Source organism: Pelomonas sp. SE-A7 (assembly GCF_030345705.1).
GTDB lineage: Bacteria > Pseudomonadota > Gammaproteobacteria > Burkholderiales > Burkholderiaceae_C > JAUASW01.
Map to the genome: position 1 here is coordinate 55906 of NZ_JAUASW010000003.1, position 56027 is coordinate 111932.

The window sequence follows — 56027 nt, forward strand, 5'->3', positions numbered from 1 at the left end:
GCAGCATGGCTCAGGCCCCGAGCTTGGCCAGCAGCTCCGCTTCGCGCTCGGGCTTCAAACCGGCGCGCAGCGGGCCGGTGCGGCGCTTCTCGTCCAGCGTCGCCCACCAGGCCAGGAAGTCGCTGGCCGACTGCCCGACCGGGCGGAACGTGAGCCCTGCCTTGACCGCCTTGGCATTGCTGCGCCGGTGGAAGCCGGCGGTATCGCCGCCGCCCGGCACCCAGACCGGCAGGTCCATCCAGGCCCCGACCTTGTTCTCCTCCAGGAACTTCTCCGAGGCCTCGATGAACTGGGCCTTGTTGCCCAGCGCCTCGTTGATGCCCTTGAGCATGGCGCCCATGCTCATCTCTTCGGCCGGGCCGAAGGCGTTGAAGTCGCCCAAGGTCCGCTGCTCGGCCATGCGGATCGCCCATTCGGCGAGGTCGCGGCCGTCGATGAACTTGACCGGATCCTGCAGCGGCGGCACCAGGGTCTTGCCACCGCGCTGCAGGCGCAGCGGCCAGTAGCTGAAGCGGTCGGTCTCGTCGCCGGGGCCGACGATCAGGCCGGGGCGGATGACCGTGGTCATGCCGGCGAACTGCTTGTGCGCCTCGTCCTCGCTGAGGGCCTTCAGCGGTCCGTACAGTCGCATGTCCTTGCGCAGATTGGCCATGGTTTCGGCCATGGCGTCGGGTCCGGTGTAGACGGCGCGCTTGCCGCCCTCGTCTTCCCCGGCCTTGCCGTTGCTCTCGTAGACCGAGACCGTGGAGATGAAGATGTAGTGCTTGACGTTGCCCTTGAGCACCGCCGCGGCGTCGCGCACCCAGAACGGCACGCTGGTCGGGTTGTCTATGCAGACATCCCACTGCCGCCCCTTCAGCGAGGCGTAGTCGTTGATGTCGCGGTCGCCGGTCAGCTCTTCCACCGCCGCCGGCCATTCCTTGGGACGGCGGCCGCGGTTGAACAGCGTGACCTTGTGCCCGCGCGACAGCGCATAGCGCACCTGGTGCGGACCGGTGAAGCCGGTGCCGCCGAGTATCAGGATGTTGAGCGGCTTCGGCGCGGCCTGCACGAGGCCGGGCAGGCCCACCGTCGAAGCGGCTGCGGCTGCGACGGTGCCGGCCAGTATCTGGCGGCGCTTGAGTTCATGTGCCTGCATGGGCAACTCCTTGAAAGCTGGGAACAACAAGCGCGGCAGCCTAGCCGGCCAGGGCCGGCCGGTCGTTGGTCACATGGGGTCAGCCCTTGCTGGCCTCGCCCTGCTTCAGGATCCAGCGGTAGACCACGAAGGTCACGGCCGCGAAGCCCACGCCGCCCAGCCAGACGCCGTAGTGCTCGGCGAACTCGCCGCTGACCAGACCCAGCGGGAAGTCCTTGCCGGAGAACACCACCAGGGCCGCGATGATCACGCCCAAGAGGCCTTCGCCGACGATCATGCCGGAGGCCAGCAGCACGCCCAGCTGCTTGCTGAACTCGGGCTTGGCCTGGCGCTCGGCGCGGCGCTCGTAGAGGTGGCCCACGATGGCGCCGATGCTGATCATCAGCGTGGTCGCGGTGGGCAGGTAGATGCCCAGGCCCACGGCCAGCGGCGGCATGCTGGCGCCCTTGACGTTCTTGCGCAGGAAGGCGTCGATCACGATCATCACCACGCCGATCAGGGCGCCAATGCCGATCAGGTTCCAGTTCAGGTCGCCCTGGATCACTCCGCGGGCCAGCGCAGAAATGAGCGCGGCCTGCGGAGCGGCCAGGGCCTTGGCCGGGTCGGCACCGGGCGCACCGGTGAAGCCGTAGGCCTGGTTCAGCAGGTCCAGCACCGGCGGGATCACCACCGCGCCGGCCACCACGCCGATCACCAGGGCCACCTGCTGGCGCCACGGCGTGGCGTCCACCAGCTGGCCGGTCTTCAGGTCCTGCATGTTGTCGTTGGCGATCACGGCCACGGCGATCACCACGGCGGTGACGAACAGCGAGAAGGCCACCAGCGCCGGATGCAGCGCGGCCGGCACCAGCGGCTTGACCGCGGTGACCAGCAGCAGGGCGATGCCGATGACGACCAGGATACCGACGCCGGACAGCGGGCTGTTCGACGATCCCACCAGGCCCGCCATGTAGCCGCAGACCGCCGACACGAAGAAGCTCATCAGCGCCACGTAGGCGACACCGCCAATGACCAGCAGACCGATGTGCTCACCCAGGCCCGCGCCTTGGGCGAACTGGGCCAGGATGAAGCCGATCGGCAGCATGCAAAGGGCCGTGATGCCGGCCACCCAGCCGATGGGAATGTCCTGCTCGGTGCGCGGCAGGCTGGCGCCCTGGCCGGCCTTGCGCTTGCGCGAGGCAGCCATGGCCGAACGCAGGCCGGAGGCCACCGGCTTGACCAGCTTGATCAGGGTCCAGATGGCGGCGACGCCGATGGCGCCGGCGCCTATGAAGCGAACCTGCTTGCTCCACACGGTCTTGGCCAGGGCGGCCGCGTCGGTGATGGCGCCGTTGGTGGCGATGTCGTGCAGGCCGCTCATGTAGGGCACGGCCACGACCCAGGCGATGGCGGCGCCCAGCAGCGAGGCGATGCCGACCCACAGGCCCACCAGGTGGCCGACCGCCAGCAGGGCGAAGGACAGGGCGAAGGTGTAGCCGGTGGCGCCGCCACGGCCGCCTTCACCGACACGGAAGAAGCGCTGGACCTCGCCGGCAAAGACCTGGGTGGCGATCACCAGGGCGAAGCCGGCCGAGACCGCGGCGCCGGCCACGATGGCCATCAGACCCTTGCGGTTCTCTTCCTGCGCCTGGCCGGCATCGGCTTCCTGGAAGCCGACCTTGAGCACCTCGGCGCAGGCCACGCCTTCCGGATAGGGCAGGTCCGAATCGGTCACCAGGGCACGGCGCAGCGGAATCGAATACATCACGCCCAGCACGCCGCCCAGGGCGCAGATCAGGGTCGTGGTCCAGTAGGGGAAACCGTTCCACCAGCCGACCATGATCAGGCCGGGCAGCACGAAGATCACCGAGGAGATCGCGCCGGCCGACGAGGCCACGGTCTGCACGATGTTGTTCTCGCCGATCGTCGTGTGCGAGAACTTGCGCAGCAGGGCCATCGAGATGACGGCGGCGGGGATCGAGGTCGCGAAGGTCAGGCCGGCCTTGAGACCGAAGTAGACGTTGGCAGCGGTGAAGATCAGGGTGATGACGATGCCCAGGAGCAGGCCGCGTACGGTCAGTTCGCTGGCGCGGTCATCGGGCATGGTGTGGCTTGTGGTCACGTTCCGGCCTTGTGAGGGTTGGTCTTGTGGAGACGGCCCAGGGCCGGGCCGCCGCATCCCGCATCATCGGGAATCGGCGCGCATTGTGACTCGGGGCTTGCCCGGGGAAAAAAGCGCTCAGCGCGAGGTCGAGATGTAGCCCAGCACGCTGGTCGTGGTGCAGTGGCTGCCCTCGCACCAGGTGCGCGAGCTGGAGCGTCCGCCACCGCCGCCCTGGGCCAGGCCCGGGCATTGCGCCAGGTTGAAGCTGGCCGGCAGGCCCTCGTAGCCGCCTATGCCGTTGGCCATGATCCAGTAGCGGGCCGGCCGCACCGGGGTCTGGCACAGCATTTCAAGATAGGCCTTCTCGCCGCGCTGGATCTGGCGGCCGTTGATGAACACGCCGGAATCGCCGCGCGAGGCCTCGGCCTTGAGCGTGCCGCCGAGGTTCAGGCCCGGCATCAGCTGGCCGGCGATGGGCTGGCCTTCCACGCCCCAGGCGCCGGACAGGGCGTCGTACCAGTAGCGCCCGGGCGCCACCGTCGTCGGGTAGACCTGCTGCAGCGCCTGCACGGTCTCGGGCTTGAGCTCGGCGCCATTGACGAAGATGCCGGTGCCGCAGAGCACGGCGGCCGGACCGGCCAGCAGACCGGTGACGAGAACGAGGCGCAGCACGGCACGACGCATGGCAGGCTCCCGGAACGAACGAGGGCGGAGCGGCCAGCATGCGCCGCCGCCCTGCCAGCGTCAACGGCCCTGCAGTACCCGGGCCTCGAACTGGGCCAAGGGCAGCGGCCGGCTATAGAGCCAGCCCTGGAACTGCGGGCAGCCGATGCCGGCCATGAAGGCGCGCTGCGGCTCGGTCTCCACGCCTTCGGCGATCACGCCCAGATCGAGACTGCGGGCCAGGGTCACGATGGTGCGGGCGATGGCCGCATCGCTGGGGTCGTGCAGCACGTCACGCACGAAGGAGGCATCGACCTTGAGGTCGTCCAGCGGCAGCCGCTTCAGGTAGGACAGCGAGGAATAGCCGGTACCGAAGTCGTCCAGCGAGAAGCCGATGCCGCGCGCCTTCAGCGCCACCATCTTGGCGATCAGGTCCTCGACGTTGTGGGCCAGCAGGCTTTCGGTCAGCTCCAGCTTGAGCCGCTCGGGGTCTATCGCCGTGCGCTGCAGGACGCCCAGCACCTGGGTCACGAAATCGGCCTGCTGGAACTGGCGCGCGCTGACGTTGACCGCCAGCGTCAGCGTCTCGAAGCCCGGCATCGTGGCCCAGCGGGCCAGCGTGGCGCAGGCGGTCTCCAGCACCCACAGGCCCAGCGGCAGGATCAGGCCGCTGGCCTCGGCCAGCGGGATGAAGACCACCGGCGGCACCACGCCGCGCTGCAGATGGGCCCAGCGCAGCAGGCATTCCGCGCCTATGGTGCGGCCGGCACTGTCCACCACCGGCTGGTAGTGCAGCTGGAACTGCTGCCCGGCCAGCGCCAGGCGCAGGTCCTGCTCCAGCGCCAGCCGGTCCTTGACCGCGATCTCGAGCGCCGGGTCGAAGAAGCAGACCGCATCGCGGCCGGCCGACTTGGCCTTGTACATGGCCAGGTCGGCCTGCTTCATCAGCTCGTCGGTCGAGCCCTGGTCGCCGCGGAACAGGGTCATGCCAATGCTGGCCGAACCCTCGTAGGCATCGCCGGCCAGCGCGAACGGCGCCTTGATCGCGACCAGCAGCTTCTCGGCCACGGCCTCGGCATCGGAGGCCGCGTCATCGCGGCTCGGTTGCAGCCCGGCCAGCAGCACGACGAACTCGTCGCCACCGAAGCGCGCCACGGTGTCTCCGTCGCGCAGGCAGGCCTGCAGCCGCGCCGCCACTTCCTTCAGCCATTGGTCGCCGACCTCATGACCCTCGGTGTCGTTGATGGTCTTGAAATGGTCGAGGTCGATGAACAGCAGGGCGCCATGCTGGCGGTTGCGCGCGCTGGCGGCCTGCAGCTGGTGCAAGCGGTCCATCAGCAGCGTGCGGTTGGGCAGGCCGGTCAGCTGGTCGTAGAAGGCCAGCATCTGGATGCGTGCCTCGGCCTGCTTGAGCTCGGTGATGTCCTGGGCCGTGCCCACGGTGCGCAGCGCCTGGCTGCCGAACTCGGAGCTGGCCCGCTCCTCTATCCACTTGATGCGGCCGTCGGGCAGCAGGATGCGGTGGACCACGTGATAGGGCTGGCCCTTGTTGAGCGAATCCAGGTAGGCCTGCTTGACGCTCTCGCGGTCCTCCGGATGGACCCGCTCCAGGAAGTCGCGGTAGGTGGCGCCGAACTCCGAAGGGTCCAGCTCGAACAGTTGGAAGGTCTCCTCGCTCCACCACAGCTTGCCGGTGCCCGGCTCCAGCGACCAGCTGCCCAGGCGGGCGATCTTCTGCGCTTCCTTGAGCTGCTCGCTGTTGACCCGCAGCGACTGCTCGGCCGCGCGTCGCTCGGCGTCGGTCTGCTGCAGCCGGCCCTGCAGCTCGGCCAGCCAGCCCATCACCGTGCCGTCCTCGCGCTCGCCCGCCGGCAGCTCGGCCTCGAACTCGCCGCGGCCCAGCCGCGCGATCTGCTCGTGCACATGATCCAGCGGCGCGCCCAGCGTCTGCTGCTGCAGCTTGTAGAGCCGCCAGATCATCCAGGCCAGCAGCAGGCCCAGCGACACGAACAGCCAGCGCATCAGGCCGGCATTGCCGACCGCCTGGGCCACGGCGCGGTCGGTGCGCTCGCGCACCAGCTCATTGAACTGGGCGATGGGCCGCATGATGCCGGCCTTGGCCCGGTGGTAGGCCTCGTCGTGCAGCAGGGCCACGGCCCGGGCGCGCAGCTCGGCCGAAGGCGCGCCCGCCCCTGCCAGCAGGGCCATGGCCTCGTACTCGGTCTGGGTCAGCGCATCGGAATTGCGCTTGGCCTCGGCCAGCTTGTCGAACTCCATGTCGGTGAAGCCGGCCTCGCGCATCAGCTCCAGCAGCGGCTTGGCCTCGGCGAAGGGGCGCGGCCGCTTGCCGTCGGCCAGCACCAGGTCCCAGTAGATGTTGGCCGCATCGCGCGGCCGCGGGCTGCGGCCTTCGCGGATCTCGAGGATCTCCTGGTAGCGCTCCTTGTAGACCGCATCGCCGGTGGCGGCATAGGTCCGCACCATGCGCGTCAAATCGTCCGAGGTCTGGCGCAACTCGTCGGCCAGCAGGCTGGAGCGCTGGCGCAGCTGGTTGGTGCGGTCGATCTCCTTCTCGGCCAGCACATAGAACACGAAGGCCGCGACCAGGGCCCCGAACACCAGCAGCGTGCGCCACAAGGCGCGCTGGAAGCTGGGGGTGGAGGTCTCGGACATCGGCATGGGCCGATCAGGATAGCAAGCCCCCTGTCCGGCCGCGCTAGCATCTGCCCTTCCTGTCGCTCCCCTGCACGACCATGATTCTCGAAGTCGCCGACATCCGCATCGCCCCCGGCCAGCAGGCTGCCTTCGAAGCCGCCATCGCCCGGGGCGTGGCCGAGGTGATCTCGCGCTCGCCCGGCTTTCTGCGCCACCAGCTGCAGCGCGGCATCGAAGCGCCGGAGCGCTACCTGCTGCTGATCGACTGGGCGACGCTGGAAAACCACACGGTGGACTTCCGCGGCGGCCCCTTGTTCGGGCAATGGCGCGCCATCGTGGGGCCCTTCTTCGCCGAGCCGCCCAAGGTGGAGCATTTCCAGCTCGCCACGCCCTGAGCCGGGGCGCATCTCCCCCCTGGGAACGATTCTTTACGAGGCAGCAATGGCAGGCGGCCGCCAGGCTGCGCAGAATCGGTGGCATCGAGTCCCTGCCGCCACCGGTCATGCACCTCGCCCTCACCCCATCGATGCGCCGCGCCGCCCCGCTGCTGAGCACCCTGGCGGTGGCCGTGATCGCCGTGGGCGCAGCCCTGATGCTGACCCTGCTGGCCTGAGCGGTGTAAGGACGGCGTCCGTTCCGGCGACACAGCCCGGCAACCACCGCCCCACCCTTGTGAACAAGCAACTCCTCTGCTCGCTGGCCGCGGCCCTGCTGACCGCCTGTGCCGCGCCCGCCACCCATGTCGGCCTGCCCCTGCAGCAGGCCTGGTTCCAGGGCCGCCTGGTCGACTACGTCACCACCGACATCTCCGACGGCGCCATGGCCCGTGCGCTGGGCGTCAACCATGTGCCGGCCCTGGCGCAGGCGCTCGCGCCGGCCGCACCGGGCCGACCGCGCACCCCGGTCGAGCGGGTCTACAAGTTCGCCGACGGCGAGCAGCTGAGCGTCTTCCCTTCGGTGCCGCGACCGGTCGGCGGCGAAAACCGCGACGCCGGCTACAGCCCGCTGTGGGCCCTGGTCGAGGTGCGCTGGCGTGCCGGCAGCCAGCCCCGGCTGCTGGCCTCGGAGGAAGCCATCCTGGAGGCCGAGCAGGCCGGCGAGCTGGCATTGCGTCACACCGGCATCGTGGTGAATTGCCCGGTCGTCCGCGTGGCCGGGCAGGGGGCGCTGCGCGATCTCCGGTAAGGGTCGATCGTGATGCCGGTCGGCAGGCCCCCGCCGGACAATCGGTCACCGCCCCGGCCAGGAGGCCGGGCGATCCACACCATGCATCCATCCGCGCTCACGCGCCGTGCCTTCACCAGCGGCCTGGGGCTGCTGGCCGCGCTGCCGGTCGGCGCCGAAACGCCGCTGCGCATTGCAATCGACATCAACGACCAGGGCGGCCTGACCCCGGTGGCCCGCGCCATCATCGGCCGGGCGTTCGAGCGCGTCGGCGTGGCCCTGCATTTCGAGCCGCTGCCTCTGCGCCGTTCGCTGCGCATGAGCAGCAGCGGCGAGATCGATGGCGAGGCGCTGCGCACCGCGGCCCTGGCCGACGAGCATCCCGAGTTGCTGAAGGTGCCGACCGCGATCGCGATCCTTGAAGTCCATCTGTTCGCCCGCCCCGGCTTTCCCGAGGCGCTGCCCCGGCGGATCCAGGACATGCGCCCCTGGCGCATTGCCCGCCAGCGCGGCGTCGTGTTGCTGGAGCAGCTGCTGGCCAAGCATCCGCTGCAGCTGGAGGTCCAGACCCAGGGCGACATGCTGCAGGCCTTGCGGCACGGCCAGGCCGACCTCGGCCTGCTGACCATGGCAGCAGGGCGTGGCCGACCTGCCGCGGCGCAGCTGGACGGCGTCCTGCATGGCCCTGAACCCCTGTTGCGCTTGCCGCTCTATCTGCTGCTGCATCAGCGCCATCGAGTCCTGGCGGGCGAGCTGAATGCCGAGCTGCAAGCCATGGAAGCCGGCGGCGAGGCCGCGCGGCTGCGCGAACAGGTGCTTGTGCGGCTACCGCCCCTGGCGATCCCCTAGGGCAAGGCCGGGCTTGCGCGGTCTCGAACGGCGGCCTCAAGATGGGCTCATGCCAAGGCGCCTCCTGTTCCTGATTGCCTGCCTGTCCCTGGCTCCCTTCCATGCCTTGCCGGCCGAGCCGACCGAAAGGCTGCGCTTCAGCACCGACAACAACAACCAGAGCGGCCTGAGCCGCGGCTGCCGCGCCGTGCTGAAGGAGGCCTACCGGCGCCTGGACCTGGCGATCGAGTTCGAGCCCCTGCCGGCCCGACGGGGTCTCAACACAGCGTCCACCGGCCAGCTCGACGGCGACGTCTGCCGCGGCCAGGGGGGCTTTGAAGACCGGCCGGACCTGGTCAAAGTGCCGGTACCGGTCAACTTCGCCGAGTTGCGGGCCGTGGCCTTGCCCGGCCACCGGCTGCCCACCCGGCTGGAGGACATCGGCGAGCTGCGCATCGCTGTGCAGCGGGGCGTAGGCTCGGTCGAGGCCCTGGTTTCGGGTTACCCCCGCATAGAGACGCGGGATATCGAGGAAGCCCTGCGGCTGGTGCGCGTCGGTGCGGCCGACCTGGCCCTGTTCCTGCTGCCGTCGAAAGCGGCCCCAGGGCTGCAGGCCTTGCTGCGGGGCCTGGAAGTCTCCGACAAGCCGCTGGCAACTCTGCAGGTCTACCACCTGCTGCACAAGCGCCATGGCGAGCTGATACCACGGCTGGTCCCGGTGCTGCGGGCCATGGAGGCCAGCGGCGAATCCCAGCGCCTGCGCGCCGAGGCGCAGAAGCCCTGAGCCGACTGTCCGGTCGCAGCTGTCCAGAGCTGTCCGCGGACAGCGTTTGCGCGGTGACAAAGCCGGCAAGTCCTTGATTTCATTGGTGGCCGCTCACTGGCACGCGGCTTGCACCTGGCTGTCCGGAACGCAACGGACAAGCCATGACGATTCGAGACACCTCCGCCACCGATCAACTGCTGCCGCAGCGCAGCTTCGCCAAGAAACGCGGCCTCTGGATAGGCGTCGCCGCCGTCGCCGTCATTGGCGTGACCCTGGCCGCCCCAAGTGCCAAGCGGCTGTTCGGCGCCGACAGCTCGGTGCAGGCCTCGCGGCTGGCCCTGGCCCAGGTCAAGGTGGCGGCCATGGTCCGCGACGTGGCCGGCGAGGGCAAGGTCGTGGCGGCCAACAGCCCCACCCTGTATGCCGGCAACCCCGGCACGGTGACGCTCAAGGTCCAGGCCGGTGACGCGGTCAAGCGGGGTCAGGTCTTGATGGAGCTGCACAGCCCCGACCTGCTGGCCCGGCTGAACCAGGAGCGCGCCAATGCCGATGCGCTCAAGAGCGAATGGCTGCGCGCCCAGGCCGACGCCCACCAGCAGCGCGCCCAGGCCACCAGCGGCCTGGAGACCGCCACCATCGCCCACAAGACCGCGCAGAACGACCTGCAGCGCCAGACGCAAGCCTATGCCGCCGGCGCCACCGCCGGCATGCAGGTGGACCTGGCGCGCGACTCGCTGGCCCGCACCGAGGTCGCGCTGAAGCAGGCCAAGGAATTGCTGACCCTGAAGGAGGACGCGCTCAAGTTCGAACTGGCCGCCAAGCGCCAGGCCTGGGAGCGCCAGCAGCTGGTCGTCACCGACCTGCAGCGCCAGCAGGACGAGCTGAGCGTGCGCTCGCCGGTGGACGGCCAGGTCGGCCAGCTCTTCGTCACCGACCGCATGAGCGTGGCCAAGGACGCCAAGCTGCTGACCGTGATCGACCTCAGCGCGCTGGAAGTGCAGATGCAGGTGGCCGAGAGCTTCGCCCGCGAGCTGCAGCCCGGCATGACCGGCGAGATGACCGGCAGCGGCCAGAGCTGGAAGGGCCGGGTCAGCTCGATCTCGCCCGAGGTGGTCAACAACGAGGTCGCGGCCCGCCTGCGCTTCGAGGGCGAGCAGCCCGAGCAACTGCGCCAGAACCAGCGCCTCTCGGTGCGGGTGCTGCTGGACCGCCGCGAGCAGGTGCTGCAGCTGCCGCGCGGCGCCTTCGTCGACGAGGGCGGCGGCCGCATCGCCTACGTGATCCAGGACGGCCAGGCCGTGCGCCGCCAGGTGCGCCTCGGTGCCACCAGCCTCAGCCAGGTCGAGGTGCTGGAAGGCCTCAAGCCGGGCGAGACCGTGGTGATCTCGGGCACCGAGCATTTCAAGGGCGCCGACCGCGTCACCGTCAGCCAGTAATTCAATCCATCAGCCCCATCCACAAGGACGACAAGCCATGCTGAAGATGCAAACCCTGTCCAAGGTCTACCGCACCGAGATGGTCGAGACCCATGCGCTGCGCGATTTCAACCTGGAGGTGAAGGAAGGCGAGTTCGTCGCCGTGACCGGCCCCTCGGGCTCGGGCAAGACCACCTTCCTGACCATCGCCGGCCTGCTGGAAGCCTTCAGCGGCGGCAGCTACGAGCTGGACGGCGTCGACGTCAGCCGCATGAACGACGACCAGCGCAGCAAGCTGCGCAACCAGAAGATCGGCTTCATCTTCCAGGCCTTCAACCTGATCCCCGACCTCAATGTGCTGGACAACATCGAGGTGCCCTTGCGCTACCGCGGCATGGGCGGCGAAGAGCGCCGCCGCCGCGCCCGCGAAGCCCTGGCCCGCGTCGGCCTGTCGGCCCGCGAGAAGCATTACCCGGCCGAGCTGTCGGGCGGCCAGCAGCAGCGCGTGGCCATCGCCCGCGCGCTGGCCGGCAGCCCGCGCCTGTTGCTCGCCGACGAGCCCACGGGCAACCTCGACAGCCAGATGGCCCGCAGCGTCATGGACCTGCTGGAAGAGCTGCACCGCGACGGCGCCACCATCGTGATGGTCACCCACGACATGCAGCTGGCCGCCCGCGCCCAGCGCAATGTCCACGTGATGGACGGCCAGGTGGTCGACATGACGGCCGACCTGCAGCTGGAACGCGCGCTGCGCGAGAACCCGCAGGCCGCTGTCGCCTAAGTCTGGAGTCGCACTACATGCGCATCTTCGTCCCGACCCTGCTGGCCCTGGCCGCGCTGGCCGCGATGCCGGCCCGCGCCGAGGACCTGCTCGAGGTCTATGCCCAGGCCCGCGCCGCCGATCCACGGTTGGCCCAGGCGGTGGCCAGCCGCGGCATCCAGCAGGAGCTGGCGGTCCAGGCCCGCGCCGGCCTGCTGCCCAGCTGGAGCGCCTCCTGGGGCAGCAGCCGCGGCGAGCCCGGCAATGCCGAGAGCCGCGGCCTGCGCAGCAGCCTTTCGCAGGTGCTGTTCGACCTGAGCCAGTGGAAGCGGCTGGATGCCGCCCAGGCCGAATCGCAGGCCGAGGACCTGAGGCTCAAGTCGGCCGAGCAGCAGCTGTGCGCCCGCGTCGCCATCGCCTATTTCGGCGTGCTGACGGCGCAGGCCTCGCTGGCCACGGCCGAGGCCAACGAGAACGCCTTCGCCACCCAGGTCTCGCAGGCCCAGACCCGCTTCGAGACCGGCCTCTCGGCCCAGATCGACGTGGAGCAGGCCCGCACCTATCACGCACTGGCCCGCGGCACCACGGTGCAGGCGCGCCAGAACCTGCTCGATGCCCGCGAGGCCCTGGCCGAGATCACCGGCAAGGCCCCCGGCGAGCTGCGGCCGCTGCAGGCCCAGCTCGATGCGCTGCCGCCGCAGCCGGCCGATCCGGCCGCCTGGGTCGAACAGGCGCTGCAGGCCAATCCCTCGCTCAAGGCCGGCCAGTTCCAGCTGCAGGGCAGCGAAGCCCGCGTCGAAGCGGCGCGCTCGGCCCATCTGCCCACGCTCAGCGTCGGCCTGGACAGCCAGCGCCTGACCGGCAATGCCATCGCGCCGCAGGACATGGGCCGTACCCAGCACCAGATCGCCCTGCGGCTTTCCATCCCGCTGTTCGCCGGTGGCGCCACCGAGTCGAGCAAGCGCCAGGCCTACTACCAGCGCGACAACCAGCGCGAGCAGCTGGAGGTCGCGCGCCGGGCCCTGGTGCGCGAGACCCAGGCCCAGTACCAGGCGGTGCTGGCCGGCATCGAGCTGGTGCGCTCCACCAGCGCCGCCGTCGCCGCCTCGGACCGCGCCCTGGCCGCCACCCGCGCCGGCCAGCAGCTCGGCACCCGCACCATGACCGACCTGCTGCTGGTGCTGCAGACCCAGGCCCAGGCCCAGATGGCCCAGGCCCAGGCCAGACACCGCTATGTGCTGGCCACGCTCTTGCTGCGCCAGGCCGCGGGCGCCCTGGGCGAATCCGAGCTGGCAGCCGTCAACGCGCTGCTGCAGCCCGCCAACACCGGAGCCGCCAAATCATGATGCTGGGCTACTACCTGGATCTGGCCCTGCGCGCCTTCAGGCGCAGCCGGGCCCTGAGCGCGCTGATGGTGCTGGGCCTGGGCCTGGGCATTGGCGCCTGCATGACCACGCTGAGCGTCTATCACGTGCTGTCCGGTGACCCGATACCGGGCAAGAGCGAGCGCCTGTTCAATGTGCAGCTGGATGCCGGCGGCCTGGTGGGATTCCAGGTCGGCCAGGATCCCACCCACCAGCTGACGCGCTTCGATGCCGAAGCCCTGCTGCGCGACAAGCGCGCCCCGCGCCAGGTCATGATGAGCGGCGGCCGGGTCTCGGTGCGGCCCGAGACGGGCAAGGCCTTCTTCACCACCGGACGCTACACCTCGGCCGACTTCTTCACGATGTTCGAAGCGCCGTTTGCCCATGGCAGCGGCTGGAACGCCGAGGCCGACGCGGCGGCGGCCCGCGTCATCGTGATCTCGCATGAGCTCAACGAACGCCTGTTCGGCGGCGGCAACAACGTGGGCAAGACGCTGACCATTCGCGGCATGGAGATGCAGATCCAGGGCGTGCTCAAGCCCTGGCGGCCGACGCCGCATTTCTATGACCTGACCCTGGGCCACTACGCGAAGCCCGAGGACGTCTACATCCCCTTCGCCACGGCCATTCCAGCTCGCTTCCAGGTCTCGGGCGATCAGAACTGCTGGGGCGAAGCACCGGGCGGCGACTCCCGCGGTCCCAATGCGCCCTGCGCCTGGGTCCAGTACTGGGTCGAGCTGGCCAGCGCGGCCGATGCACCGGCCTTCCGCGACTACCTGAAGCAGTACTCCGAGGCCCAGCGCAAGGCCGGCCGTTTCCAGCGGCCCGCCAATGCGCGCTTGCGTCCGGTGATGGACTGGCTGGCCCACAAGAACGTGCTGCCCGGCGACATCAAGCTGCAGGTCTGGCTGGCCTTCGGCTTCCTGCTGGTCTGCCTGACCAATGCCGTGGGCCTGCTGCTGGCCAAGTGCCTGCGCCGCTCGGGCGAGATCGGCGTCCGCCGGGCGCTCGGTGCCTCGCGCAGCGCCATCTTTGCCCAGTTCCTGGTCGAGGCCGGCGTGCTGGGCGTGGCCGGCGGCCTGCTCGGCCTGGTCCTGGCCTGGCTGGGCCTGTGGCTGGTGCGCCTGGGACCGAACGACTATGCGTCGCTGGCCACGATGGACTGGGAGATGCTGGGCCTGACCCTGTCGCTCGCCTTCGGCGCCAGCCTGGTGGCCGGTCTGCTGCCCGCCTGGAAGGCGGCCAGCGTGACCCCGGCCCTGCAACTGAAGACTCAATGAGGAGCGGCAGCATGGACCTGATGCCCATTCTCTCGACGCTGCGGCGGCACAAGACGGCCGCGCTGCTGATCGTGTTCGAGATCGCCCTGACCTGCACCATCGTCTGCAATGCCCTGCACCTGATTTCGCGGCGCATCACGACGCTGAACACCGACATCGGCATCCCCGAGTCCGAGCTGCTGGTGGTGGACCTGCGCGGCGCCAACAAGGTGGAGAACGCCGACGCCGCCACCCAGCGCGACCTGGCCGCCCTGCGCGCCCTGCCCGGCATCAAGGCGGCCCTGGTGATCAACCAGGTGCCCTATCACGACAACAACAACTACAGCGGCGTCAGCCTCTCCAACGACGAGAAGGCACCGCGCATCGACACCTCGCAGTACGAGGCCACCGAGGGCATGATCAAGGCGCTGGACCTGAAGCTGGTCGAGGGCCGCGACTTCGAGCCGCAGGAGATGCTCAACGACAGCCAGTTCACCGGCGGCGGCGAAGGCCCTGCGATTCCGGCGATCATCATCACGCGGACGCTGGCCGAGCGGCTGTTCCCCGGCCAGTCGGCCGTCGGCAAGCAGGTCTATGTCTATGGCGACAAGCCGCAGACCGTGGTCGGCGTGCTGGAGCGGCTGAGCCCGCCCAGCCCCAGCCGCCATGCCGGCGACGGCAACCTCGCCATGATCCTGCCGCTGCGCCCGGCCTGGAACACCGGCAACTACCTGCTGCGGGTCGAGCCCGGCCAGCGCGACGCCATGCTCAAGAAGATCGTGGCCACGCTGGAGCCGCTGGACAGCAACCGGGTGGTCACCACGCAGCGCCATCTCAGCGATATGCGCAATGACTACTACCGCCAGGACCGCATGATGGCCTGGCTGCTGGGCGGCGTCTGCCTGGCCCTGCTGGTCATCACGGCCCTGGGCATCATCGGCCTGGCCAGCTTCTGGGTGCAGCAGCGCACGCGGATGATAGGCACGCGCCGGGCCCTGGGTGCCACCCGCCATCAGATCCTGCGCTACTTCCAGGCCGAGAACTTCCTGCTCTCCAGCGCCGGCATCGTGCTGGGCATAGGCGGTGCGCTGGGACTGAGCGCCGTGCTGATGCGCAATGCCGAGATCGCCGCCCTGCCCTGGAGCTACCTGCCCGCCGGAGCCCTGATGCTGTACCTGCTGGGCCAGCTGGCCGTGCTGGCCCCGGCCCGCCGTGCCGCGGCCCTGCCACCGGTCGCGGCCCTGCGTGGCCAATGAAAGGACTGTCCCGATGATCCGCTACTACTTCGAGCTGGCGCTGCGCAACTTCCGCCGCAGCCCCGGCCTCACGGCGCTGATGCTGCTGACCATCGCCATAGGCGTGGGCGCCTGCATGACCACGCTGACCATCTTCCACGTGCTGTCGCGCGACCCGATTCCGCACAAGAGCAGCCAGCTCTACAACGTGCAGCTGGATGCCGGCCGCGCCAACGGCGGCTTCACGCCGGGCGGCGAGCCCATGCTGCAGCTGACCCGCTTCGACGCCGAGGCCCTGCTGCGCGAGGCCAGGGCCGACCGCCAGGTGGTGATGACCGGCGGCGGCACCTCGCTGACACCGGGCGACGGCAAGGAGCGGCCCTTCATCGCCCGCGGCCGCTGGGCCAGCTCGGACTTCTTCGCCATGTTCGACGTGCCCTTCCTGTACGGCAACGGCTGGAGCAAGGCCGACGATGCCAACGAGGCCCGTGTCGTCGTCATCAGCAAGGCGCTGAACGAGCGCCTGTTCGGCGGCACAGACAGCCGCGGCAAGATCATCCGGCTGCGCGACAAGGACCTGAGCATCATCGGCGTGCTCAATGACTGGCGGCCGGCGCCGCACTACTTCGACCTGACCCTGGGTGCCTACGGCGACACGGCCGAGGTGTTTGCGCCGTTCAGCACCGCCCTCAGCCTGAAGTTCAGCACTTGGGGCAACTTCAACTGCTGGGGCAATGTGGGCAACGACCCCCGGGGCGTCAACGCGCCCTGCTCCTGGCTGCAGTACTGGGCCCAGCTGGACACGCCGGCCAAGGCCGAGGCCTACAAGGACTATCTGAAGCAGTATTCCGACAAGCAGCGTGCGGCCAACCGCTTCGAGCGTCCGACCAATGTGCGCCTGCGTCCGGTGATGGAATGGATGAGCGTGCAGCAGGTGGTGCCGGCCGACGTGAGCCTGCAGCTGTGGCTGGCCTTCGGCTTCCTGGCCGTCTGTCTGGTCAACACCGTGGGCCTGCTGCTGGCCAAGTGCCTGCGCCGCTCGGGCGAGATCGGAGTGCGCCGCGCGCTGGGGGCGCCGCGCCGCCAGATCTTCCTGCAGTTCCTGGTCGAGGCCGGCAGCCTGGGCCTGGTCGGCGGCCTGCTGGGCCTGGTCTTGACCGGCTTGGGCCTGTGGGCGGTGCGCCAGGGCTCCAGCGACTACGCCAAGCTGGTGACGCTGGACCTGCCCATGCTGGCCACCACCCTGGTGCTGGCGATCGTGGCCAGCCTGCTGGCCGGCCTGCTGCCGGCCTGGCGCGCCACCCTGGTGACGCCGGCCCTGCAACTGAAGACCCAATGACAAGGAGCCGATGATGGACCTGATGCCCATACTCGCGACGCTGAAGCGTCACAAGACGGCCGCCGGCCTGATCGTGCTGCAGGTGGCCCTGACCTGCGCCATCGTCTGCAATGCCCTGTTCCTGATTTCGCAGCGCGTCGAACGCATCTCCGAGCCCAGCGGCATGGCCGACGACGAGCTGGTGCTGGTCAGCACCACCGGCGTTGCGCCGAGCCAGAACCCCGAGGCCCAGACCAAGGTCGACATCGCGGCGCTGCGCGGCGTGCCCGGCGTGTCCGGCGTGGCCGTGATGAACCAGATCCCGTTCGGCAAGCAGTATTCGCAATCGGGGCTGCGACGCACCGAGGACGAGAACACCGAAGGCGTGGGTGTGGCCCGCTACAGCGCCAGCGAAGACACGGTCAAGGTGCTGGGGCTGCGCCTGGTCGAGGGCCGCGACTTCGACGCCGGCGAATACGTGGATGCCGCGACCTTCGGCGAGACCCAGGACGCGCGTCTGCCCGGCATCCTGATCAACCAGGCCCTGGCCAAGCGCATGTTCCCGGGCGAATCGCCACTGGGCAAGAAGCTCTGGGGCGTGGCCGGCGGCAACGGCGGCACGCCGGTGATCGGCGTGGTCGAGAAGTTCGTGTCGCCCCAGCCCGGTCAGGGTGCCAACAGCGACAGCGAATACACGATGCTGATGCCGGTGCGCGAGAGCTTCCGCAGCGGCGGCTATGTGCTGCGCGTGGACCCGGCGCGCCGCGACCAGATCCTCAAGGAAGCCGTGGCGGCGCTGGACCGGGCCGGGCCCGGCCGCATCCTGCGCGAGAACCAGTCGCTGGCCGACATGCGCGCCAAGTACTACGCCGAGGACCGCAACATGGTGGGCCTGCTGGTCGGCGTCTGCGTGGCCCTGCTGCTGGTGACCGCCTTCGGCATCGTGGGCCTGGCCAGCTTCTGGGTGCAGCAGCGCACGCGCATGATAGGCACCCGCCGCGCCCTGGGCGCCACGGCTGGCCAGATCCGCCGCTATTTCCAGACCGAGAACTTCCTGCTGACCTCGGCCGGCCTGATCCTCGGCATGGGCGCGGCCTATGGCATCAGCCTGCTGCTGATGAAGAACTACGAGCTGCCGCGCCTGCCGCTGATGTACCTGCCGGTGGGCTGCCTGGCGCTGTGGCTGCTGGGCCAGCTGGCCGTGCTCTCGCCGGCCCGCCGCGCGGCGGCCCTGCCGCCGGTGGCGGCGCTGCGAAGCTGATGTTGAACGGCGCTATGCTGCCGGGCCCATGCGTTCGGTCCTGATCATTGACGACAACCCCGGCGTCGGCGAGGCGCTGACCCTGCTGCTCTCGCTGCACGACATCGAGGCCCGCTGGGCCGCCACGCCGGAGCAGGGCCTGGCCCTGCTCGGCCAGCTGGCGCCGGACCTGGTGATCCAGGACATGAACTTCAGCGCCGACACCACCTCGGGCGAGGAAGGCCAGCAGCTGTTCCGCCAGATCCGCAGCCGCCACAGCGACCTGCCGGTCATCCTGTTGACCGCCTGGACCCAGCTGGAGCAGGCCGTGGCCCTGGTCAAGGCCGGCGCGGCCGACTACCTGGCCAAGCCCTGGGATGACATGAAGCTGCTGGCCACGGTCGAGAACCTGCTCGAACTGGCCGAGAGCAATGCCGAACTGCAGCGCGGCCGCCAGCGCCGCCGCGCCCGCATCGAGGCGCTGCATGCGCGCTTCAAGCTGGACGGCGTGGTGTTCGCCTCCGACGCGATGCTGACGGCGCTGGAGCTGGCCTGCCAGGTGGCGCGTGCGCCGTTGCCGGTGCTGGTGACCGGCCCCAATGGCAGCGGCAAGGAACGCGTCGCTGCCGTGGTCCATGCCAACTCGGCCGTGGCTCATGGCCCCTTCGTCGCGCTGAATTGCGGCGCCCTGCCCGGTGAGCTGATCGAGGCCGAGCTGTTCGGTGCCGACAGCGGCGCCTTCACCGGCGCCCACAAGGCCCGCGAGGGCCGCTTCGAGGCGGCCGACGGCGGCACGCTGTTCCTGGACGAGATCGGCAACCTGCCGCTGGCCGGCCAGGTCAAGCTCTTGCGCGTGCTGGAGACCGGCCGCTTCGAGCGCCTGGGCTCCACCCGCACCCGCGAGGTCAAGGTGCGCGTGATCAGCGCCACCAATGCCGACCTGAAGAGCATGGTCGCGGCCGGCACGTTCCGCGAAGACCTCTACTACCGGCTCAATGTGATCGAGCTGCGCGTGCCCTCGCTGGCCGAGCGGCGCGAGGACATTGCGCCGCTGGCCGAGCATTTCCTGGCCGGCCAGGCCCAGCTCAGCCCGGCCGCGGCCGAGCTCTTGCAGTTGCACGGCTGGAGCGGCAATGTGCGCGAACTGAAGAACGTGATGGCCCGCGCCGCCCTGCTGTGCCGCGATGGCCTGATACAGCCCGGCGACCTGGGCCTGGAAGCGGCCCTTGCCGCCGCCGCCGTCAATCGCAACCTGGACGAGCCCGGCCGCGAGGCCATCGAGGCCGCGCTGCGCAAGCATGGCGGCGTCGTGGCCCGCGCGGCGCAGTCGCTGGGCCTGTCGCGCCAGGCCCTGTACCGCCGCATGGAGCGCTACGGGTTATCGTCCTGACGTGTTGCCCACGCCTTCCCTGCATGCCCGCCTGGTCGTCCTGCTGCTGTTCAATGCAGCGGCCACGCTGCTGCTGCATGCAGGGCTGTTCCACTGGCCACTGCCGCAGCTGCTGCGATGGCTTGAATGGAGCGTGGTCCTGCCGGCCCCCTGGACCTGGAAGGCCTGGGGCCTGACCCTGCTGCTGATACTTCCGCTGGCCGGCTGGACCGCGGCCTGGCTGCTGTCGCCGCTGCGCCGCCTGCTGCGCACGCTGGAGGGCCTGGCCCTGAGCTATAGAGATGGCGACTACAACACCGGCATCGCGGCCAGCACCGGTGGAGGCAGCGAGATCGAGGCCCTGGCCCGCGCCCATGCAGCGCTGGGTGCCGCCTTGCGTGAACAGCGCAGCGGCCTGGCCCAGCGCGAGCTGCTGCTGGACACCGTGGTTCAGAACACGCCCGTGGCCCTGCTGCTGGTGGCCCTGGAACCGCAGGGCCAGCCCGGCACCGTGGTCTACGCCAACCTGGCGGCCCGCCAGCTGCTGGCCGAGGGTCGCAGCCTGGTACGCCAGGGCCTGGCCGAGCTGCTCGAGCAGGCACCAGCCGCCCTGCGCCAGGCCTTGTTGCAGACCGCCGACGGCCTGGTCAGCATCGATGGCGAAACGCCCGGCAGCGAAGAACGCTTCCACCTCTCGCAGCGGCCGCTGGTGCTGCAAGGCCAGCCGCACCGGCTGATACTGCTGCGGCGCATGACCCGCGAGCTGTCGCGCCAGGAGGTCGAGGCCTGGAAGCGCGTGATCCGCGTGATCAGCCATGAGCTGAACAATTCGCTGGCGCCCATCTCCTCGCTGGCCCACAGCGGCGGCGAGCTGTCACGGCGTGGAGAAATCGGCCGGCTGGAGGGCGTGTTCAAGAGCATTGGCGCGCGCGCCCAGCATCTGCACCAGTTCCTCTCCGGCTATGCCAGCGTGGCCAAGCTGCCGGCACCGCGGCCGGAAGAAGTCGGCTGGGCGGCCTTCATCGACGAGCTGCGTTCGCACTGCCTGCTGCAGCTGGAAGGCGAGCTGCCGGCCGGCAGCGCCTGGTTCGATCCGGCCCAGCTGGAGCAGGCCCTGATCAATCTGCTGAAGAACGCCCATGAGGCCGGCGGGCCGGCCGAATCGGTCACGCTGTCGGTCAGTGCCGTGGGCCTGCGCTGGCAGCTCACCGTCAGCGACCGCGGCCCTGGCATGAGCGAGACCGTGCTGGCCCAGGCCCTGCTGCCCTTCTACTCGACCAAGCGCAGCGGCACCGGCCTGGGCCTGGCCCTGGCCCGCGAGATCGCCGAGGCCCACGGTGGCAGCATCGCCCTGGCCAACCGCGAAGGCGGCGGCCTGCAGGTCAGCCTGTGGCTGCCGCGTGGCGACTACCGGAGCTAGAACGCAAAAAGGCCGATGCTTTCGCATCGACCCTTTCTTGATTTGGTGCCCAGAAGAGGACTCGAACCTCCACGGAGTTACCCGCTAGTACCTGAAACTAGTGCGTCTACCAATTCCGCCATCTGGGCTAGTTTCTCTCCACTTTCCGGGTCACCCCGTGCAGCGAAGAGCCGCGACTATAGCACGGAAAATCAGGCCGGCCCGAAGCGGGTCAGGCCGAGCAAGACCTGCGGATTGAACACGGCCTCGATGCGCCCCGACAACTCCAGCACCGCGGACGCGGTGTGCTCTCGATAACTGGCTTGCAGCGAAGGGCCGACACCATGCTCGGCGCTGAAACTGCCGCCCAGCTCCACGCAGATGGCATAGACACCGGAGCGAAGGCGCGCCATCTGATCGTTACTCAAGGCGACCTCGGACTTGGGCCACACCAGGTTCCAGTGCATGCCGCCGTCACCCAGGTGGCCGAAGTCGGCCACGCGCGCCGCCGGAAATTCCCGGGCCAGCCAGGCCGCGGCCTGTTCGCGGAAGCGCATGAAGTGGCGCCGCGGCAGCGACAGGTCGAAGCCGATCACCTTGCCCTGCTCGCGCAGGCCTTCGCTGATGCCGTGGCGCAGCGACCAGCAGCTCTCATCCGCTCCCAGCACCGCATCGACCACGGCACCGCTTTCGAACTCCGCTTCCAGCCATTGCTGCAGCAGGGCGTTGAGGTCCAGGCTGGCGGCCGGCAGCTCGCTGGACAGTTCGACCAGCAGCGCGTACTCCGGCAGCTGCCCATCGAACAGGCGCCCCTCATCGCCCCGCGCATGCAGGGCTGCCTGCAGGGCCGGACGCGAGAGGCCCTCGAAGGCCGAGACCAGGCCGGCCAGTTCGCCGGCCATCACGCGCCGGTACAGCGGCATCACCGCATCGAGGCTGGCAGGAGCGACCAGGGCTGCGGCCTGCTGGCGCGGCAGCGGATGCAGCTTGAGCGTGGCCTCGGTGATCACGGCCAGCGAGCCCGAGCTGCCGATCAGCAGATGCTGCAGGGCGAGGCCGGCGTTGTCCTTCTGCAGGCCGCGGCCCAGCTTCAGGACCTGGCCGGCTGGTTCCGCCAGCACGGCCTCCAGCGCCAGCGTGTTCGCGCGCACATCGCCATAGCGAAGCATGCGCGTGCCGCCGGTGTTGTGGGCCAACATGCCGCCGATGCTGGGATCGGCGCTGAGATCGATAGGGAACCACAGGCCATGCTCGGCCAGGCGTTCGTTGACCTCGGAGAGCTTGAAGCCGGCCGACACCCGCAGCGTGCGGTCCAGCGGGTCGAAGTCGAAGACCTCGCGCAGCCGCTCGGTAGCGAGCAGCACCTGGCGGCTCGCATCCTGCGGCGTGGCGGCCTGCACCAGGCCGGTATGGGCACCTTGCGGCACCAGGGTCAGGCCATGCAGTGCGCAGAGCTTCACCAGCTCGGCGATCTGCGCCGACGTGGCGGGCCGCACCAGGGCTGCCGCACAGCCCGCCGCATAGCGGGCCGGCTCCAGGTAGCGCGGCTCAATGGCCGGACCCTCGACGACGAAGTCGGCTCCGCAGACGGAGCGGGCTCCGTCCAGGAAGTCCTGCATCAGCATGCCGAGGCGTTGGCCGTCATCTTGAAGATGCCGGTGGCATTGGCGGCGTCGAAGCGCAGGTCCAGCACATCGCCTTCCTGCTCGCGCTGGATGAACTCGTGGAAGCTGCCCGGCACGGTCAGCGTCACGACCTGGCCCTGGTCCAGGAATTGGCGTTCGACCTGGGCGGCCCGGAAGGCGGTCTGGCGGACCCGGCCCGAGGCCGAGACCTCGATCGATTCCTTGATGGGACGGTCCAGCGCCTTCTGCAGTGCCGCCACAGCCTCGATATCGGCCACGCGGTCGGTCGCATGGTTGAAGGCATTGCCCTCGGTGGCGATCCAGGCCATCTCGGCCGATTCGGCCTTCAGCAGCTCGTAATCGGCCAGCGAGAACAGCGGATGCTGGCGCGCGAAGCAGCCGATCACCGCAGGCAGCAGGGCCAGGGCGTCGGCCCAGGGCAGCTCGCCATCGCGGGCCAGCTGTTCCAGGCGAGCCAGGTCGGCCGGCGTCAGCGGATCGCGCGAGGCGCCGAGCACGCGGCTGACCGCGGCCTGGAACTCGCCCGAGAAGCGTTCGGGATGCAGCTCGGAGACGAAGAACTGGGCGATGTCTTCCGGGAAGTCGGCATGGCGCCAGCTGCGGCCGGTCATCTTCAGCTTGGGCAGCGGATAGTTCTCGGCCCGCAGGAAGCCGAGCGGACGCAGCACCCGCGTGATCGCCGCCTCGCCCGGCGGCAGCGCGCCGCTGGGCCAGGCCACGGTGCGCAGCGCGCCGTGGTCGAACACCACGCGCTCGCCGGCGCGCTGGCAGTCGGCCACATAGGCGGCGCCGACCGGCACGCGCTGCAAGACGTCGCGGAACAGGGCCAGGTTCAGCGCCTGCGCCAGCTCGGCACGGTGGATGGTCTCGCCCACCGGCTTGAGCAGCGCGGGCGTCACATGGACCTGGGCAAAGATTTCGCGGGCCGCCTCGTCGCCAAGCGTGGCGACGAGCAGGCGGCCAAGGCCTGTCTCGAGCATTCCTGCTACTTCCTCAAATGTCGAACTTGACGCCCTGGGCGAGCGGCAGCTCGCGCGAGTAGTTGACCGTGTTGGTCGTGCGGCGCATATAGGCCTTCCAGGCATCCGAGCCGGATTCGCGGCCACCGCCGGTTTCCTTCTCGCCACCGAAGGCGCCACCGATCTCGGCGCCGGAGGTGCCGATGTTGACGTTGGCAATGCCGCAGTCCGAACCGCTGGCGCTGACGAAGGCCTCGGCCTCGCGGATGTCGTTGGTGAAGATCGCCGACGACAGGCCCTGGGGCACATCGTTCTGCAGGGCGATGGCTTCGTCCAAGGTCTTGTACTTCAAGGTGTAGAGGATGGGCGCGAAGGTCTCGTGCTTGACGATCTCGGTCTGGGCCGGCATGCGGACCAGGGCCGGCTCGGCATACCAGGCTTCCGGATACTTGTCGGCCAGGGCGCGGGCGCCGCCGGTCACTTGACCGCCCTGCTCGCGCGCAGCGGCCAGGGCCTTCTGCATGCCGTCGAACGAGGCCTTGTCGATCAGCGGGCCGATCAGGTTGCCGGCCTCGACCGGCGAGCCGATCTTCAGCTGGCCACGGGCGCGCTCCAGGCGCTGGACCAGTTCGTCGTGGATGCTTTCATGGGCGATCACGCGACGGGTCGTGGTGCAGCGCTGGCCGGCCGTGCCGTAGGCGCCGAACAGGATGCCGCGTACGGCCAGGTCCAGGTCGGCGCTGGGGGTCACGATGATGGCGTTGTTGCCGCCCAGCTCCAGCAGGCAGCGGCCGAAGCGGGCCGCCACGCGCGGGCCGACGGCGCGGCCCATGCGGGTCGAGCCGGTGGCCGAAACCAGGGCGACCTTGGCGTCGTCCACCATCGCCTCGCCGACGGCGGCACCGCCGTTCAGCGTCTGCGACAGATGGGCCGGCGCTGCATGGCCGGCGGCCTGGTAGCGCGCCAGGGCCTTGTCGAACAGGGCCTGCGTGGCCAGGGCGGTCAGCGGGGTCTTCTCGCTGGGCTTCCAGACGCAGGTGTCGCCGCAGATCAGGGCCAGGGCCGAGTTCCAGGCCCAGACCGCGACCGGGAAGTTGAAGGCCGAGATGATGCCGACCACGCCCAGCGGCAGGTACTGCTCCATCATGCGGTGGCCGGGACGCTCGCTGGCGATGGTCAGGCCATGCAGCTGGCGCGACAGGCCGACAGCGAAGTCGCAGATGTCGATCATCTCCTGCACCTCGCCCTCGCCTTCGCTGGTCACCTTGCCGGCTTCCAGCGAGACCAGGCGGGCCAGGGCCGACTTGTTGGCGCGCAGCTCTTCGCCGAACAGGCGGACCAGCTCGCCGCGCTTGGGCGCCGGCACGACGCGCCACTGCAGGAAGGATTCATGGGCACGGGCCACGGCGGCGCTCATGTCGGCGGCCGAGGCCTCGGCGACGACGCCCAGCACCGCGCCATCGATGGGCGAGCGCACGGTCAGCGAGCCGCCGGTGAAGGCGGTGGTGGGAACGCCCAGGGCGTTCAGCAGTTCGGTGGTGTTCATATTGCAGATTGTCCTTCTCGTCCGAGCCTGCGCTTGCAAGCGCAGGCTTCTTCGCAAGGCGTCGAAGGGTCCGCAGGGACCCTTCTCGGTCCTTGCTCAGCCAATCGACTCGACCTGGCGCGACTGCTGGTAGGCCTTGCCGAACTCATTGGCCAGGAACTCGGGCAGCGAGACTTCCTCTTGCGAGACAAAGCCCGACTGCGGCAGCTTGCCCTGGCGGAACAGGTCGACGGCGGCGCACATGCCGGCGGCGGTGGTGATCTGGATGGCCGACAGCGGACGGGCACCATCGCGCTCGGCGAAGATCTTGCGGGCGAACACTTCCTGCACCAGGCGGCCGTTCTTCATGCCCGAGACGGTCACGAAGACCAGCACCACGTCCTGCATCGTGGCCGGCATGCTCTTGCGCATGATGTCCTTGAGCAGTTCCTGGTCGTTCTTCAGGGCCAGGTCGCCCAGCAGGAATTGCATCAGGTCGCGGTGGCCGGGATAGCGCACCGTCTTGTAGTCCAGGTTTTTGACCTTGCCGGCCAGCGTCTCGCACAGGGTGCCCAGGCCGCCCGAGGTGTTGAAGGCCTCGTACTCGGTGCCGTCCAGCGAGAAATGCTCCAGGCCTTCCAGCGGCAGGGCGTCGATCTTCTCGCCGTCGTGGATGCACTCGCAGGGGTGGCAGTACTCGTTGATCAGGCCGTCGACCGACCAGGTCAGGTTGTACTTCAGCGCATTGGTCGGGAAGGCCGGCAGCGCGCCGACGCGCATCTTCACGTCGTGCAGGCTGTCGAAGCTCTTGGCCAGGTGGGCGGCAACTATGCCGATGAAGCCCGGGGCCAGGCCGCATTGCGGCATGAAGGCGGTCTTGGCACCGGTGGCGATGCGCTGGATTTCCTTGGTGGCGGCCACGTCCTCGGTCAGGTCGAAGTAGTGGCAGCCGGCTTCCAGGGCCATGTGGGCCGCGGGGATGGCCAGCTGGTAGGGCAGCGCGTTGACGATGGCCGAGAAGCCGCGCACTTGGGCGGCAGCACCGGCGCCGATCTCCTGCACGACCTGGGTCTTGATGCCTTCGCCGGCCAGCACGGCCAGGGCGGCGGCATTCTTGTCGAACACGGTCACGTCGTAGTGGCCGGAACCATGCAGCAGGCGGGCAATGGTTTCACCGATGTGGCCGGCGCCGAGCAGGGCGATCTTCATGGGGAGCTCCTAGGGAATTTGTGAGGGTTCTCAGATGGGCCGCAGTCTAGGAAGGGGCGCCGACGAAAGAAAGCAAGCTATCGTCGATAAACTGCGACTCTCGGACGATTCGTCGGCCGCCTTCGACGAATCGAATCAAACAAGGGTTTTCCCCATGATCGACGCCATCGACCGCCAGCTGATCACCCTGCTGCAGGCCAATGCCCGCGAAAGCACGGCCAATCTCGCCCGCAAACTGGGCATAGCGCGTACCACCGTGGTGGCCAGGCTGGCCCGCCTGGAAGCCAGCGGCGCCATCGTGGGTTACACGGCGCGGTTGGGCACCGAGGCCGGCGAGCGGGCGGTGCAGGCCTTTGTGGGCATCACGGTCCAGCCCAAGGCTGGCCGCGAGGTGGTGCTGCGCATCTCCAAGATTCCCGAGCTGCGCCAGCTCGCCTCGGTCAGCGGCGAGTTCGACTACATGGCCCTGCTCACGGCGGAGACCACGGCCCGCCTGGACCAGCTGCTGGACGAGATCGGCGAGATCGAAGGCGTGATCAAGACCACCAGCTCGGTGGTGCTCGCGCTGCGGGTTGACCGCACGGCCTGAACCGCGATCCGCCCGTAAGATCCGCTGCCGCGCGCCCATGCAGTGGGAATCTGCAGCTATTTCATTTCATTGCTCGAGGGAGAAGAAACCGATGTTCAAGAACCAGCTCCGCCTGTTGGCCGGATCACTGGCGCTTTGCGCCCCCCTGGCCTTCGCTTGGGATCTGCTGCCCCCGCCCCAGGTGACCCAGAAGGAAGCCCGCTCCGTCCAGGGCAGCGAGCTCAAGGCCAAGCTGGCGGTCGACAAGATCAAGATCGGTCTGCTGCAAGGCGACGAACTTGGCTCCCTCACCGCCGGCTGGTTCTGCGGCAACCGCCAGCCGCTGACGGTCAACGAGAACTACAGCAAGAGTTTCGGCACCACCATCGCCACGCTGGCCACCCAGGAGCTGAAGCGGCTCGGCTACCCGATGGCCGGCCCCAGCGACGCCAATGCCTTTGAGACCGATGTCGGCGCCGCCCCGGATTACCGCATCGGCGGCGTGCTCAAGCAGGCCAGGTACGAGATCTGCCAGAACCCGGTGAGCGGCGAGACCGAAGGCTGGATCCACCTCAAGATCGACTGGGCCCTGTACTCGGAGCGCGAGCAGAAGGTGGTGTTCCAGCTCAGCACCGAGGGCCTGGCCTTCAGCAAGGAGAAGATCCGCGACCTCAGCAAGCGCGCGGTGCTGTCCACCTTCGCCAACTTCCTGGCCGCGCCCGAGATTCTGAGCACGATGACGACGCCGATTGCGGCTTCAGCGCCGGTAGCGGCGGCTGCTTCTGCTCCCGCCACAACGGTGGCTGCGGCCCCGACGGCCGCCGAGCCGGCCGCCACCGGTACCGACGGTCCGCGGGCCATGACGCTCAAGGGCAGTGCCCTGCCCAGGGGCGGTGCCCTGAAGAACCAGAACATGCTGCGCGCCGCCGTCGTGACGCTGGAAACCTCGGCCGGCTCCGGCAGCGGCTTCTACATCGACCGCGAGGGCTATCTGCTGACCAATGCCCATGTGGTCAAGGGCGCCAAGTTCGCCAAGGTCAAGCTGCCCAACGGCGACAAGCTGGTCGCTCAGATCATCAAGATCAACGAGCGCACCGACGTGGCCTTGCTCAAGACGCCTTCGGTCGACCTGACGCCGCTGGCGCTGCGCAAGGCAACGCTGGACATTGGCGAGGACGTGTTCGCGATAGGCTCGCCGCTGGGCGTGCTGACCAGCTCGATGACCAAGGGCGTGCTCAGCGCCGACCGTGTGCTCGAGGGCCGGCGCGTGCTGCAGAGCGATGCCGCCGTCACCTTCGGCAGCAGCGGCGGTCCGCTGCTGGACAGCGACGGTGCCGTCGTCGGCCTGACCCAGGGCGGCGTGGCCAGTGGCAAGGGCTTCAACTTCTTCATCCCCATCCAGGATGCGCTGCGCGTGCTGGATGTGGCGGTCAAGGCCGAGTAAAGCCCCGAGGGCTGATGGCCTTGGCGCCGAAATGGCGCGTCGCCTCATCCCGAAGGAGAGCCAGGCGCACAAGGGCGGTGCACTCCGGTACCAGAACCTGCTGCGCGCTGCAGTCGGAACGCCGGCAGCCTCGGCCGGCTCCGGCAGCGGCTTCTAACTTCGTCCCGATCCAGGAAGCCCTCCGCGTGCTGGAACTGGCGGTCAGACCGGGATGAAGAACAACGCTTGGTGACAACTGCTGCACGAATCCCCCGACTTGAGGTAGGCCGGGCATGGCTCTTGCTCGTTATGGTCACGACGCCCCCAACCTGTCGCTTCGCGCCAGGCGCCCCCCGAGGGGGTCAAGAAAACTTGGGAGCGGCCCTGCGTTTCCTTGCGACCCCTCACTTCGGAGCGGACACGATGTCGAGCTTGAAACCGATGATGAACACCCCCCGCGCCCACCAGGCGATGACGGCGCTGAAGGCCCTGGTCCTGGTCGCCGCGATCTGGGGCCTGGCCTACCCGGTGCTGCTGTGGGGCATGAAGCAGGTCCTCTAAGGCGCTGACGCCCCGCTATAGTCGGCCGCGCCCATCCCGGGCGGGGAGCCGACCATGACCGAACTCGTTGCAGGGCTGCTGATCTTCCTCGGCCTGCACTCGGTACGCATCTTTGCCGACGACTGGCGCAGCCGCCAGATCGCCCGGCTGGGCGACAAGCCCTGGAAGCTGAGCTACACCCTGCTGTCGCTGCTGGGCTTCGGACTGATCGTCCATGGCTACGGCCAGGCCCGGCTCGATCCCATCGTGCTCTGGGCCACGCCGCCCGGAATGAACCACCTGGCCGCCCTGCTGACCCTGGTCGCCTTCGTCTTGTTCACGGCCGCCTATGTGCCCGGCAACCAGATCAAGGCCAAGCTCGGCCATCCCATGCTGCTGGGCACCAAGGTCTGGGCCCTGGCCCATCTGCTGGCGAACAACCAACTGGCCGACCTGCTGCTGTTCGGTGGCTTCCTCCTCTGGGCCATCCTGTGCTTTCGCAGCTCGCGGCGGCGAGATGCGGCCGCTGGCCTGGCGCGGCCGGCTGGCAGCGCCGCCAGGACGGCCCTGACCGTCGTGTTCGGAGCCGCGGCCTGGGCCGCCTTTGCCTTCTGGGGTCACTCGCTGCTCATTGGCGTGCGTCCGCTCTGAAGGCGACACCCTGCCCGGCAAAAGGCGGCCCGTTCGACGCCGTTCGATGGCAGCATGGGCGCAATGAGCCCGGCCTTGCGCGTCCTCACCGCTGCCCTCTTGCTGGCGAACCTGCCGGCCGTGCAGGCCCGCCCGCTGACCGCCTGCTCCGAACCGGGTGACGGCCCCCCCTGGCTGTACTGGGACAAGGCGAACGGCAAGCTGGCCGGGTTCAGCGCGGACCTGTGGCCTGCGGTCTTTGCCCGGCTGGGGCTGGAGCTCAGGATGGAAGGCAAGCTGCCCTGGAAGCGCTGCCTCCGGGCCGTGGCCCTGGGCGAGGTCGACTTCGCTATCGGCGCCTACCACGATGCCGAACGGGCCAAACTGCTGGCCTTTTCGGCGCCGTACAAGACGCTGACGCCCCAGGTGTTCTACCGTCGCAGCCGGCCGCTGCCGATCCGCGAGAAGGCCGACCTCAAGCGCTATCGCGGCTGCGGCATGAACGGTTCGAGCTACCAGCACTACGGCCTGTCCGAAAAGGACCTGGACCTGGGGTCGCGCAGCTACACCACCCTGGTGTCCAAGACCCTGCTCGGCAACTGCGACTACTTCGTCGAGGAACTCGAGGTCATGCAGCAGATCGATGGCGGTCGCCACCACTACCTCGACGATCCCGAGCTGCTGCATGCTCCGGTGCCCGATGCCCTGGCGCCCGCCCTGCACCTCGTCACTGCGCTCAAGGGCCCTCACGTGGCCCTTCTACCCCGGGTTGATGCCGCCATAGGCGAGATGAAGAAGAGCGGCGACTACGAGCGCCTCTGGCGCGCGAACGCCGGCGGCCTGCCCTACTGATAGAGCCCGCGGCTGCGCGCCATCAACCGCGCCAGGCCCAGCAGGGCATCGGTGTCCGGCGTGGCCATGCCCAGGCGCTGGCCGATCTCGCGCACGGCGCCGACCAGGGCATCCAGTTCCAGCGGCCGGCCGGCCTCGACGTCCTGCAGCATCGAGGTCCGGAAGGCGCCCAGCTTGCGCGTCACCTCATGCCGCTGCTCGGGCGTCTGTTCGATGGCGCAGCCAATGCGCGCGCCTATGGCCGAGGCCTCGCGCATCACGCGGGTGACAAAGCCCAGCACCAGCTCGTCAGCCAGGATGCGGTCGCCGGTGGCGCCGGTCAGGGCCGAGATCGGGTTGAAGGTCATATTGCCCCAGAGCTTGAACCAGATGTCGCGCTGGATTCGCTCCGAGGCACTGGCCTCGAAGCCGGCGCGCCGCAGCAGCTCGACCCAGGCTTGCAGCTCGGGGCTCAGGCCTCCCGCGGGCAGGCCGAGGATCAGGCCGGCGCCCATCTTGTGCTGCACCAGGCCGGGCTCGGTGACGCTGCAGCTGGCGTGGACCACGCAGCCGATCACCCGCTCGGCCGGGATCAGGGCCGCGATGCGGCCACCCGGATCGACCGATTCCAGCTGCCAGCCTTCGCCTTCGCCGCCCATGCCGTGGAAGAACCACCAGGGCACGCCGTTCATGGCCACCAGCACCCGCGTCTTCAGCCCCAGCAACTGGGCCACGGCCGGCGCCACGGCGGCCAGAGCAGGTCCCTTGACCGCCAGCACGACAAGATCCTGCGGCCCCAAGGCAGCGGCGTCGTTGCTGGCCTCCACCGGCACGCTGATGCGCTCGCCCGCCAGGTCCAGCCTCAGCCCCTGCTGCTGCACAGCCTCCAAGGTGGCGCCACGCGCCAGCACGCTCAGCTCGACCTCGCCAGCGCGCGCCAGCAGGGCTCCTATCCAGCCGCCTATGGCGCCCGCGCCGACTATGCAGACCTTGACCAAGCTCGCTTCATTCATGGCCGCAGTCTCCCACAGGCCCCTGGGGCCAGGCGCTGCGCTGCCGGGGCGAGTCGCCGGGTTCGGGCCGGTTCAGGGCCTATGCTGCCGCCCATGCCCGTCAATCGCACAGCGCCGCTTTCGCTCATCGCCTATGCCGTGCTGATGGCCGCCATGGCCCTGCTGCTGAGCCTGGCCGAGCTGCAGCATTACCTGACTCGCGGCGGCCACCATGCCTGGGAGCCCTTCGTCTGGGAATTCAGCTCGGTCGCCCTGACCGCACCGCTGGGCCTCGCGGTCTACCGCTGGCACAAGGCCCTGCTGGGCAAGCCCTGGCTGGTGCAATGCCTGCGTCATGCCCTGGGAGCGCTGGCCTTCATGCTGATCCACGTCGGCGGCATGTTCGCGCTGCGCTTCGCGGCCTACGCATTCACCGACGTTCGCTACGAGCCCGGCAGCGCCTTGTCGGTGCTGGGCTACGAGGCGGGCAAGGACCTGGTCTCCTACGCCGGCATCGTGGCGGTCTGCCATGGCCTGCTGCACTACTTCGAGACCCAGCGCCTGCGCGTCGAGCTGGCCGAGGCCCGGCTGGCGCGACTGGCCGAGCAGATCCAGCCGCACTTCCTGTTCAACACGCTGAACCTGATCTCCTCGGTGATGTACGAGGACGTGGCCAAGGCCGACCGCCTGGTCTGCGAGCTGTCCACTCTGCTGCGCCATGCGCTGGACGCCCAGCAGAAGCCGCTGCACAGCCTGGATGAGGAGCTGGCCCTGGTCCAGCCCTATCTGAGCCTGATGCAGGCCCGCTTCGGCGAGCGCCTCGGCGTGGAGATTGACGCCAGCAGCGAAGCGCTGCGCTGCCAGGTGCCCAGCCTGCTCCTGATCTCGCCGGTGGAGAACGCGGTCAAGCATGACGTGGCCACCACCAGCGGCCCGGTCTTGCTGCGGATACGCGCCGCGGTCGAGGCCGGCGAGCTGCGGCTCAGCGTGGAGAACAGCGGCAAGGCGCCCGAGCGCGACAGCCGCGAAGGCGCGGTCGGCATGCGCAATCTGCGCGAGCGGGTGGCCGCCCAGTACGGCGAGCGAGGCCAGGTCCGGCTCGCCGCCCGTCCCGAGGGCGGCAGCGCCCTCAGCATCGTGATTCCCGCATGAGACTGCTGATCGCCGACGACGAACCGCCCGCGCTGAGCAAGCTGCGCCGCCTGCTGCAGGCCCATCCCGACGTCGAGCTGGTCGGCGAAGCCGCCAACGCCGATGAGGCTCTGGCGCTTCTGCAGGCGGAGAAGGTCGATGCCCTGCTGACCGACATCCAGATGCCCGGCCTCAGCGGCCTGGAGCTGGCGCTGCAGCTGCCGCCCGGCGTGTTGTGCGCCTTCTCGACCGCCTTCGACCAGTACGCGGTCCAGGCCTTCGAGATGAATGCGGTGGACTATCTGCTCAAGCCCTACTCGGCCGAGCGCCTGGCCCAGACGCTGCAGCGATTGCGAGAGCGCCTGGGTTCGCGTGAGCAAGCCAGGGGCGGACTGCTCAGCGCCCTGCAGCAATTGCAGCCGGCCGAGGGCCATTGGCTGGTGCCGCACCTGGGCAAGCTCGTGAAGCTGCCGCTGAACGAGGTGCAATGGGTGGCGGCGGCCGACAACTACATCGAGCTGCATGCGCCGCCGCGCAGCTACCTGGACCGGCGGACGCTGAATGCCTTTCTGGAGCATCCGGCCGCCGGCGGTTTCGTGCGGGTGCACCGCAGCCATGCGGTCAACGCCAGCCACATCCAGTCGGTGACGGCGCTGCCGCATGGCGAGGCGCAACTGACGCTGACCAGCGGCCAGATGCTCCGCGTTTCACGCAGCTACCGCGATCAGCTGCGCGGCTGACTGGCCAGGCCTTCCAGCTCCTTGGCCTTGAGCGCGCCCATCAGGCCCAGCAGCGTGGCCATCGCATTGCCCGAGCCGGCGTCGCCGCCGCCGAGCTGGATCTGCGGCACCAGGGGCACGCGCGCGGTCTCGAAAGCCTCGGCCAGGCGCAGCATCACGGTCTGGGTCAGCTGCTTGTCGGCACCCTCGCCTTCCAGCGCCTCGGACTTGGCACGGATGGCCGCGCCCTCGGCCTCGCCGACGCTGCGGATGGCCGCGGCACGGCCCTGGCCCTCGGCCTCCTGGCGATAGCGCTCGGCCTGGGCCAGCGCCTCGATCTCCTGACGGCGCTTTTCGGCCGCCTTGACGTTGGCGGCGCCATGGTTCTCCTTGATCGAGATGTCCACCAGCGAGGCGGTCAGCTCGGCCTGCTTCTCGGCGCGCTTCTCGGCCTCGTTCAGCTCGCGCTGCTTGTTGGCCGCGATCTCCTTCTGGGCAAAGGTCTCGACCTGCTCGCGGGCGATCTGGCGGTCGCGCAGCTGGGCCATGATGGACTCGATCTTGTGGTCACCTTGCTGCGGACGAGGCGTGCCGATCAGCACCTCCTGGAATTCCAGCGAATAGGCCAGGAAGCGCTCGCGCATGTCGCTGGAGGCGCCGGCCTGCAGCTCCGAGCGCGACTGGATCAGCTCGATGAAGGTACGGGTCTGCGAAACGTTCTTGAAGTAGCTGGACACCATGGGGTCCAGCGTCTGCTCGACCAGCTGCTTCACATTGCCGAAGCGCTGCACCACCAGCGGCGCCTTGCGGTAGTCGATGTGAACCACCACCGACAGCGGCAGCAGCGGCTCGAAGGCGTCCTTGGTGATCAGGGTGATCTCGCGCAGGTTGGAGTCGAAGCTGGAGCCGCTCTCGCCGCTCTTCCACATCAGCACGAAGTTGGTCGTGGGCACCAGCTCGATCTTGCCGGCATAGGTGTTGAACGCGTACTTGCCCGGCATCAGCGGATCGCGCCAGACACCGCGGCAGCCGTTGCGCACCAGCTCGCCATGGCTGTACTCATTGCCCGACACGTCTTCGCCGCGTGCGCCGGTGTACGAAACCACGACGCCGACGAAGCCCACCGGTATCACCGTCTTGCCTATGAACTCGACCGTGGCGAACAGGCGGTTGATGTAGTACGTGCCTTCGACCAGCACCCGCTCCTGGCGGCCGCGGCGACCTCCGGCCGACAGAAAGCGCTCCGGCTCCTGGAAGCTGTTGTGCGCATCGCCGACGTCGGGCGCCAGCAGCTCGTCGCGGGCCAGGGCCGGGCCGTCCTGAACGGTCACGATGGCCAGCTGGTCGGACTCATGGCTGCCGGTCCGCTCCTTGATCACCACCGGCGTGAAGGCCTGGCGCTCTTCCAGCAGGGCGCGCATGCGCTCGTAGTAGCCCCGCTCGTCGGCGTCCATGTTGAGACCGTAGGTGGCCTCCTCGGTCATCACGACGAACAGGGCCGGGTTGATCACATGCGTGCCCTCGCGCAGCACCTGGCGCTGCGGGCCCTTCTGGCCGCCTCTTTGCAGGAAGGCGCGCACGTCGAGGAAGTCACTGACCGCGGCATTGCTGGCCAGGGTCTGGCCGACCGGCAGGTCCTGGCCGTCGCGGGCGAACACGTAGCCGATCTTGCCCTGGGTCACGGTGACCATGGAGCGGATGTGGACGCGGTACTGGAACGGAGCGAAGAAGTGGAAGCCGCCGCGGCGCAGCTCAGGCTGGAAGCCGGCCTCACCGTTCAAGGCCAGCAGGCCCGATTGCACCGAGCCGCCCAGGCTCCAGAGTTTTTCAACCACGCCGAGGCGGTCGTTGGGGATGTAGCGCACGACTCCGGCGACGAACAAGAGCAGCAGCGTGCCCAAGAGACCGGCGCCCCCCAGCGCGAATCCAAGCAGCCAGCCGGATGTTTCGAATGCAGACATATCAGGGTCCTCCTGTTGTTGATGAGTGAGGCCTGCTTTGTCGCCGCAATCGCATCAGGAAAACATCAGGAAGCGGCGGGCGGGACGGCCCGCCGTGCGACTGGCCCCAGCCGCCGTGCGACTGGCCCCTGGCGGCTCGCCACCCGCGCTGATGGCTGAGATGCTGGCGCCATGAAAGACACCCAACGCCAATACTTCCTCGACTGGCTGCGCATCCTGGCCTTCGGCCTGCTGGTGCCCTACCACGTCGGCATGTACTACGTCAGCTGGGACTGGCACGTGAAGAGTGCGTCCGCCAGCGATGCCATCGAGCCGCTGATGCTGCTGTCCTCGCCCTGGCGGTTGGGCCTGCTGTTCCTGGTGGCCGGCGCCGCGGCCCACCACCTGCTGACGCGCAAGCCAGAGGGCTTCGTCGCTTCGCGCAGCAAGCGCCTGCTGTGGCCACTGATCTTCGGCATGTTCGTCATCGTGCCGCCCCAGGCCTTCTACGAAGTGCAGACCAAGCTGGCCTATGGCGGCAGCTACCTGGACTTCATGCAGCTCTATGTGAAGGCCTTCCACGGCTTCTGCGGCAAGGAAGGCAAGTGCCTGGACCTGCCGACCTGGAACCACCTCTGGTTCGTCGCCTACCTGTGGGTCTACAGCCTGGTCGGCTGGGCGCTGTGGAAGCTGCTGCCCCAGCTTGCGACCGAGTTGGAAGCCTGGCTTGAGAAGCCGCGCGGCGCCCTTTTCACGCTAGGCCTGCTGGCGCTGCCGCTGATGGCCGCCCGCCAGCTGGCCTCCATCTTCCCGTCCACCCACAACCTGAGCTGGGATTGGTACAACCACCTGCAATACGGCGGCCTGTTCCTGCTGGGGCTCTACGGTGCGCACAGCCGGCTGTGGGAGCTGATGCAGCAATGGCGCCGCTGGGCCTTGGGCTTGGCTCTGCTGGGCTGGGCGCTGCTGATGGTCTACTTCTTTGCCTATGCCAAGGACACGCCGCCCGACACTCTGCGCACCGTGATGCGCTGCCTTTGGGGCGGCCTGCAGTGGTGGGCCACCTGCGCGGCCTGCGGTTTTGCCAAGCAGTGGCTGGACCGGGACCATCCGGCACGCCGCTGGCTGACCCCGGCCATCTTCTGCGTCTACATCCTGCACCAGAGCGTCATCGTGCTGCTGACCCGCGCGCTGCTGCCGCTGTCGCTGCCGCCGCTGGTCGAAGGCCTGCTGCTGATCGCACTCACCTTTGCAATCTGCCTGATCGGCTACCTGGTGGCCCGCCGTGTCCCGGTTCTGCGGGGCGCGTTGGGGATTTCGGACAGCGGGCGGCCGGCGCCTGGCAGAGCGGCCACAATGCGGCCTCTGCTCCACAAGGCTCTGCATGAAGTACCTGCACACCATGGTCCGGGTCAATGACCTCGAGGCCTCGCTGAAGTTCTACCGCGATGCCCTCGGTCTGGAGGAAGTGCGCCGCAGCGAACATTCGCAGGGGCGCTTCACCCTGGTCTACCTCGCCGCGCCGAACGACCACGAGGCCCAGATCGAGCTGACCTACAACTGGCCGGACGAGAAGACCGGCCAGGCCGAGAGCTACGGCGGCGGCCGCAACTTCGGCCATGTGGCCTTCGCGGTGGAGAACATCTACGCCACCTGCGAGCGGCTGCAAAGGCACGGCGTGACCATCCTGCGCCCGCCGCGCGACGGCCGCATGGCCTTCGTGCGCTCGCCCGACCAGATCTCGATCGAGCTGTTGCAGAGCGGCACCGCGCTGCCACCGGCCGAGCCCTGGATTTCCATGCAGAACACGGGCAGCTGGTAAGCAGGCTCACACGGCTGATCCTGCATTCGCGCGGCCTGGATCCCACGCTGCTGCAGTCCATCGCGAGTCGCTCGCATCCCTCGTAGGCATCGGTAGTCTTGCCTCATCGCAACACGCCATGAGGAGAACGAAATGTCCTTCAGCAACGACCTCGAGAAGCTCGCCGAACTGCATCAGCGCGGCGTGCTCAGCGACGAAGAATTCGCCCGCGCCAAGGCCCGCATCCTGAACGGCGATCCGGCCCCGCAACCGCAGGCCCCGGCCGCCGCCCCCGGTGCCGCGGCGATCAACAGCCTGCGGCGCAGCCGCAACGACCGCTGGATAGGCGGCGTCTGCGGCGGCATCGCCAACATCACCGGCCTCGCCTCCTGGGTCTGGCGCCTGGCCTTCGTGCTGGGCACGGTGTGCGCGGGTGGCAGCGTGGTCATCTACCTGCTGTTGTGGATCCTGCTGCCCGAGGAATGAGCCTCTGCCGATCTACCCGACAATCGGGAGCGCATGTCCGCGCTCCCGATGTCCTCCACCCCTTCGCCCTCCCTCCGCCTGCTCAGCGTCATCCCGCCGATGACGCAGCTGAACACGCCGTACCCCTCCACCGCCTACCTGACCGGCTTCCTGCGCTCGCGCGGCTTCGACGCGCAGCAGGAAGACCTGGCGCTGGCCCTGGTGCTGAAGCTGTTCTCGCGCGGCGGCCTGGAACGCCTGCTGGCGATCTGCGAAGCACAGAAGAAGCACGGCGCGCGGGTACGCAGCTTTCTTGCGCAATCGGGCCGCTACCTGGCGACGGTGGAAGCGGTGATCGCCTTCTTGCAGGGCCGCGATGCCACGCTGGCCCATCGCATCAACACCCGCCAGTTCCTGCCCGAGGGGCCGCGCTTCGAGTCGCTGGAGGCCTATGTGGATGAGGAAGGCGGCGACCCACTGGCCTGGGCCTTCGGTGCGCTGGGCCTGCAGGACCGGGCCCGCCACCTGGCCACGCTGTACCTGAACGACCTGGCCGACGTGCTGCGCGATGCGGTGGACCCGCGCTTCGAGTTTGTCCGCTATGCCGAGCAGCTGGCCACCAGCCAGCCCAGCTTCGACCCGCTGGCCGAGGCCCTGGCCGCGCCGGCGAACTGGGTGGACGAGACCCTGCATGCCTTGACCGTCGAGGCGCTGGAACGTCACCGGCCCGACGTGCTGCTGCTGTCCGTGCCCTTCCCCGGCGCGGTCTATGCGGCGCTGCGGATCGCGCAAGCGGCGCACGCCCTGCGGCCGGGCCTGAAGATCGTGCTGGGTGGCGGCTTCGTCAATACCGAGCTGCGCGAGCTGAGCGAAGCGCGGCTGTTCGACTTCGTCGACTACGTGACGCTGGACGCCGGCGAACGCCCGCTGCTGGCCCTGCTGGAACACCTGGCCGGCAAGCGTTCGCAGCCGCGCCTGGTACGCACCTTCATCCGCGACGCCGAATCGGGTGAGGTCAAGTACATCAACTTCGTCGAACCCGACGTACCTTTCGCCGAAGTCGGCACGCCGACCTGGGACGGTCTGCCGCTGGACCGCTACCTGTCGCTGCTGGACATGCTCAACCCCATGAACCGGCTGTGGAGCGACGGGCGCTGGAACAAGCTGACCGTGGCCCATGGCTGCTACTGGAAGAAGTGCAGCTTCTGCGACATCTCGCTGGACTACATCTCGCGCTACGACGCCGCCTCGGCCGAGCTGCTGGTGGACCGCATCGAGACCGTGGTGGCCGAGACCGGCCAGACCGGTTTTCATTTCGTCGACGAGGCGGCTCCGCCGAAGTCGCTGAAGGCACTCGCCACCGAGCTGCAAAAGCGCGGCACGGCCATCAGCTGGTGGGGCAATGTGCGCTTCGAGAAGACCTTCACGCCCGAGCTCTGCCAGCACCTGGCCGACAGCGGCTGCATCGCCATCTCGGGCGGCCTGGAGGTCGCTTCAGATCGCTTGCTGAACCTGATGCAGAAGGGCGTCTCGGTCGAGCAGGTGGCCCGGGTCACCAAGGCCTTCAGCGATGCCGGCATCCTGGTCCATGCCTACCTGATGTACGGCTTCCCCACGCAGACGGTGCAGGACACGGTGGACGCCCTGGAATACGTGCGCCAGCTGTTCGAGAACGGCTGCATACAGGGCGGCTTCTTCCACCGCTTTGCCTGCACGGTGCATTCACCGGTCGGTCTGAACCCGCAGGACTACGGCGTGCAGCTGCTGCCCCTGCCCGACAGCCCCTTTGCCAAGAACGACGTGGGCTTCATTGACCCGACCGGCGTGGACCATGACCAGCTCGGCGTCGCGCTGAAGAAGGCGATCTACAACTTCATGCACGGCATAGGCCTGGAAGAGGACGTGCGCAGCTGGTTCAATTTCCGTGTGCCCAAGCCCACGGTGAGCCGCCACCGCATCGCCAAGGCCCTGGCCAGCCCGGCCTGAGGCTTCGACTACAGGCCGGCGTACCAGGCCGTGAACTGGCCCCAGGCCGGCCAGTAGCGGCTGAACGTGAAGCCGGCATGCTGCAGCAAGGTGGCGGCCATCAGGCCCAGATAGGGCTTGCTGAAGCCGGCACCGCGGCGCCGGTCGTCCAGCAGCAGCAAGACCACGACCAGTTCGCTGAGCACGAAGGCACCATGGACGGCCGGGGCCAGCTTCGTGAATCCCGCCACGAAGAACAACAGGACCCGCGCCAGCGCCGGCGGCAGCACCAGCACGACGGTCGAAGCCATGTAGCGTGCATGCAGCTGGACCCGCTTGCGATTGACCAGGGCCAGGGTGATGGCGAGGGCGAAATAGCCGAGGGCGACGAAGTCTATGAAGGCCAGGCTGGGGCCCAGCCGGTTGCCCTTGTCGCCCAGCATGCTGCGGACCACCAGCAGCCCCGAGACAAACAGGCTGACCGCCAGCACCAGGCTGGTCCAACCCAAGAGCCGGTGCCAGCGCAGCCGGCGCGTGCGCATCAGCCAGGCCTGGGTGATCAGGCACAGCATCCAGCCGGTGGCCGTCAGGCCGTGAATGTGGTGCAGGCTCGAAGCCTCGCCGACGCGGGAGAAGTAGGTCGGGAAGAAGCCGATCAGGGTGATCAGCAGAGCCAGCGCGAAATAGCGTTCGGCACGTGGGTACATCGCCAGATCTCCAACGCCCGACAGGGCAGCGGCACCATAGCAGCGCCCGGCCGGTCTCCCGCATCGGGAAAGCCACTAGCACCCCTGCGCCCACCGGCAACAAAGCTTTGCATCCAGGCAATGCCGGCTTGATCGACACTGGCGACTCTGCAGTCCTGGCAGTACGGAGTCGCAAGATGAAGTCCATAACAAGACGACAGGCCCTAAGGGGCTTCACGTTGGCAAGCACCCTGCCCCTGGCAGGTCTAGGTTGGTCCCAAGGTGCAGCGCCGCTGAGCGCCGAAGAGAAAGCCCTGCATGCCTTGAACCGCCTGGCCTACGGCCCTCGTCCCGGCGATGTGGCGGCCATGCGCAGCCTCGGCGCCGAGCGCTGGCTGCAGGCCTTTCTGGCCGCCCAGTTCGAGCCCGCCAGCGCGGCCGCACCTGAGGCCCTCAAGACCCGCCTCGCCGGCCTCGACACCCAGGCCCTGAGCCAGGCCGAGCTGATAGGCCGCTACCGCGAGGCCACCCAGGCCAACCGCGCCAACCGCCGCGAGGCCGCGGCGACCATGGAGGCGAACAAGGACGCCGGCAAAGACGACAACGCCAAGACCGAGGCGGCCCGTGCCAATGCCCGCCGCGAGCTGGTCCGGCCGGTGCTGCAACAGACCGCGCAGGCCCGCTTGGCCCGCGCCATCGAGAGCCCGGCCCAGCTGGAAGAAGTGCTGGTCGAGTTCTGGTTCAACCACTTCAACGTGTTCGCCGGCAAGGGCCCGGTCTCCGTCCTCGTCGGCGCCTACGAGCGCGAGGCGATACGGCCCTTCGTGTTCGGCCGCTTCCGCGACATGCTGGCTGCCACGGCCAAGCATCCGGCCATGCTGGTCTACCTGGACAACGTGCAGAGCGTGAAGCCCGGCTACCAGCCGCCACAGCGCCTGGCCCGTGCCAATCCGAACGCCCAGCGCCTGACCGGCCTCAACGAGAACTACGCCCGCGAGCTGATGGAGCTGCACACGCTGGGCGTGGACGGCGGCTACAGCCAGCAGGACGTGACCGAGCTGGCCCGCATGCTGACCGGCTGGACCGTGGACTACCGCGCCGCCCAGCGCGGCAGCAAGGGCCCGCTGTTCGAGTTCGATCCGCGCCGCCACGACAACGGCAACAAGCAGTGGCTGGGCCGCGCGGTCAAGGGCGCCGGCCAGGCCGAGGGCGAGATGGCGCTGGACGTGCTGGCCGCCCATCCATCCACAGCGAAGCACATTGCCTTCAAGCTGGCGCAGGCCTTCGTGGCCGACCAGCCGCCGCCGGCCCTGGTCAGGCGCCTGGCCGACAAGTTCCAGGCTACGCAGGGCGAGCTCAAGGCGGTCACGCGAGCCCTGGTCGAGTCGGACGAGTTCTGGAGCCGCGAGGCCTATGGCGCCAAGTTCAAGACGCCCTACCACTACCTGGTCAGCAGCCTGCGCGCGCTGGACGCCACCACGCCGCCCGACGTGCAGCCGCTGACCCAGTTGCTGGCCCAGGCCGGCATGCCGCTGTACGGCTGGCAGACGCCGGACGGCTACAAGAACGTGGCCAGCAGCTGGATGAACCCCGAGGCCCTGTCGCAGCGCGTGCAGTTCGCCAGCACCCTGTCCGAGCGCCGGGCGCGCCGCAGCGGCCTGCCCGCGGCCGACGCACAAGGCCTGATGAGCACGCTGGGCCCGCTGCTGAGCGAATCCACCCGCAAGAACATTGCCGCCGAGCCGGCCAATCTTCAGGTCGCGCTGCTGCTGGGCAGCCCCGACTTCATGAAGCGTTGAACCGCAGGAGCCGTACGCCATGCAACGCCGTCAATTCCTCGTCTCCCAGACCGCCGCCATCGCCGGCTGGAGCCTCTGGTCCCGCAGTGCCCAGGCGGCCGCCGCCGATCCGCAACTGGCCAAGCGCAAGCTGGTCGTCATCATGCTGCGCGGCGCGGTGGACGGCCTCTCGGTCGTCACGCCCTACGCTGAGCGCGACTACTACCAGTCGCGTTCGACCACGGCCCTCGCCGCGCCCGGCACCGACGAAGGCACGCTCCTGAAGCTCGACAGCCGCTTCGGCCTCAACCCGGCGCTGGCCCGGCTCAAGCCCTTCTGGGACCAGGGCGCCCTGGGTTTCGTCCATGCCAGCGGCTCGCCCGACAGCACCCGCTCGCACTTCGACGCCCAGGACTACATGGAAAGCGGCACGCCCGGCCGCAAGAGCACGCCCGACGGCTGGATGAACCGCCTGCTCGCCGCCCTGCCCGGCCCAGCGGCGCCGACCCGCGCCGTCAACATGGGTGCCACGCCGCCGCGCATCTTTGCCGGCCCCAACAGCGTGGCCTCGCTGGGCCTGGGCCCGCGCGCGTTCGAGGCCAAGGCCATTGACGATCCCAAGATGCAGGCCGCGCTGGACAAGCTCTACGGCGGCACCGGTGGCGACGGCGCCATGGCCAAGACCTACAAGGACACGACCGAAGGCCGCGGCGAGATGAAGCGCAGCATGGCCGCCGCCGCCGAGCGCAACGAGCGCGGAGGCATGGCCGGCGGCATGGGCGGACGCAGCATGGACCCCAGCGCCGACAACGGCGCGCCCTCTGCCCGCAGCTTCGCCGCCGATGCGCGTCGCCTGGGCCAGCTGATCCAGGCCGACGCCCACACCCAGCTGGCCTTCACCTCGGTCGGCGGCTGGGACACCCACGTCAACCAGGGCGGCGCCCGCGGCCAGCTGGCCAACCGCCTGGGCAGCCTGGCCGAAGGCCTGGAAGCGCTGGCCCAGGGCCTGGGCGACAGCCTGAAGGACACGGTCATCGTCGTGATGAGCGAGTTCGGCCGCACCGTGCGCCAGAACGGCACCGGCGGCACCGACCATGGCCGCGCCAACGTGATGTGGCTCTTGGGCGGCCCGGTGGCCGGCGGCCAGGTGATGGGCGACTGGCCCGGCCTCGAAACCGCGGCCTTGACCGATGGCCGCGACCTGGCCGTGACCACCGACTTCCGCGCCGTGCTGAGCCCCATCCTGCAGCGCCATCTGGGCGTCGGCGAGGTGGCCCTGGCCCAGGTGTTCCCGGGCTACGGCGGTGCCGGCGTCAAGGGTCAGGTCTTGCGGAGCTGATGCTGACCCCGGCACTGCTCCGGAAGCTGGGCGGGCTCGCCCTGCTTCTGCTGCTGGCCGGCCCCATCGCGGCGCAGGCCGCTGCTTCTGCCGAGGCCAGCCTCGGCCTGGCCGGTGGCAAGACGCGCTACAAGGCTGGCGAGCCGGTCGTGCTGGAGCTCAGGCTGAAGGCGCTGGAGCCGGGCGTCCAGGTGCTGGTCAACGCGCCGCTGTCCCACCTGGACCGGCTGGAGATCGAGCCGGCCCAGGGCCTGACTGGCTGGCGCAATGAGCGCAACCGCGCGCAGGGCTACCAGGACCACGTGTTCACGCGCCAGGCCTTGCCGGTCGGCCAGCCGCTGACGCTCAGCCTGCCGCTGCCGCTCGCCTACCGTTTCGACCGGGCCGGTCGCTACACGCTGAGCCTGGTCACGCAGCGCACCGGCCAGGCGCTGAGCACGAATGCGGTCCACTTCGAGATCGAGGCCCTGCCCTCGGAGCAGGACGAGGCCCGACAAGCCGAGGCCTTCCTGCGCGAGATCCGTGCCGCCCGCGATTCGCGCCAGGCCCAGCAGGCCGCCGATGGCCTGAACCGCCTGCCCGGTGCGGCCGCCACCCGCATCAAGCTGGCCCTCTTGCTGCATCCGGACCAGGAGGGCGGGCCCTGCTGGGTTTCGGTCAGCGACGGCCTGTGGATCAGCCGCGACCGGCCGGCCTTGATCGCCGTGCTGGAGCAGGCGCTGGACGACCCCGCCCAGGTGCTGAACGTGCGCGACGCCGTGCTGGAAACGCTGCTGTCCCTGCAGCGCAGCCTCGCACCGGTCGAAGAGTCGCCACGGGAGGCGGAGGCGCGACTGAAGGTGCAGCTCCAGCGCCTGGCCCGGAGCCTGCCCTGGCGCAGCGGCGAATCGCTGATCAATGCCGCCCGCCTGGTCTTCACCCGCACGCCGCCCGAGGCCAGGGACGATGCCGAGTTGCAAGCGGCCCGCGAGGTGCTGATCGAGCATTTCGACGAGATCGATCCCTACCTGATCCAGTCGCTGATCAGCCGGCCCGACCGCCGGCTCGACGGCGCCCGTGTTGCGGCCGCCTTGCACCGCTTTCTGGACCGGTCCGCCAGTCCGGACTTCAGCAGCACCCGCGGCGTCGCCCTGCAGCAGCTGATACGGCTGCAGGGCTCGGTCGCCGCGCCCTATGTCGTGCGCGAGGCCTGCGCCGAGATGCCGGTGCAGCTGGAATCGGTGCGGGACCTGCCGGACGGTTTTCTAGAGCCGGTCGACGCCTGCCTGCGCCAAGCGCTGGCCAGGCTGCCAGCTCCCACCGACAAGGCCATGCAGAACTTCGCCCTGGCAACTCGACTGAGCTATGTGGCCCGCTTCGCCAGCCCGGCCCTGCTGCCCGAGGTGAAGGCCCTGCTGCCGCATCTGCAGGACCCGGGCAAGGAGGATGCGCGGGGCGCCGCGCTGGCCTATCTGCTTCGCTGGGACAGCGCCAACTACCTACCGCAGCTGCAGCTCGCCATGGGCAGCCATGCGAGCTGGCTGTACCGCCTCCAGCAGACCCTGCATCGCCCGGCCGACGCGGTGGTCAAGCTGTCGCGCCAGCTGATCGCCCAGGGCCCGGCCAACCAGGCCGACCAGGCCGCGGCCCTGCTGGCCGAACTGGGCGCCGACGAGGACCGACGCTTTCTGCGCGAGCAGTTGCAGGCAGTGCAAGACCGCTTGAAAGGCGCCAAGGACCTGGCGGCGGACGACGGCCAGAAGGAAGCGGCCCTGATCTTCCATCTGATCCAGGGTCGACACTGGCCAGACCCGGCCAACAGCCGTCTGGCCGATGGCTGCGTGTCGGCGCAATGCAAGCAGCGCTTCCGCCGCTGAGACACCTGCAACGCGGCCAGCACGCCAGACTCGGAACAGCACTGTCGGACACGCGCCGCTGCGGCACGCCGCCCACAATGCCCCCATGTCCCGCAACCCACCCTTTCTGTCCCTGGGCAACAGCCGCCAGGCCCAGTGCCTGCAGCGCGCGCTGGACCTGGTCGAGGCCCGGCTGGACCAGCCGCTGACGGCGGAACTGCTGGCCGAGAAGGCGGCGCTGTCGCGCTTTCATTTCCACCGCATCTTCCAGGCTCATGTGGGCTGCAGCGTGGCCAGCTACCTGGCGTGGCGGCGGCTGCAGCGCGCCTGCGCCCTGCTGGTCAGCGGCGCCGAGCCGGTGCTGGAGATTGCGCTGGAGGTCGGCTTCGAATCGGCGCAGGCGTTGGCCAAGGCCATGCGCCGCGAGCTCGGCTGCACGCCGACTGACATCAGGCGCGGCCTGGCCCAGCCCGCCGCACTGCCGCCCTGGCGGCGACCCGACCTGGTTCAACCCTCAGACCTGGACACTCCGATGCTCATCACCCCCACCCGCCAGGCCCAGCTCCCCGAAGGCCTGACCGCACTCACGGCCACCGGCCGCGGCATGGTCGCCAACACCATGGTCCGGGCCGCGCAGCAGGCCTATGCCGAGCTGCAGGCCTGCATAGGTCCGCTGGGCTTGCAGGCCCGGGTCGGCAGCTGGATGTGCCTGGTGCCCGACGACCCCAAGGGCCCGGACGATCCGCATTGCCGTTATGTGGCCGGCCTGATCTTCGGCTACTCGATGGCCGAAGGCAGCGGCCGCTGCGAGCGGCCCGAGCTGCCGCTCAGTGGCACGCTGCAATGGCAGGAGGTGGCAGCCGGCCGCTATGCGGTGTTCACCCATATCGGCCCGTACTCGAACCTGCACCGGACCTGGGCCGCGATCTATCGCGACTGGCTGCCGGCCTCGGGCGAGAAGCTGCGCGAGCTGCCACCGCTGGAGCTGATGCTCAACAGCCCGCAGAACACGCCGCCGGAGAAGCTGCACACCGAGATCTGGATGCCGCTGCAGGCTTGAAGGGCCCCCGATAGGAGGGACGCTGCCGGGTCAACTTCCGCGGCGCGGCAGCCGTTGGGCGCAGACCATGCGCCAGACCCTCACCCCGCTCACCCTGCTCGCCCTGGCCGCAGCCTCGCTGCCGGCCCTGGCCCAGTACCAATGCCGGCTCGCCGACGGCAGCCTCAGCTACCAGCAGCAGGCTTGTCCAAGCGGGGCCGCGCAACAGAAGCTTGAGCTCCGCGACCAGCGCCCCGGTGCGCCGGCTTCGGCGCCCGACTATGCCGGCCAGCTGCGCGAGCTGGAGCAGCGCCGCCTGATCCGCGAAGCCATCAGCGCCGGCCGCCCCCTGGTCGGCATGACCCGGGCCGAGCTCGACGCCGCCCTGGGCAGCCCGCTGCGCAGCAGCCAGGGCCAGATCGGCGCCGACCAGACCGAGCAGCTGAGCTACCAGCGCCCGGGCCGCAGCCTGCATGTCTCGCTGCGCAATGGCCTGGTCGTGGCTTTCGACGACGTGGATCGCGGTCCGCGCAGCAACGGCCAGCAGCTTGCCAAAGCCTGCGCCTCGCCGCGCGAGATCCGCGACATCGAGATCGAGATCAACAAGCTGGCCAACCGCGACAACAAGCCCTTGCAGCTGGAGCTGAACAAGCGCCTGCTGGACGCCAAGGCCTGCCGCTAGTCGCGCGGCCTACAACTCGTCGGCCAGCGCCCGCAGCAGCAGCCGGGCGCTGCTCAGATTGGTGGCGCAGGGCACGTCATGCACGTCGCAGGCGCGCACCAGGGCATTGATGTCGGGCTCGTGCGGCTGCGGCGTCATCGGGTCGCGCAGAAAGATCACCGCATCCACCTCGCCTACCGCCAGGCGGGCGCCGATCTGCAGGTCGCCGCCCATGGGGCCGCTGAGCAGGCATTCCACCGTCAGGCCCAGCTCGCGCTGCAGCCGTCCGCCGGTGGTACCGGTGCCCATCAGGCGGCAGCGCTGCAGCAGCGCCAGGTGCTCGCCGGCCAGCAGGATCATGCTGTCCTTCTTGTGGTCGTGAGCGATCAGGGCCAGGCGGGGCAGATTCGTCATAAGCACTGGGGATGGAAGCGGCCAAAACGTGGGTTTGACTGTACGCGCGCCGCCCCCTGCCAGGAGGAGCATGGAGTTTCCAAAGCGTTACCAAAACGGAGGCCCCATGAGCGAAAGCAAGCCGTTCAAGCTGGAAAAGCATGTGCTGTCGACGTACTACACGCTGCGCCTGGGCATCGCCCTGGTCGCCCTGGCCTTCCCCTTCGTGCTGTGGATTGGCGGCGAGGCCTGGGCCCATTTCGATCCGCCGGGCTCGATGAGCGCCTACTACCACGCGGCCAGCCAGGGCCGCTCCATGCGCGACTGGTTCGTCGGCCTGCTGTTCGCCATCGGCATCTTCCTGTTCCTCTACAAGGGCTACAGCCGCCGCGAGAACATCGCCCTCAACCTTGCCGGAGGCCTGGCCGTGCTGGTCGCCCTGATCCCCATGGCCTGGGACGGCCAGCAGAACTGCAACCGCACCTCGCTGCACGGCACGCTGTCGGTGCTGTTCTTCGTCTGCATCAGCTATGTCTGCATCTGGTGCGCCGGCGACACCCTGCACATGGTCGAGGATCAGCGCAAGCGCGAGCACTTCCTGCTGATCTACCGGCTCTGCGCGGCCGGCATGGTGCTGTTTCCGGCTGCGGCCTTCGCGCTCAACTACAGGAGCGATTGCAATCCGGTCGTGCCGCTGTTCTACGTCGAGGCCAGCGGGGTGATCTGCTTCGCCTTGTACTGGTGGTTCAAGGGCCGCGAGATGGCGCTGACCCAGGCCGAAGCCCGGGCCATTCGCGGTGAGCTGGAGCTGTAGGCCTGCGCACGCAGGGGGAGTGGGCGCTGGGTATCATGCCCGGACCCCTCTCGCTCCCCCAGCGCCGTGACCGCAGCAACACCCCCCTTCCCCGCCCTGCCACCCGCTGCCCGCGTCGGCGATCCGGTCTCGGCGGTCGACACGCCGGCCCTGCTGCTGGAACTGGATGCCTTCGAGCGCAACCTGGACCGCATGCAGGCCGCGGCCGACGCAGCCGGCGTGGTTTTGCGCCCCCATGCCAAGGCCCACAAGTGCCCCGACATCTCGCTGCTCCAAGTACAGCGTGGCGCCGTGGGCATCTGCTGCCAGAAGATCAGCGAGGCCTATCCCTTCGTGGCCGCCGGCATCCAGGACGTGCTGATCAGCAACGAGCCGGTCGGCCCGGCCAAGGCCGCCCTGGCGGCCGAGCTGGCGCGCCATTGCCGGCTGTCGATCTGCGTGGACCATGCCAGCCAGATTGCCGACCTCGCCGCTGCCTGCGCCGCGGCCGGCAGCCGGATCGAGTTGCTGGTCGAGATCAACATAGGCCAGAACCGCTGCGGCGTGGCCGATGCACCGGCCGTGCTGGCCCTGATCGAACGCATCCAGGCCCATCCGGAGCAGCTGCGCTTCAAGGGCCTGCAGGCCTACCTGGGCAGCATCCAGCATCTGCGCAGCCATGAGGAACGGCGGGCCGCCGCAGCCGGTGCCTCGGAGCGCACCGGCGCCGTCGCCAAGGCGCTGCAAGCAGCCGGCGTGCACTGCGAGGTCATCACCGGCGGCGGCAGCGGCACGGTGGAGTTCGACCTGGCCAACGGCGTCTACACCGAGGTCCAGCCCGGCTCCTACATAGGCATGGACATGGACTACGGCCGCAACGAATTCGCCGGCTCGCTGCGCTTCGAGCATGCGCTGTTCCTGGCCAGCACGCTGATGAGCCAGGGCAATGGCGAACGCCTGGTGCTGGACGCCGGCCTCAAGTCGCTGGCGGTCGATTCCGGCCTGCCCCTGGTCTGGGGCCCCGACGGCGAACGGCTCGACCTGGTCTACACCTCGGCCAATGACGAGCACGGCATCCTGCAAGCCCAGGGCCCCGACACGCGCCGGCCCCAGCTGGGCGAGCAGGTCTGGCTGGTGCCCGGCCATTGCGACCCCACCTTCAACCTGCACGACGAGCTGGTCGCCGTGCGCCAGGGCCGGGTCGAGGCCCTGTGGCCGATCGCGGCCCGCGGCCTGAGCCGCTGAGCCCTGCCTGTACTCCATCACGGGAGAAGCCACCATGGAATCGCCTATCCACAGCCTGGTCGACCTTTTCAAGCAGCTGGGCCTGCCCCACGAGCCGGCCGCCATCGAGGCCTTCATCGCCAAGCACCGGCCGCAATGCCAGGGCTGCGCCATCCAGGATGCGCCCATGTGGACGCCGGTGCAGGCCAGCTTTCTGCGCGAGGCCATCGAGGACGACGCAGACTGGGCGATCGCCGCGGAATCGCTGACGGAATTGATGTGCCGTTGATACGGCCATACCAACCGCAAGACTGGCCCGCTCTGTGGCCGCTGCTGCACGCCGTGTTCTCGGCCGGCGACACCTATGCCTACGCACCGGACAGCAGCGAGGCCGAGATCCACAAGGCATGGATAGAAGGCCCCGAGGCCACGTTTGTCGTCGTCGATGACGAGGGCAAGCTGCTCGGCAGCTATGGACTCAAGCCCAACCAGCCGGGGCTGGGCGGCCATGTGTGCAACTGCGGCTACCTGGTCGATCCCGAGGCCCGCGGCCAGGGCCTGGCCTCGCTGATGTGCGAGCACTCGCAGCACGAGGCGCTGCGCCGCGGCTACCGCGCCATGCAATTCAACCTGGTGGTCTCGACCAATGTCGGCGCGGTGCGCCTGTGGCAGAAGCTGGGCTTCGAGATCGTCGGCACACTGCCTGGTGCCTTCAAGCACAAGAGCCTGGGCTATGTCGATGCCCATGTGATGTTCAAGACCCTGGAGCCCTGAGCCCATGAGCCTGCAAGTTGCCAAGCTAAGCCCCGCAGACCGCGCCGCCTGGGAGCCGCTGGCCCGCGGCTACAAGGCCTTCTACGAAACGCCCATCACCGACGCCGAGCTGGAGCGCGCCTGGCAATGGCTGATGGAGGACCGGCAGGTCCACGGCCTGGGCGCCTACCTCGACGGCGAGCTGGTCGGCCTGGTGCACTTCCTGTTCCACGGCAGCACCTGGGCGCCCCAGGTCTGCTACCTGCAGGACCTGTTCACCGCGCCGGCCGCCCGGGGCCGCGGCGTGGGCGAAGCGCTGATAGAAGCGGTGGCCGCCGAGGCCGTGCGCCGCGGCGCCGGCCGCTGCTACTGGCTGACGCAGGACCACAATCGCGTGGCCCGCGGCCTTTACGACAAGCTGGCCGAGCACCGCGGCTTCATCCGCTACGACTATCCGCTGCCGGCCGTCCCGGCCTGAAGCACGAAGGAGCCCCATGGCCAAGACGATGATCCCCCTGCTGGCCGCCGCCGCCCTGGTGGTGGCCGCCTTTGCGACCAACCCGTCGCCGGACCAGCATCGCGAAAAGATCAAGCAGGCCGTGTCAGAGCGCAGCCAGATGGACAAGGTGCTGGGCGTCGGCCACCTCACGGCCTTTGCCTCCAAGTACCACTCGCTGGGCCTGGCGTCCTACTCCACGGTCAGCGACAAGCTGGTGAGCTTCGGCGTGCTGGGCATGGTGTTCGTGCGCGACTAGGTCGGCTGCGGACCGGCGGCATCGAAGCTCGGTATCCCCATGCGCACCCTTGACAAGCTCAACCGGCTCAGCGAATCGCATGGCCGCCTGCCTCGCGGCCAGGGCCTGGCCTCCGGCGTGATCGCGCTGGCACTGGCCATGCTGTGCCTGCTCGGCGTGCTGGCCTTTCATTGGCCCGAGTACCTGACGACGCCGCAGCTGCGCAAGTCGTACCGGGTCGACAGCCTGCGCCTGCTGCTGTTCTGGGCCCTGGTGCTGTCCGGCGCCATCGCGCTCTACAACGTCATCCGCGGCCGGGCCCGCTGGCTGGCCTCGGCCAGCTTCGCCCTGATCGCCGTTTCGCTGCTGCTGGGAGGCCACAAGGTGCCGGTGGACAGCGACTTCCCCGAGCACACGCCCTACCTCGGCCTGGACTGGTTCGTGCTGGACCTGCTGGGCTCCACGCTGATGTTCGTCTTCATCGAAAAGCTGTTCGGGCTGCGCAAGGACCAGCCGGTGTTCCGCGCCGACTGGCAGACCGATTTCCAGCACTTCATGGTCAACCACATGCTGGTGGGCTTTCTGCTGCTGGTCACGAATTTGCTGGTGCACCGTTTGTTCGGCTGGGCCGCTCACGATGGCTTGCGAGGCTGGATCGGGCAGCTGAACTTTGGCCTGGCGCTGTTCCTCATCATCCTGGTGGCCGACCTGGTGCAGTACTGGATACACCGGGCCTACCACCAGGTGCCGCTGCTGTGGCGCCTGCATGCCGTGCATCACAGCATCGAGCACATGGACTGGCTGGCGGGCTCGCGCCTGCACATCATCGAGCTGATACTCACCCGCACCCTGATCCTGGCCTCCATCTACCTGCTGGGCTTCAGCAAGCCGGTGATCGATGCCTACATCGTGGTGGTCGGCTTCCAGGCCGTCTTCAACCATGCCAACGTGAGCGTGGGCCTGGGGCCGCTGCGGCACCTGATAGTCACGCCCAACTTCCACCATTGGCACCATGCGCAGGACCCGGAGGCGGTGGACCGCAACTACGCGGCCCACTTCGCCTTCCTGGACCACCTGTTCGGCACGGCCGTCCATTCGGAACGCCAATGGCCGGAGCGCTACGGCGTGATCGGCGACTATGTGCCGCGCGGCTTTCTGAAGCAGCTGCTCTTCCCCTTCACCTGGAAGGGCTGAGCCCCCGGAGCCGCTAGGTCCTGACGAAGCCCGCCGCCGCCCTCAGCAGCGAACGCGTGTAGTCCTGGCCCACCGCGCCGGCGGCCAGCTGCTCACGCCCCAGGGTCTCGACCTGGCGGCCGCCCTGCATCACGACCACGCGCTCGCACAGATGACCAACCACGCCGAGGTCGTGGCTGACCATCAGGTAGCTGAGGCCGCGCTCGCGGCGCAGTTGGTCCAGCAGGTTCAGGACCTCGGCCTGGACCGAGGCATCGAGGGCCGAGGTGGGCTCGTCCAGCAGCAGCAGACGCGGCTCCAGCATCAGGGCACGGGCGATGGCCACGCGCTGGCGCTGGCCGCCCGAGAGCTGATGCGCGTAACGGAAGCGGTAGCCGTGACCCAGACCGACCGCTTGCAGCGCCGCTTCGATGCGCCGCTCCGCCCCTTCGACCAGGCCATGGATGGCCAGCGGCTCGGCCAGCATCCGGTCCACGGTCTGGCGCGGATGCAGGCTGCCATAGGGATCCTGGAACACCATCTGCACCCGGCGGGCAAAGGCCTTGCTGCCGGGCCGGACCGAGCCGTCGCCCAGCTGCAGCCTGCCGCCCGCCAGCGGCGCCAGGCCGCAGATGGCGCGCAGGGCCGTGGACTTGCCCGAGCCCGATTCGCCGACCAGGCCGAGGCTCTCGCCTTCTCTCAGTTCCAGGCTGAAATCGCGCAGGGCCACGAAGTCGCCGAAACGGACTTCCAGCTGGTCCAGGCTGAGCAGGGTATTCATCGCGCTCATGCGGTCTTCCAGGCTTCGTCGCGCTGCAGCGTGGGCAGCGGATGGCGGGGCGCGTCCAGCCGCGGCAGGCAGTCCAGCAGGCCGCGGGTGTAGGGGTGCTGCGCCTCATGCAGCCGGCTGGCCTCGAGCTGCTCGACCACGCGGCCGGCATACATCACCAGCACCCGGTCGCAGAAGCTGGCGACCAGGCGCAGGTCGTGCGAGATGAAGACCAGGCCCATATTGCGTTCACGCACCAGGCGATCCAAAACGGCGAGCACCTGCAGCTGGACGCTGACGTCCAGGGCCGAGGTCGGCTCGTCGGCGATCAAGAGCTCAGGTTCGGCGATGGTCATCATCGCGATCATCACGCGCTGGCCCATGCCGCCCGAGACCTCGTGCGGATAGAGCCGGGCCACGCGCTCGGGCTCATCGATTCCCACGGTCTCCAGCGCCGCGAGCATGCGTTTCGTGGCCTCTGATGCGCTGCAGCGCTGATGGGTGCGCAGCGCCTCGACGATCTGGCCGCCAATGCGCATCACCGGGTTGAGCGAGAACTTGGGATCCTGCATCACCAGGGCCATGCGGCGGCCCCGCAGCGCGCGCCGCTGGGCGGGCGGACAGGCGAGCAGATCCAGGCCATCGAAACGCAAGGCCTGGGCCTCGACCCGGGCGCCTGGCGCCGACAGGCCCAGGATGGCGCGGCCGGTCTGCGACTTGCCGGAGCCCGATTCGCCGACGATGCCCAGGCGTTCGCGGCCTAGCGTGAAGCTGACGCCGCGCACCGCCTCGATACGGCCGCCGTCGCGCGCCGGATAGCTGACGCGCAGGTCCTCGACTTCAAGCAATGCCGGGCTCATTCGCTGTCTTTCGGATCGAGCGCATCGCGCAGGCCATCACCCAAGAGGTTGAAGGCCAGGCTCACGATGAAGATGGCCAGGCCCGGTCCGGCGGCCACCCACCACTGGTCCAGCACGAAGGCGCGGCCGGCGGCGATCATCGCGCCCCATTCGGGGCTGGGCGGTTGCGCCCCCAGACCGAGGAAGCCCAGGCCGGCGGCGGTGAGGATGATGCCGGCCATGTCCAGCGTGACCCGCACGATCAGCGAGGGCAGGCCCAGCGGCATCAGGTGGCGGCTGACTATGCGCCAGGGCGAGGCGCCCATCAGGCGCACGGCCGCGATGAAGTCGCTGTGGCGCAGGCTCAGGGTTTCGGCGCGGGCGATGCGGGCATAGGCCGGCCAGGCCGTGATGGCAATGGCCAGCACCGCGTTCTCTATGCCCGGTCCCAGGGCCGCGGCGAAGGCCAGGGCCAGGATCAGCTTGGGAAACGCCAGGAAGATGTCGGTCAGCCGCATCAGGAGCGCATCGACCCAGCCGCCGAAGTAGCCGGCCAGCGTGCCTATGACCAGGCCCACCGGCGCCGCCAGCACCGCCACCAGGGTGACGACGAAGAGCGTGATCCGCGAGCCCCAGACTATGCGCGAGAAGATGTCGCGGCCCTGCTCGTCCGTGCCCATCCAGTGGCTTGACGAGGGCGGCAGCAGCCGGGCGTTCATCAGGTCGCCGACATCGGGCGCACTGGGCGCGATCCAGGGCGCGAACAGGGCCATCAGCACCAGGCCGGCGAGCAGCAGCAGGCCGACCAGGGCCAGGCGGTTGCGGGCAAAGCGCCGCCAGGTCTCGTAGGCCCGGCCGGCCATGGCCTGCTTGCGCGAGGCCGGCTGCTCAGAGAGCAGCCATTGCCGCCAACTCGCCTTCATCCTCATGAGCGCGTCCTCGGGTCCAGCCAGCGGTACAGCAGGTCGCTCAGCAGGTTGATGAAGATGAAGATCGTGCCGACCACCAGGGTGCCGCCCAGCACCGCATTCATGTCGGCGTTCTGCAGCGCGTTGGTGATGTACAAGCCCAGGCCCGGCCAGGCGAAAACGGTCTCGGTCAGCACCGAGCCTTCCAGCAGGCCGGCATAACTGAGTGCGATCACGGTCAGCAGCGGCACGGCGGCATTGCGCAGCGCATGGCGCCAGACGATGCGCGCCTCCGACAGGCCCTTGGCCCGCGCCGCCACCACGTACTCCTGGCCCAGCTCCTTGAGCATGAAGCTACGCGTCATGCGGCTGATGTAGGCCATCGCGAAATAGCCCAGCAGAGCGCCCGGCAGAGCCAGATGTGAGAGCGCGCTGCGGAAGGCCTCCCATTCACCGGCCATCGCCGCGTCGAGCAGGATCAGGCCGCTCACCGTAGGCACGCTGTACTCGTAGGCGATGTCGATGCGGCCCGGTCCGGCCACCCAGCCCAGCTTGGCGTAGAACAGCACCAGGCCCATCAGGCCCAGCCAGAAGATGGGCACCGAGTAGCCCAGCAGGCCGATCACGCGCAGGCCCTGGTCGACCCAGCGGCCTCGCCGCACCGCGGCCCACACACCCAGCGGCACGCCCAGCAGCACGCCGAAGACGATGCCGACCGTGGCCAGCTCCAGCGTGGCCGGAAACACGCGGGCGATGTCCTCGGCCACCGGATTGCTGGTCAGCAGGGACTGGCCGAGGTCGCCGCGCGCCACCTTGCCCAGGTAGACGCCGAACTGATAGAGCAGCGGTCGGTCCAGGCCCAGCTCCTGCCTCACCCTTTGCAGTTGCTCCTCGCTGGCCCGGTCGCCGGCCACGGCCAGGGCCGGATCGGTGGGCACGACCCGGCCTATGAAGAAGGTGACCGCCAGCAGGCCCAGGTAGGTCAGGGCCAGGCTCAGCACGGTGCGGGCCACGGCCCGGGGCAGGAACTTCCGAAGACTAGGCACTTATTTCTTGACCACCGGCGCGAGGAAGGTCGTGTCCGATGTCGGCCCTATGCGGAAGCCCTCGACGTTGCTGCGCAGCGCGGCCACCGCGGTCTGTTGGTAGACGATGACGAAGGGGCTTTGCTTGCGGAACTCGGCCTGGATCTCCTGGTAGGCCTTGGCCCGCTTGGCCGTGTCGCGCTCCTGCAGCGCAGCGTCGGTCTTCTTGGTCAGCTCGGGAGAAATCCAGGCATTGCGCCAGGTCAGCGGTTTGAGCTTGGCTTCGTCGCTGTTGTCGACATTGCGCGTGAAGGCATCGGCATTGCTGTGCGGGTCCCAGTAGTCCGAGGCCCATTCGCCTATGTAGATGTCGTGCTTGCGGGCGCGGTATTTGGTCAGGGTCTGCTTGCCGTCGCCGGGAATGATCTCGATCTTGATGCCGGCCTTGCGGGCCGAGGCCTGCACCGCCTCGGCTATGCCCTGCACCGGCTGCACCGTGCGCATGTCCAGCGTCAACTTGAAGCCCTGCGGCAGACCGGCCTTGGCCAGCAGGGCCTGGGCCTTGGCCGGGTCGTACTTGTAGGGCTTGTCGCTGGCCGCGCCCAGCATGCCCACCGGCAGCAGGTTCTGGTGGACCACACCAATGTTCTTGATCAGCGTCGCGCCGATCGCCTCGTAGTCGACCAGCCACTTGAAGGCCTCGCGCACCTCGGGCTTGGCCAGGTGGGGGTTCTTCTGGTTCAGGCTCAGGTAGTAGATCGTGCCCTTGGTGGTGGCGTCGAGCTTGACCTCGGGCCGGCCCTTCATCGCATCGATGTCCTGCGGCGCCAGATTGCGGGCGATGTCGATGTCACCCTTCTCCAGCAGCAGGCGCTGCGTGGCGGCTTCCTTCACATGGCGGTAGATGGCGCGGACCAGGGCCGGCTTCCTGCCGTGGTACTGGTCATTGCGCTCCAGCACCAGCAGCTCGTTGGCCCGCCATTCGCGCAGCTTGTAGGGGCCGGAGCCGGCATGGCCCTGCTTGAGCCAGGCATTGCCCATGTCCGTGCCCTGGGCCTTGGACAGCAGCAGCTTCTTG

Annotated in this window: 53 protein-coding genes and 1 tRNA gene (2 of these 54 only partly in view); 35 read left to right on the forward strand and 19 right to left on the reverse strand. The window is 69.0% G+C overall.

The window, feature by feature from the left end:
- The 5 genes from QT382_RS18235 to QT382_RS18255 form a co-directional block, all read right to left on the reverse strand.
- Positions 1–7, reverse strand: partial view of a serine hydrolase domain-containing protein gene (locus tag QT382_RS18235; RefSeq protein ID WP_289255545.1) — the start only. The gene continues 1064 nt to the left of window position 1, outside the view; 7 of the gene's 1071 nt are visible here — the first part of the coding sequence; it begins with the start codon at positions 5–7; its stop codon lies off the left edge, out of view.
- 3 nt (positions 8–10) lie between these two features.
- Entirely contained in the window at positions 11–1138 is a 1128-nt protein-coding gene (locus QT382_RS18240; protein ID WP_289255546.1) for an NAD-dependent epimerase/dehydratase family protein, read from the reverse strand.
- A 79-nt stretch (positions 1139–1217) separates the two neighbouring features.
- On the reverse strand, positions 1218–3221 hold the full coding sequence (locus tag QT382_RS18245) for an OPT family oligopeptide transporter (RefSeq protein ID WP_289255547.1): 2004 nt from the start codon (positions 3219–3221) through the stop codon (positions 1218–1220).
- Between the two features lie 135 nt (positions 3222–3356).
- The gene (locus QT382_RS18250) at positions 3357–3905 is read right to left on the reverse strand and encodes a hypothetical protein (RefSeq protein WP_289255548.1); all 549 of its coding nucleotides are present in this window, start codon (positions 3903–3905) and stop codon (positions 3357–3359) included.
- Between the two features lie 60 nt (positions 3906–3965).
- A complete protein-coding gene (locus QT382_RS18255; RefSeq protein WP_289255549.1) occupies positions 3966–6557 on the reverse strand; it encodes a putative bifunctional diguanylate cyclase/phosphodiesterase in 2592 nt (863 codons plus the stop codon).
- Between the two features lie 80 nt (positions 6558–6637).
- Between QT382_RS18255 and QT382_RS18260 the strand changes: the two genes are divergently transcribed.
- The 13 genes from QT382_RS18260 to QT382_RS18320 all read left to right on the forward strand — a co-directional run bounded on the left by QT382_RS18260 (position 6638) and on the right by QT382_RS18320 (position 20677).
- Positions 6638–6934 carry an antibiotic biosynthesis monooxygenase family protein gene (locus tag QT382_RS18260; RefSeq protein WP_289255550.1) on the forward strand — a complete coding sequence of 99 codons (297 nt, stop codon included), beginning with the start codon at positions 6638–6640 and terminating at the stop codon, positions 6932–6934.
- A 277-nt stretch (positions 6935–7211) separates the two neighbouring features.
- Entirely contained in the window at positions 7212–7724 is a 513-nt protein-coding gene (locus tag QT382_RS18265) for a DUF7482 domain-containing protein (protein ID WP_289255551.1), read from the forward strand.
- An 81-nt stretch (positions 7725–7805) separates the two neighbouring features.
- On the forward strand, positions 7806–8552 hold the full coding sequence (locus QT382_RS18270; protein ID WP_289255552.1) for a transporter substrate-binding domain-containing protein: 747 nt from the start codon (positions 7806–7808) through the stop codon (positions 8550–8552).
- Between the two features lie 49 nt (positions 8553–8601).
- Entirely contained in the window at positions 8602–9315 is a 714-nt protein-coding gene (locus QT382_RS18275) for a substrate-binding periplasmic protein (RefSeq protein WP_289255553.1), read from the forward strand.
- Between the two features lie 143 nt (positions 9316–9458).
- The gene (locus tag QT382_RS18280; RefSeq protein WP_289255554.1) at positions 9459–10733 is read left to right on the forward strand and encodes an efflux RND transporter periplasmic adaptor subunit; all 1275 of its coding nucleotides are present in this window, start codon (positions 9459–9461) and stop codon (positions 10731–10733) included.
- A 37-nt stretch (positions 10734–10770) separates the two neighbouring features.
- Entirely contained in the window at positions 10771–11493 is a 723-nt protein-coding gene (locus tag QT382_RS18285; RefSeq protein WP_289255555.1) for an ABC transporter ATP-binding protein, read from the forward strand.
- A gap of 17 nt (positions 11494–11510) precedes the next feature.
- Positions 11511–12818 carry a TolC family outer membrane protein gene (locus tag QT382_RS18290; RefSeq protein WP_289255556.1) on the forward strand — a complete coding sequence of 436 codons (1308 nt, stop codon included), beginning with the start codon at positions 11511–11513 and terminating at the stop codon, positions 12816–12818.
- The gene (locus QT382_RS18295) at positions 12815–14116 is read left to right on the forward strand and encodes an ABC transporter permease (RefSeq protein WP_289255557.1); all 1302 of its coding nucleotides are present in this window, start codon (positions 12815–12817) and stop codon (positions 14114–14116) included. Before QT382_RS18290 ends, QT382_RS18295 begins: the two co-directional genes overlap by 4 nt.
- Before the next feature lie 11 nt (positions 14117–14127).
- On the forward strand, positions 14128–15351 hold the full coding sequence (locus QT382_RS18300; protein WP_289255558.1) for an ABC transporter permease: 1224 nt from the start codon (positions 14128–14130) through the stop codon (positions 15349–15351).
- Positions 15352–15364: 13 nt separating this feature from the next.
- Positions 15365–16669 carry an ABC transporter permease gene (locus QT382_RS18305; RefSeq protein ID WP_289255559.1) on the forward strand — a complete coding sequence of 435 codons (1305 nt, stop codon included), beginning with the start codon at positions 15365–15367 and terminating at the stop codon, positions 16667–16669.
- 13 nt (positions 16670–16682) lie between these two features.
- Positions 16683–17909 carry an ABC transporter permease gene (locus tag QT382_RS18310; RefSeq protein WP_289255560.1) on the forward strand — a complete coding sequence of 409 codons (1227 nt, stop codon included), beginning with the start codon at positions 16683–16685 and terminating at the stop codon, positions 17907–17909.
- Between the two features lie 28 nt (positions 17910–17937).
- Positions 17938–19278: a sigma-54-dependent transcriptional regulator gene (locus QT382_RS18315; RefSeq protein ID WP_289255561.1), complete on the forward strand. Its 1341-nt coding sequence runs from the start codon at positions 17938–17940 to the stop codon at positions 19276–19278.
- A gap of 1 nt (position 19279) precedes the next feature.
- Positions 19280–20677 carry a sensor histidine kinase gene (locus QT382_RS18320; protein ID WP_289255562.1) on the forward strand — a complete coding sequence of 466 codons (1398 nt, stop codon included), beginning with the start codon at positions 19280–19282 and terminating at the stop codon, positions 20675–20677.
- Between the two features lie 43 nt (positions 20678–20720).
- Here the strand turns inward: QT382_RS18320 and QT382_RS18325 are convergent.
- The 5 genes from QT382_RS18325 to QT382_RS18345 all read right to left on the reverse strand — a co-directional run bounded on the left by QT382_RS18325 (position 20721) and on the right by QT382_RS18345 (position 25995).
- Positions 20721–20805 (reverse strand) — tRNA-Leu (locus QT382_RS18325).
- Positions 20806–20868: 63 nt separating this feature from the next.
- Positions 20869–22281: an FAD-binding oxidoreductase gene (locus tag QT382_RS18330; protein ID WP_289255563.1), complete on the reverse strand. Its 1413-nt coding sequence runs from the start codon at positions 22279–22281 to the stop codon at positions 20869–20871.
- Entirely contained in the window at positions 22275–23282 is a 1008-nt protein-coding gene (locus QT382_RS18335) for a DUF1338 domain-containing protein (protein WP_289255564.1), read from the reverse strand. The genes QT382_RS18330 and QT382_RS18335 overlap by 7 nt, the downstream gene beginning before the upstream one ends.
- Positions 23283–23295: 13 nt before the next feature.
- Positions 23296–24807 (reverse strand): L-piperidine-6-carboxylate dehydrogenase, encoded by a 1512-nt coding sequence (amaB, locus tag QT382_RS18340; protein ID WP_289255565.1) that lies wholly within the window; start codon positions 24805–24807, stop codon positions 23296–23298.
- A 96-nt stretch (positions 24808–24903) separates the two neighbouring features.
- Positions 24904–25995: a saccharopine dehydrogenase family protein gene (locus QT382_RS18345; protein ID WP_289255566.1), complete on the reverse strand. Its 1092-nt coding sequence runs from the start codon at positions 25993–25995 to the stop codon at positions 24904–24906.
- A 154-nt stretch (positions 25996–26149) separates the two neighbouring features.
- Between QT382_RS18345 and QT382_RS18350 the strand changes: the two genes are divergently transcribed.
- The 4 genes from QT382_RS18350 to QT382_RS18365 all read left to right on the forward strand — a co-directional run bounded on the left by QT382_RS18350 (position 26150) and on the right by QT382_RS18365 (position 30008).
- Positions 26150–26584 carry an Lrp/AsnC family transcriptional regulator gene (locus tag QT382_RS18350; RefSeq protein ID WP_289255567.1) on the forward strand — a complete coding sequence of 145 codons (435 nt, stop codon included), beginning with the start codon at positions 26150–26152 and terminating at the stop codon, positions 26582–26584.
- A gap of 91 nt (positions 26585–26675) precedes the next feature.
- Positions 26676–28007: a S1C family serine protease gene (locus tag QT382_RS18355; protein WP_289255568.1), complete on the forward strand. Its 1332-nt coding sequence runs from the start codon at positions 26676–26678 to the stop codon at positions 28005–28007.
- A 594-nt stretch (positions 28008–28601) separates the two neighbouring features.
- Positions 28602–29177: an NnrU family protein gene (locus QT382_RS18360; protein WP_289255569.1), complete on the forward strand. Its 576-nt coding sequence runs from the start codon at positions 28602–28604 to the stop codon at positions 29175–29177.
- A 54-nt stretch (positions 29178–29231) separates the two neighbouring features.
- The gene (locus tag QT382_RS18365; RefSeq protein ID WP_289255570.1) at positions 29232–30008 is read left to right on the forward strand and encodes a substrate-binding periplasmic protein; all 777 of its coding nucleotides are present in this window, start codon (positions 29232–29234) and stop codon (positions 30006–30008) included.
- Here the strand turns inward: QT382_RS18365 and QT382_RS18370 are convergent.
- Positions 30002–31000: a 2-dehydropantoate 2-reductase gene (locus QT382_RS18370; protein WP_289255571.1), complete on the reverse strand. Its 999-nt coding sequence runs from the start codon at positions 30998–31000 to the stop codon at positions 30002–30004. The two genes, QT382_RS18365 and QT382_RS18370, sit on opposite strands and share 7 nt — an antisense overlap.
- 93 nt (positions 31001–31093) lie before the next feature.
- Here QT382_RS18370 and QT382_RS18375 point away from each other — a divergent pair, with 93 nt between their 5' ends.
- Both QT382_RS18375 and QT382_RS18380 read left to right on the forward strand, forming a co-directional pair.
- Positions 31094–32131: a sensor histidine kinase gene (locus QT382_RS18375; RefSeq protein WP_289255572.1), complete on the forward strand. Its 1038-nt coding sequence runs from the start codon at positions 31094–31096 to the stop codon at positions 32129–32131.
- Positions 32128–32850, forward strand: coding sequence for a LytR/AlgR family response regulator transcription factor (locus QT382_RS18380; RefSeq protein WP_289255573.1), 723 nt, complete (start codon positions 32128–32130; stop codon positions 32848–32850). Before QT382_RS18375 ends, QT382_RS18380 begins: the two co-directional genes overlap by 4 nt.
- On the opposite strand, the gene QT382_RS18385 is transcribed toward QT382_RS18380, so the two are convergent.
- Positions 32835–34790, reverse strand: coding sequence for an SPFH domain-containing protein (locus tag QT382_RS18385; RefSeq protein ID WP_289255574.1), 1956 nt, complete (start codon positions 34788–34790; stop codon positions 32835–32837). The genes QT382_RS18380 and QT382_RS18385 overlap by 16 nt on opposite strands.
- A 171-nt stretch (positions 34791–34961) precedes the next feature.
- On the opposite strand from QT382_RS18385, the gene QT382_RS18390 reads away from it, so the two are divergent.
- From QT382_RS18390 to QT382_RS18405, 4 genes are all read left to right on the forward strand, one after another.
- On the forward strand, positions 34962–36188 hold the full coding sequence (locus QT382_RS18390; RefSeq protein WP_289255575.1) for an acyltransferase family protein: 1227 nt from the start codon (positions 34962–34964) through the stop codon (positions 36186–36188).
- Positions 36154–36591, forward strand: a complete 438-nt coding sequence (locus tag QT382_RS18395) for a VOC family protein (RefSeq protein ID WP_289255576.1) — start codon at positions 36154–36156, stop codon at positions 36589–36591. The genes QT382_RS18390 and QT382_RS18395 overlap by 35 nt, the downstream gene beginning before the upstream one ends.
- Before the next feature lie 132 nt (positions 36592–36723).
- Positions 36724–37056, forward strand: coding sequence for a PspC domain-containing protein (locus QT382_RS18400; protein ID WP_289255577.1), 333 nt, complete (start codon positions 36724–36726; stop codon positions 37054–37056).
- Positions 37057–37104: 48 nt separating this feature from the next.
- Complete coding sequence (locus QT382_RS18405; protein WP_289255578.1) at positions 37105–39021, forward strand: B12-binding domain-containing radical SAM protein; 1917 nt, start codon at positions 37105–37107, stop codon at positions 39019–39021.
- Between the two features lie 8 nt (positions 39022–39029).
- Here QT382_RS18405 and QT382_RS18410 read toward each other — a convergent pair whose 3' ends face one another.
- Complete coding sequence (locus QT382_RS18410; RefSeq protein ID WP_289255579.1) at positions 39030–39707, reverse strand: hypothetical protein; 678 nt, start codon at positions 39705–39707, stop codon at positions 39030–39032.
- Positions 39708–39925: 218 nt separating this feature from the next.
- Between QT382_RS18410 and QT382_RS18415 the strand changes: the two genes are divergently transcribed.
- The 5 genes from QT382_RS18415 to QT382_RS18435 all read left to right on the forward strand — a co-directional run bounded on the left by QT382_RS18415 (position 39926) and on the right by QT382_RS18435 (position 46359).
- The gene (locus QT382_RS18415) at positions 39926–41485 is read left to right on the forward strand and encodes a DUF1800 domain-containing protein (protein WP_289255580.1); all 1560 of its coding nucleotides are present in this window, start codon (positions 39926–39928) and stop codon (positions 41483–41485) included.
- Positions 41486–41504: 19 nt separating this feature from the next.
- A complete protein-coding gene (locus tag QT382_RS18420) occupies positions 41505–42803 on the forward strand; it encodes a DUF1501 domain-containing protein (RefSeq protein ID WP_289255581.1) in 1299 nt (432 codons plus the stop codon).
- The gene (locus QT382_RS18425; RefSeq protein ID WP_289255582.1) at positions 42803–44659 is read left to right on the forward strand and encodes a hypothetical protein; all 1857 of its coding nucleotides are present in this window, start codon (positions 42803–42805) and stop codon (positions 44657–44659) included. Before QT382_RS18420 ends, QT382_RS18425 begins: the two co-directional genes overlap by 1 nt.
- An 85-nt stretch (positions 44660–44744) precedes the next feature.
- The gene (locus QT382_RS18430) at positions 44745–45698 is read left to right on the forward strand and encodes an AraC family transcriptional regulator (RefSeq protein WP_289255583.1); all 954 of its coding nucleotides are present in this window, start codon (positions 44745–44747) and stop codon (positions 45696–45698) included.
- A 67-nt stretch (positions 45699–45765) separates the two neighbouring features.
- Positions 45766–46359, forward strand: coding sequence for a DUF4124 domain-containing protein (locus tag QT382_RS18435; protein WP_289255584.1), 594 nt, complete (start codon positions 45766–45768; stop codon positions 46357–46359).
- A 9-nt stretch (positions 46360–46368) separates the two neighbouring features.
- Here QT382_RS18435 and QT382_RS18440 read toward each other — a convergent pair whose 3' ends face one another.
- The gene (locus QT382_RS18440; RefSeq protein WP_289255585.1) at positions 46369–46752 is read right to left on the reverse strand and encodes a methylglyoxal synthase; all 384 of its coding nucleotides are present in this window, start codon (positions 46750–46752) and stop codon (positions 46369–46371) included.
- A 106-nt stretch (positions 46753–46858) separates the two neighbouring features.
- Between QT382_RS18440 and QT382_RS18445 the strand changes: the two genes are divergently transcribed.
- From QT382_RS18445 to QT382_RS18475, 7 genes are all read left to right on the forward strand, one after another.
- Positions 46859–47545 (forward strand): hypothetical protein, encoded by a 687-nt coding sequence (locus QT382_RS18445; protein WP_289255586.1) that lies wholly within the window; start codon positions 46859–46861, stop codon positions 47543–47545.
- Positions 47546–47611: 66 nt separating this feature from the next.
- Complete coding sequence (locus QT382_RS18450) at positions 47612–48769, forward strand: DSD1 family PLP-dependent enzyme (RefSeq protein ID WP_289255587.1); 1158 nt, start codon at positions 47612–47614, stop codon at positions 48767–48769.
- Positions 48770–48803: 34 nt separating this feature from the next.
- Positions 48804–49037: a DUF2789 family protein gene (locus QT382_RS18455; RefSeq protein ID WP_289255588.1), complete on the forward strand. Its 234-nt coding sequence runs from the start codon at positions 48804–48806 to the stop codon at positions 49035–49037.
- A complete protein-coding gene (locus QT382_RS18460) occupies positions 49028–49522 on the forward strand; it encodes a GNAT family N-acetyltransferase (RefSeq protein WP_289255589.1) in 495 nt (164 codons plus the stop codon). The genes QT382_RS18455 and QT382_RS18460 overlap by 10 nt, the downstream gene beginning before the upstream one ends.
- 4 nt (positions 49523–49526) lie before the next feature.
- Entirely contained in the window at positions 49527–49979 is a 453-nt protein-coding gene (locus QT382_RS18465; RefSeq protein WP_289255590.1) for a GNAT family N-acetyltransferase, read from the forward strand.
- A gap of 16 nt (positions 49980–49995) precedes the next feature.
- The gene (locus tag QT382_RS18470; RefSeq protein WP_289255591.1) at positions 49996–50256 is read left to right on the forward strand and encodes a hypothetical protein; all 261 of its coding nucleotides are present in this window, start codon (positions 49996–49998) and stop codon (positions 50254–50256) included.
- A gap of 39 nt (positions 50257–50295) precedes the next feature.
- Positions 50296–51429: a sterol desaturase family protein gene (locus QT382_RS18475; protein ID WP_289255592.1), complete on the forward strand. Its 1134-nt coding sequence runs from the start codon at positions 50296–50298 to the stop codon at positions 51427–51429.
- Positions 51430–51442: 13 nt separating this feature from the next.
- Here QT382_RS18475 and QT382_RS18480 read toward each other — a convergent pair whose 3' ends face one another.
- The 5 genes in view from QT382_RS18480 to QT382_RS18500 are tightly spaced (each overlapping or abutting the next) and all read right to left on the reverse strand, a layout consistent with a single transcriptional unit that may run on beyond the window.
- Positions 51443–52198, reverse strand: a complete 756-nt coding sequence (locus QT382_RS18480; RefSeq protein ID WP_502929923.1) for an ABC transporter ATP-binding protein — start codon at positions 52196–52198, stop codon at positions 51443–51445.
- Positions 52195–53037: an ABC transporter ATP-binding protein gene (locus QT382_RS18485; RefSeq protein ID WP_289255594.1), complete on the reverse strand. Its 843-nt coding sequence runs from the start codon at positions 53035–53037 to the stop codon at positions 52195–52197. Before QT382_RS18485 ends, QT382_RS18480 begins: the two co-directional genes overlap by 4 nt.
- Positions 53034–53945, reverse strand: coding sequence for a nickel transporter permease (gene nikC, locus QT382_RS18490; RefSeq protein ID WP_502929924.1), 912 nt, complete (start codon positions 53943–53945; stop codon positions 53034–53036). The genes QT382_RS18485 and nikC overlap by 4 nt, the downstream gene beginning before the upstream one ends.
- The gene (locus QT382_RS18495) at positions 53942–54970 is read right to left on the reverse strand and encodes an ABC transporter permease (RefSeq protein WP_289255595.1); all 1029 of its coding nucleotides are present in this window, start codon (positions 54968–54970) and stop codon (positions 53942–53944) included. Before QT382_RS18495 ends, nikC begins: the two co-directional genes overlap by 4 nt.
- Positions 54971–56027: the 3' portion of an ABC transporter substrate-binding protein gene (locus QT382_RS18500; RefSeq protein WP_289255596.1), read on the reverse strand. Its footprint extends 536 nt past the window's final position; 1057 of the gene's 1593 nt are visible here — the last part of the coding sequence; its start codon lies off the right edge, out of view; it ends in the stop codon at positions 54971–54973.

Coding starts and splice junctions, on each gene's coding strand:
- QT382_RS18270 (WP_289255552.1), top strand. CDS start 7,806: ATGCATCCATCCGCGCTCACGCGCCGTGCCTTCACCAGCGGCCTGGGG.
- QT382_RS18360 (WP_289255569.1), top strand. CDS start 28,602: ATGACCGAACTCGTTGCAGGGCTGCTGATCTTCCTCGGCCTGCACTCG.
- QT382_RS18275 (WP_289255553.1), top strand. CDS start 8,602: ATGCCAAGGCGCCTCCTGTTCCTGATTGCCTGCCTGTCCCTGGCTCCC.
- QT382_RS18300 (WP_289255558.1), top strand. CDS start 14,128: ATGGACCTGATGCCCATTCTCTCGACGCTGCGGCGGCACAAGACGGCC.
- QT382_RS18240 (WP_289255546.1), bottom strand. CDS start 1,138: ATGCAGGCACATGAACTCAAGCGCCGCCAGATACTGGCCGGCACCGTC.
- amaB (WP_289255565.1), bottom strand. CDS start 24,807: ATGAACACCACCGAACTGCTGAACGCCCTGGGCGTTCCCACCACCGCC.
- QT382_RS18310 (WP_289255560.1), top strand. CDS start 16,683: ATGGACCTGATGCCCATACTCGCGACGCTGAAGCGTCACAAGACGGCC.
- QT382_RS18260 (WP_289255550.1), top strand. CDS start 6,638: ATGATTCTCGAAGTCGCCGACATCCGCATCGCCCCCGGCCAGCAGGCT.
- QT382_RS18425 (WP_289255582.1), top strand. CDS start 42,803: ATGCTGACCCCGGCACTGCTCCGGAAGCTGGGCGGGCTCGCCCTGCTT.
- QT382_RS18440 (WP_289255585.1), bottom strand. CDS start 46,752: ATGACGAATCTGCCCCGCCTGGCCCTGATCGCTCACGACCACAAGAAG.
- QT382_RS18470 (WP_289255591.1), top strand. CDS start 49,996: ATGGCCAAGACGATGATCCCCCTGCTGGCCGCCGCCGCCCTGGTGGTG.
- QT382_RS18290 (WP_289255556.1), top strand. CDS start 11,511: ATGCGCATCTTCGTCCCGACCCTGCTGGCCCTGGCCGCGCTGGCCGCG.
- QT382_RS18380 (WP_289255573.1), top strand. CDS start 32,128: ATGAGACTGCTGATCGCCGACGACGAACCGCCCGCGCTGAGCAAGCTG.
- QT382_RS18375 (WP_289255572.1), top strand. CDS start 31,094: ATGCCCGTCAATCGCACAGCGCCGCTTTCGCTCATCGCCTATGCCGTG.
- QT382_RS18455 (WP_289255588.1), top strand. CDS start 48,804: ATGGAATCGCCTATCCACAGCCTGGTCGACCTTTTCAAGCAGCTGGGC.
- QT382_RS18410 (WP_289255579.1), bottom strand. CDS start 39,707: ATGTACCCACGTGCCGAACGCTATTTCGCGCTGGCTCTGCTGATCACC.
- QT382_RS18385 (WP_289255574.1), bottom strand. CDS start 34,790: ATGTCTGCATTCGAAACATCCGGCTGGCTGCTTGGATTCGCGCTGGGG.
- QT382_RS18350 (WP_289255567.1), top strand. CDS start 26,150: ATGATCGACGCCATCGACCGCCAGCTGATCACCCTGCTGCAGGCCAAT.
- QT382_RS18480 (WP_502929923.1), bottom strand. CDS start 52,198: ATGAGCGCGATGAATACCCTGCTCAGCCTGGACCAGCTGGAAGTCCGT.
- QT382_RS18255 (WP_289255549.1), bottom strand. CDS start 6,557: ATGTCCGAGACCTCCACCCCCAGCTTCCAGCGCGCCTTGTGGCGCACG.
- QT382_RS18285 (WP_289255555.1), top strand. CDS start 10,771: ATGCTGAAGATGCAAACCCTGTCCAAGGTCTACCGCACCGAGATGGTC.
- QT382_RS18430 (WP_289255583.1), top strand. CDS start 44,745: ATGTCCCGCAACCCACCCTTTCTGTCCCTGGGCAACAGCCGCCAGGCC.
- QT382_RS18365 (WP_289255570.1), top strand. CDS start 29,232: ATGGGCGCAATGAGCCCGGCCTTGCGCGTCCTCACCGCTGCCCTCTTG.
- QT382_RS18370 (WP_289255571.1), bottom strand. CDS start 31,000: ATGAATGAAGCGAGCTTGGTCAAGGTCTGCATAGTCGGCGCGGGCGCC.
- QT382_RS18405 (WP_289255578.1), top strand. CDS start 37,105: ATGTCCTCCACCCCTTCGCCCTCCCTCCGCCTGCTCAGCGTCATCCCG.
- QT382_RS18305 (WP_289255559.1), top strand. CDS start 15,365: ATGATCCGCTACTACTTCGAGCTGGCGCTGCGCAACTTCCGCCGCAGC.
- QT382_RS18335 (WP_289255564.1), bottom strand. CDS start 23,282: ATGCTCGAGACAGGCCTTGGCCGCCTGCTCGTCGCCACGCTTGGCGAC.
- QT382_RS18355 (WP_289255568.1), top strand. CDS start 26,676: ATGTTCAAGAACCAGCTCCGCCTGTTGGCCGGATCACTGGCGCTTTGC.
- nikC (WP_502929924.1), bottom strand. CDS start 53,945: ATGAGGATGAAGGCGAGTTGGCGGCAATGGCTGCTCTCTGAGCAGCCG.
- QT382_RS18390 (WP_289255575.1), top strand. CDS start 34,962: ATGAAAGACACCCAACGCCAATACTTCCTCGACTGGCTGCGCATCCTG.
- QT382_RS18295 (WP_289255557.1), top strand. CDS start 12,815: ATGATGCTGGGCTACTACCTGGATCTGGCCCTGCGCGCCTTCAGGCGC.
- QT382_RS18250 (WP_289255548.1), bottom strand. CDS start 3,905: ATGCGTCGTGCCGTGCTGCGCCTCGTTCTCGTCACCGGTCTGCTGGCC.
- QT382_RS18445 (WP_289255586.1), top strand. CDS start 46,859: ATGAGCGAAAGCAAGCCGTTCAAGCTGGAAAAGCATGTGCTGTCGACG.
- QT382_RS18475 (WP_289255592.1), top strand. CDS start 50,296: ATGCGCACCCTTGACAAGCTCAACCGGCTCAGCGAATCGCATGGCCGC.
- QT382_RS18465 (WP_289255590.1), top strand. CDS start 49,527: ATGAGCCTGCAAGTTGCCAAGCTAAGCCCCGCAGACCGCGCCGCCTGG.
- QT382_RS18245 (WP_289255547.1), bottom strand. CDS start 3,221: ATGCCCGATGACCGCGCCAGCGAACTGACCGTACGCGGCCTGCTCCTG.
- QT382_RS18400 (WP_289255577.1), top strand. CDS start 36,724: ATGTCCTTCAGCAACGACCTCGAGAAGCTCGCCGAACTGCATCAGCGC.
- QT382_RS18345 (WP_289255566.1), bottom strand. CDS start 25,995: ATGAAGATCGCCCTGCTCGGCGCCGGCCACATCGGTGAAACCATTGCC.
- QT382_RS18280 (WP_289255554.1), top strand. CDS start 9,459: ATGACGATTCGAGACACCTCCGCCACCGATCAACTGCTGCCGCAGCGC.
- QT382_RS18330 (WP_289255563.1), bottom strand. CDS start 22,281: ATGCTGATGCAGGACTTCCTGGACGGAGCCCGCTCCGTCTGCGGAGCC.
- QT382_RS18395 (WP_289255576.1), top strand. CDS start 36,154: ATGAAGTACCTGCACACCATGGTCCGGGTCAATGACCTCGAGGCCTCG.
- QT382_RS18435 (WP_289255584.1), top strand. CDS start 45,766: ATGCGCCAGACCCTCACCCCGCTCACCCTGCTCGCCCTGGCCGCAGCC.
- QT382_RS18485 (WP_289255594.1), bottom strand. CDS start 53,037: ATGAGCCCGGCATTGCTTGAAGTCGAGGACCTGCGCGTCAGCTATCCG.
- QT382_RS18420 (WP_289255581.1), top strand. CDS start 41,505: ATGCAACGCCGTCAATTCCTCGTCTCCCAGACCGCCGCCATCGCCGGC.
- QT382_RS18315 (WP_289255561.1), top strand. CDS start 17,938: ATGCGTTCGGTCCTGATCATTGACGACAACCCCGGCGTCGGCGAGGCG.